The following is a 47,925-nucleotide window of genomic DNA, read 5'->3' as shown; positions in this document are numbered from 1 at the left end:
GTGCGCTTATGCGGTATTAGCAGTCATTTCTAACTGTTATCCCCCTGTATAAGGCAGGTTACCCACGCGTTACTCACCCGTCCGCCACTAAGTCACAAACGCTTCATCCCGAAGGAATCGTCATAAGTGCTTCGTTCGACTTGCATGTGTTAGGCACGCCGCCAGCGTTCATCCTGAGCCAGGATCAAACTCTCATGTTTAAGTGTTTGATTCCGTCAAGATAACTACTAGCTATCTTTCCGTCATACTGTTTTAAGGTTGCTTCTCATTCTTCCGCTTCCTTCGCAAAATTGCTTTTGCATCAGGTTGCTTCTATAATAAGAAAGCGTTCGTTTCTGAAATTCTTTTTTAGAATTTTCAGGGTTGTTTCACTGTTTAGTTATCAATGTTCATCGGGCGCTGCTTGTCTGATTTTGTCAGACGCAACTTTGATAGAATATCACATCTCTTAATCACTGTCAACCGTTTTTTTGTACTTATTTCTGTACATTATTTGTTCGCGGCTGGAATTACATTATAGCATCGACGTTATTCTCTGTCAACACCAATTTTCCGCAAAAAAATAATCTTCTGAAAAAACGGAACGGAGAAAGAGGGATTTGAACCCTCGCGCCGCGCAAACGACCTACACCCTTAGCAGGGGCGCCTCTTCAGCCACTTGAGTATTTCTCCTGAATTCGGTATTTTTCATATGATATTGTATGCATCACGTCGGTGACGCAGAAATTATTATACTAATTATAACCGGCTTTGTCAATGGCTTTTTCTATTTTTTCTCTTACAATTTCAGCAATTTCTGTTGTTTTTAGATTTTTATAATCCTCATAGTATAGCGGAGGCAAAAAATAGACAGGAACCGTCACTTTTTTTATGGAATTCGTGTCAAAGGGCAGATATGAATTCATGATGGCAACCGGGACGATGGGACACTGTGCCCTGACGGCGCTTTTAAAGCTGCCTCCTTTAAAAGGGAGCAGATGATTACCGTCTCTGGAACGGGTTCCCTCGGCAAAGATCAGATAATTGCGCCCTTCTTTCACTTCCTGAGCCACCTGCAGGATCACTCTCATGGATTGCTTAAGATCGTCCCTGTCCATAGGGATCGCTTCCATTACCCGGAAGATCTGTTTCAGGAACGGTACTTTTACCAGTTCTTTTTTCATCACTACGGAAAATGGTCTGGGGCAGCATTCCAAAAAAGAGAGTACATCATACATACCCTGATGATTCGGATAGAGTATAAATCCGTTTTTTTCCGGCAGATTCTCCAATCCGTGAGGCTCTATTTTCACTCTCCCGCCTTTGTTCGCGTGGATGGTTACCTTTTTTAACAGCGCAAATCTCTGTTCTTCCGAATACCGGTCTATATGGCTCCCATACCAGCATACCTGGATAAACCAAAAAGGAGCAAACAACAGATTCCGAAGAACCATCAGCATTATTCTTTTCATCTTCTCTTATCACCTTTGTTATCGCTTTTTCCAGCGCTACTATTTTTCTTTCGTTATGAAACCAATATTTTCAGACGCGATTTAATCTTTTTTCCATCATTTCCGGAGCCATGCTGTAGGCCAGGGCCTGTTTCCGGTCGATGATTCCTTTTCCATACAGGGAAAGCAGGCTGGCATCCATCGTAATCATCCCTTCCTGCGCCGATGTGGCGATCACGGAGTCGATCTGATGTGTCTTGGATTCCCGGATCAGATTCCGAACCGCCGTATTACACACCATGATCTCTACCGCCGGAACCACAGCGCCGTCTACGGTAGGAACCAGCTGCTGGGACACGACCGCTTCTAACACCATAGCCAGCTGAACCCGGATCTGATGCTGCTGGCTTGGCGGAAACTCATCAATAATCCGGTCTATGGTATTCACCGCGCCCATGGTATGCAGCGTCGAGATGATCAGATGCCCTGTCTCCGCCGCGGTCATAGCAATACTCATAGTCTCAAAGTCCCGCATTTCCCCTAATAAGATAACATCCGGCGACTGCCTCAGCGCCGCCCGTAAGGCCACCGTATAACTTTTGGTATCCGTAGCGATCTCCCGCTGGCTGATGATACTGTTATCATGGCGATGCAGATATTCAATGGGATCTTCCAGTGTAATCACATGTCTGTTGGCCTGATGGTTAATCCGGTCGATCATGCAGGCCAGCGTCGTGGATTTTCCGCTTCCAGCGGGTCCGGTAACCAGAATTAATCCTTTCTTCTTCATTCCCAGTTCCACTACCATGTCAGGAATGCCCAATACCTTCGGATCAGGCAGATCAAAGGCTACCACGCGGATCACCGCCGCTAAGGAACCCCGCTGCTGATAGACGCTGACCCGGAAACGGGCGACGCCCGGAATGGAGAAGGAGAAATCGTCGTCCCCGGTCTCCTCCATAAGCTTCGGACTGCGGCCGCTGATCTGGTAAATCTCCATCAGTATCCGGTTGGTATCATCAGGTTTTAATTTATCCGTATCGGTACGTTCAATATGACCGTTTAATTTTATAGACACAGGAAGACCGGCTATAATAAAAATATCTGAAGCGTTTTTTCGCGCCGCCGCTTCCAATATCTGGTGGACATCCATATTCATTCCCCTTTCCTATTCTGGTTTTTGAGCATATAGGTATACCCGTAGGGTGTCTCCTTAATTAGTCCTGTCTTTTGGGCATACAGGTATATTACCTCTTTAAAACATTCAGTTTCTCGTCAGGCTGTTCCGGCTCCGTCACTCGGATTTCCCACTTTTGTTTGGACCAGTGTCCCCGGGGTATGTCCTGATTTGCGCCGGACAGGGCTATTTCCACATACAGGTCCTGGATTTCATTCACCTGTATCACATAACTTATATAATGATTCTGCCCGTCATTTGTAATATCACATCCATCCTGAGCGGCCAGCGTCAGTAAATCTTCAATATTCTTTTCTCTTAGCAGGGCCCCTAACTGTTCTTCCGCTTTTGACTCCGCCTGATAGTATTCCTGTACCGCCTTCGCATTCTTTTCCGAAAGCTTTTGATCCGCTCTGGCGGACGTAAAGGATAGTATCGAAAATACAGTCATACATAATACAACAAACACGGCCAGTATGGAAACTGCCCCAAGACCGATTCCTCCGGCACCTCTTTTACGAAGCATGGCGACCTCCTGTTCTAAGCATCGGTAACTTTCTGGATTTTCAAACGGTATATTTCATCCTGCGCATGGCTCATAACGATGACGGCGGTTATCAGATTCTGATCCCTGTCTAATTGGATGTCCATTCGGTAATTGTCATCTGTCTGCCCTGCCGCCGGTTTCCAATCCGTATCATAATAAACAATCACGTTCTGTCCTTCCAGAATTCCATCCAGCTCTTTTGCCAACCGGTCCGCATCCCCATCCACGGCTTTGAAATTTTCCGCCGCTTCCTGGACCTTCAATACCGCGCCTGTGAGCCTGCTGCTTTGTACACTGGTTAGTTTCGCGTTGACGAAAATACGCACGCACACCGTAGCCGCCAGTGAAAAAAACAGGATTATAATTATAAATTCCAATAAAAACATCTTTGTTTTCGACGCTTTTCTTCTCATTCTTATCTCCATGTTTGCGTTATTCCGCGCATATAGCAAACGCCTTCAGATATACCTATATGCTTTATGTTCAGCCTTCCCGCATCTTAACCGGGCCGCACTGGACATACACCATGCTTTCGGACCATTTTCCTTCCCCGTCGGCGGCGGCGATCCGGATACTCTGATCTGCGGCTTCCAGTTGAAAGTCCGTGACTTCCATTAACTCCTGTCCATCTCCGGGATTTACCTGTGTACCGGCTGCCACCATGATTTCTTTGAGATGGTTTCCGTCCCGGTAGATCCAGGTTTCATAGGTATCATTATTATAATTCTGGGTCAGAATCAGCGCCGGCTCATTTTCCAGGTCTCCGACGAAAATCTGTCCCTCGCTGTCATGCTGGCGGATCTTTTCCGTCACATAGGATATCGAACTTCTGCTGCTGTAGTTGTGATCCATATCTTTGGTTATTCCCTGATAGACATCGGCGCCCATCAGCACGACCAGAAGCGCGCTGGCCGTAAAGATGCAGAACAGGGACAGGATGAAAATAATATCCACAATATGTGCATTTCTTTTCAAAATATCATTCCCCCTGTTCCAGTTCAAAAACTTTGATCTCCGGCATCAGATTCGATCCGAACCGTTCATAATGGTATAAAAAATGATCGGTATCCAGGATAATACCGTAATGGCTCTCCAGATAAGACAGATCAGGAGGATACCGCCCTTCGATGGCATAACACTGAACCGCCGCTCTCTCCACCGCTTTTTGGGCAATCTGAAGCTGCTGTTCTTTTGCGGAAGAGGAGACATCGTTGAACCCGTACAGGATACAACCCAAAAAAGCCAGAAACAGGATTCCGGTAATCATGGTGTTTATAGAAAACGGCAGTTTCTTTTTTTTACCATACAGGCTTTTATTCATCTATCTCTTCACTCCTATCCGATCGCGGACATAATTCCAATCAGCGGAAGCATGACGGACAATAATATCATGCCTACCACCAGCGACAGCAGAATAACCAGCGTAGGTTCTATGACAGAGATCAGGCGTTCTATCCTTCTCTCCAAATCTTCTTCATATTCTGCGGCAATTCTCTGCATGACGTCATCGGTCATACCGGTAGAAGCTCCGACGGTAATCATTTTTCCATATAAACCGGAAAATACCTGGTGTTCCACTACAGCCTCGGAGAACATTTTCCCCTGGGATACCTCTTCTTTCAATAAACCTATCTTCGTCTTCATGGATTCGGAACCGGTAAGGTCTTCCGTCAATTCCAGCGACTTTTCCATTTCGATCCCGCTCTCCATCATTAAGGCCATAGCCGAAGAAAAACGCCAGACCGACATAGCGGAGGAAATTTTAGGGAAACATTTTTCAAATATCAAAGACAAAATCTTCTGCCCGCCCGGCAATGCCCGCAGGATAAAAAACAGCAGCGCCAGAAGAACCACAACCGCCACGATCCAAACGGAATATCGGCTGATGATGGTTCCCAGATGCATGGCGCCCCTGGCGAAGCCGGACATCTCACCGCCCAATTCGCGGAATACACTTTCGAAAATAGGAAGCACCTTGATGACCACAACCAGAATGACAGCTAACATCATGACGATCATCATCAGCGGATAGGTTACCGCGCTGCGGATGGTATCGGAAACCTCTTCATTTCTCTCATAATAGGAACTGAGGGAATCCAGCACTTCTTCCATCCGTCCGCTGGTCTCTCCGATGGCCATCATATGTATGAGATATTCCGGAAAGTGACCGGTTTCCTCTATAGCCGCCGACAAAGATTTACCATCTTCCAGGGATTCCCTCAACTGTAACAGCAGGCTTAGCTTTCCCTCTTTCTCATCCTCACATAGAATGGCAATCCCTTCCGGTATTGAGATTCCCGCTTTCAGAAGAAGGGACAACTGTGCGCAAAAAGCTGCCGTTTCCCGGTTGGAAAGCAATTTCTTTTTTTGTTTTCCCATGACGCTCTCCTCTTTCTCTATATTTCGAACTTATCAATCTTCGAATCCTGCGGTCAATAGTAATACATTGCCCGATAATTTCCGCTGTTCTCCACCGTTTTCTCCGCCTTTTTATTCGTGGACGCTAAGGTGGGGTCCATGCGCACCCATTCTTTACCATCGAAGCGGATAATATCGTGTATCCATCCCACTCCATCTATATAAACACTAATCCATGCATGGTATACCGTTCCGGAATAGCCAACTACCAGCTGGGTGGGAATCCGCTGGGTCCTGAGCATGCAGGTCATAACCGCCGCGTAATCAAAACAGATTCCTTTTTTTTCGTCCAGCACCTGGTCGATCACCGGCAGGTAGCCGCTGGCCACATTCTCAGCCTTATCATAATCATAGTCAATATTGCCTACCACATAGTCATAAATCTTCGCTAACGCGTCCAGATCGTCGGTGGCTTCCTTTACCAATTTCTGCCCCAGCGCAACCGCCTGGGTATCCTGATCGTATTTTACATACTGGTTTGGATACAGGAAAGGCAGAAATTCATTTTCCAGGGTGACTTCACTCTTTCCCTCAAATGCGGTGGCGTACTCGTCTCCCGACACATTTTCATAAACGGTAAACTTATAGTTTCCGTCTCCCCGGGTCAGGGGAAACACCGCGTCTTCAAAGGAATTGAGCCGGTAAGTATAGGGGTCCTCGCTCTCATACTGAACCTGAAAACGAACTTTTTCATTATTCCCCTTATAGGACACCACAATATATCCCTTTGTTATATTAGAAATATCGATTGACGCTTTTTCATTACCGATCGTATTGGTACCGGGGGCCTCAGGTTGTAAGACCACTGGGGTCGAGTCTCTCAAGGCAGCAGCGTCTGAGGACTTCGCGCTCTCAACTTTTGGCGTTGCCGCGGCAGCGTTTTGCTGATTGCAGCCGGTACTGATGACAGATGCGATAAGCAGACAACCGATCCATATTCGTTTTTTTATCAAACTGCGTCTTGCTCTCATTTTTTGATTTTCCACAGTCCCTTTCCAGATTTTCAAGGTTATCCACAATTTGATTTAAGTATATACATTTTTGCGTGCAATGTAAACAGATTACGAACCTATTCCTGTCTTCCGGTTTCTTCGTACAGGTCTCTTCCCGCGCTGTCGATCACCACGATTACGGGAAAATCTTTTACTTCTAATTTTCGTACCGCCTCTGTTCCCAGATCTTCATAAGCAACCACTTCGGAATTCTGTATACATTTTGACAACAGAGCGCCCGCGCCGCCAACCGCCGCAAAATATACCGCTTTGTTCCGTACGATGGCGTCTTTGACTTCCTGTGTCCGCTTGCCTTTGCCGATCATTCCCTTTAAGCCCAGATCCAGAAGAGCCGGCGTATAGCGGTCCATTCTTCCGGCGGTGGTGGGTCCCGCGGAACCGATGGGCCTTCCCTTCCGCGCAGGAGACGGCCCCATATAATAGATCATCTGGTTTTCTAGGGGTATCGGGAGACTTTCTCCTCTTTCCAGCGCTTCCTGCATTCTTTTATGGGCGGCGTCTCTGGCCGTATAGATCGTTCCGGTTATGTATACATAATCTCCTGCTTTTAAAGAGGCAGCCTCATCAGCTGTTAATGGCGATTGTATTTGTCTGTTCATCTTTTCGCTCTACCTTTCCTCCGTATATTATGACAGTGTCCGAACTATATGCCTGTTTACATGACAGCAGATATTCACCGCTACCGGCAGACCTGCGATATGTGTGGCATAGGTTTCAATATTAACGGCCAGCGCAGTGGTCGATCCGCCCAAGCCTCCCGGCCCTATTCCCAATGTATTGATTTCAGACAACATTTCTTCTTCCAATTCTCTTACATAGGGAATGGAGGAATGGCTGCCCACTTCTCTGGTCAAAGCTTTTTTCGATAACAGCGCGCATTTTTCAAAGGTTCCGCCGATCCCCACGCCGACAACGATGGGAGGGCAGGCATTCGGCCCGGCGTCTTTCACCGACTGGAGTATGGCGCGCTTGACCCCTTCGATCCCGTCGGCAGGTTTCAACATGAATACTCTGCTCATATTTTCGCTGCCGAACCCTTTCGGAGCAACTGTAATCTTCACACAGTCACCGGGGACTATGCTGTAATGGATCACCGCCGGAGTGTTGTCCCTGGTATTTTCCCGAATGATCGGATCACCTACCACTGATTTTCTTAAAAATCCTTCCTCGTATCCCTGGCGGACGCCTTCATTGACGGCTTCTTCCACATTACCGCCTTCAAAATGCACATCCTGACCTACCTCCAAAAAGATGACGGCCATGCCGGTGTCCTGGCAGATAGGAATCATCTCCTCTCCCGCAATGGCCAGGTTCTCCTGGAGCTGGTTAAGGATTTGTTTTCCCAGCGGGGATTCTTCTGTCTCCGCGGCTTGTTTCATGGCCGCGGTCATGTCCTCGGACAGGTAATGATTTACTTTTATACACATTTCTTTGATTGTCTGGGTTAATGTATCCACATAAATGGGCTTGATCATGGGTGGGTCCTCCGTTTTTCTTATTCTAAGGTCCGGGGAAGAAGGGAGGCTGCGTGCTGCGGGTTTCCGGGAGAAGGCGGGTTCGCGCTGTGGCCCTCGGGAAAAAATCCCCGGGTTAAAAAGCAACCTCATATACAGCTCCGGGAGCCTCTGAAAACAGTAAGAATGCCGGCGTGTGAGCCGCCATTCTTACTTGAGTCTCCCTACGCTATTCGGCCATGCTTTTTTACCCGGGGATTTTTTCCCGAGGACCACAGCGCGAACCCGCCTTCTCCCGGAAACCCGCAGCACGCAGCCTCCCTTCTTCCCCTGCTTTGGCTTTAGCTTTGATGGATGAAACTTTGGGGTGAGGGAGATTTCTGTTTTATGATTGTTATTATAGTTTATAATAAAACCAAATTTGGGGTTGGTCAAGAAATGTTTATATGTGTACTTCCAGGTCTTTCATCAGCTGGTCCAGGTTGGAGACCAGGGGCATACAGTTGTTGGCGGTACAGAGGTAAAATTGTATGCCGGATTTGGTGACCGGATAGTTCTCGGTGTAGGGGGCAAGTTTTTTAAGTTCATTTGCGTTTGCTGTTGTTTTTACTATAACGGTCAGGTTTGGTACGGTTTCAGACAGATAGCTCAGTTGTTTCAGTACTTCGTTTGAATTGTCCGGGTTAGCGTCTGCGGGTATTGTGCATAGTAGTTCTTTAGCGGGATGCAGGATATTCATTATGGTCAAAAGCGCGTAACTGTGGCCGGACGGATAGCTTTCCATGGCGCCGGCTAAGTAACTCATCTGTTTTTCCAATGCTTCCTGCCATTTGGTCAGGCCGGTAATTTCCGAAAGGGTCTGAAGAACACGGGCCGCTGTGGAATTTCCTGATGGCATGGCTCCGTCATAATTTTCTTTTGTCCTCACAATAAGCTGTTCCGCATCGTCGGCGTACAGATAGAAGCCTCCCCGTTGGCCGTCGAAGAATTGTTGCAGCATGGTCTGTGCCAGGAGGGACGCGCGGCTTAGGTAATCGGTCCGGAAGGTTACTTTATATAGTTCAAGCAGCGCCAGAATGTAGCAGGCGTAGTCATCCAATTTTCCTTCCCCGGTGGTGTCGCCGTCCCGGTAACGTACCTGCAGCCGTCCATTTTTCATCAGGGTCTGATGGATAAATGCTTCCGCCCGTACTGCCAGGTCTATATATTTCTTTTCTTTTAGCACTGCTCCCGCCTTGACACATGCGCAAATCATCCAGCCGTTCCAGGAAACCAGGATCTTATCATCCTTGTGGAGATGGGTCCGGCTGATCCGGTATTTATATAGTTTTTTGATATTTTCTTTTCTGTTGTCTTCGCAGGCGGTATTTTTGTTTTTTCTGCATGCAAATTGTTGGTCGGGGATTTCTTCAAACGCTTCATTTTCCAGCAAATTCGGGATACTCTTTCCTTCAAAATTTCCGCGTCCGGTAATTCCATATTTTCTGCAAAAGCGCTCGCCCTCGTCTGTGCCCAGGATGTCCTTGATTTCGTTTGGGATAAACACATAGTATTTCCCTTCCACTCCGTCGCTGTCCGCATCCTGCCCACAGTAGAATCCTCCCTGCTTGTCCGTAAGTTCATTTTCCACATAACTTAGAATCTCAATGGCAACCTCTGCGTATATATTACGGCCGGTTAATCCGTAAGCCTGCACATAGGCCATCACTAGCAGCGCATTGTCATATAGCATCTTCTCAAAATGGGGTACCAGCCATCGTTCGTCTGTGGAGTATCTGGAGAATCCTCCCCCGATGTGATCGAAGATCCCGCCGCGGTACATCTGTATCAGAGTCGTTTCCGCCATGGACATGGCTTCCTTATTTTTCTCCCTGACGGCATAATCCATCAGAAATATCAGGTTATGGGGGGTTGGAAATTTGGGCGCGCCGCCAAAGCCGCCATTTTTTTGATCAAAATTATCTGCAAAGATTCGAAATGCCTGATGGACCATTGCCATCGAAGGTTGTGCCGATACGATCCTGCGTTCCTGTTCTTTCAGATATGTTTCGATCTGTCCTGCATTTTCCAGGAGGGTTTGTCTGTTTTCTTTCCACTGCTTCGCCGCCGCGCGCAGCAGCTCTGTCAGTCCGGCTCTGCCGTACCGCGCTCTGGGAGGTAAGTATGTGCCGGAGAAAAACGGCCTGCAATCAGGGGTCATAAGAATCGTCAGCGGCCATCCGCCCTGCCCGTTCATAGCCTGGCAGACAGACATGTATACAGAATCCACATCCGGCCGCTCCTCTCTGTCTACTTTTACACATACGTATTCTCGGTTTAAGAGCTCCGCAATTTTTTCATTTTCAAATGATTCCTGTTCCATTACATGACACCAATGACACGTACATCCTTGCAGACAGGTCAGCTGTACCCAATAGATAGGAAAACAGGCTTGTCTTCATGCCTTGCTTTCTCAAATGCTTCCTCACCCCAGGGGTACCACTGCACCGGATTATAAGCATGCTGCAGCAGATAGGGGGATTTTTCATTGATTAACCTATTGGGTATTTTTGTACGATTGTCCACAGGACCACCTCCTTTCAGATTGAAAGCGTTAAAATATTTGCTGTCTTGATAGTTTTTCTAACTGCACCTGAACTTATACATTATTGAGCAGCGAATGCTGCGAACCCGCCCGAAGGGCATGTATTAATGGGATACTGTTAAGTATACATTATTTGAGCTGCGAATGCTGCGAACCCGCCCATAATCTACTGAAAATGTTCCATAACGTACAGTCTTTGTTCCTTTTCCATATACAGAACCGCTATTTTGTCCCACTCGTTTTTTGAATACAGTATCCATATCGGTTTCTGTTCCATCTGAGGGCTATATTCCTCAGGTATTTCCAGCGTTTTAAGTATTGTCCGCACATATTCCTGAAGCCCGGTATGATTCCCTGTATTCATATTTATTATAAAATCCGTGGTCTGCTGATCCATTTTTATTTTAAATATGTTATATCTGTCATTATCACCGTGAAACCCGGCCGGGCTTTCTTTTTCATATATTTCCTCACTGGTATCCGGAATACGGATTCCCCAGTTTATGGCTATCACCCTTTTGGAATCGTTTTGGCGCTTCCAAAACATAGGGATGATTACTAGAAAAAGGATAAGAATTACCGCCATAAGAGCTATGATAAATACTTTGTTTTTATTTTTAAGTTTCAACCGGATTCCCTCCTTTTTCCCCTTTCCGGGGCAGAGCTTTCTCTTCCGGATCTTCATTCATCTTCTATGTTCTTAATTGAAATCTACTTTCAATAACTTTTTGTCTTCTTCATGTTTCTCCAGGTACTGAACTGCGGCTATTTGTGCTTTGTGTTCAGAGAAGTTGTATTTTCTCCAGGAGCTTTGGTATTTCTCATCCAATTTATAAAAATAATCATAGAATTCCATCTTGCGGGTCTGTTGGGCGTCAAAACTAAAGGCGTCCGAATATACACGGCTGGCCCCCTCTATATTTTCAGGGTCTAATTTGGCGATAGCCGGCGCGGCATCGTCTGAAAGGCTGTTCATCAGATAATGGATATCATCTATATGCATCACTTCCATGTGGGCCAGGTTATAGTTGGCAATCAGATAATCCGGTCTCGCAAAGGAGAATCCCAGATAGCCGATGGTCAGTACGATCATACAGTAAAAAAACAGACGGAATTTACTCCTGTATACGCAGATCAGGGCGCCCGCCATAAAGAACGCCAGCAGGATCAAAAACCACAGTACCAATACCCTTAAGTAGGTCAGATGATAAACCGCAACATACAGAATCATCCGATAGATGGAAGAAGCGATCAGAATATAATTGCAGACGGATATAATGGTCAATAACACCTTCAGCGCCTTGTGATCACGGAAGAACGTGTTGCAAATAATGACCATAGCGAAGTTTAGAATACTGACGAAAAGCAGCTCGAAAAATCCTCTTCTGGCATATTCCGCATAGGTGAAATCACCGGGCAGTCCTGTCACTCCCTGCGCAAATAAATACACTACCTGGATTCCGCAAAAAATCAGATAAACCGCGCACAAAATGGATGTAAACGTAATCGCTATAATAGGTTCCTGGTTTTTACACGCGGGCTGATCTTCTTTCAGCCGGTAATTAACCAAACCGCCCACTGCGGCATAAATCAGTATGATTCCAAGAAATATCATACAGATAATGAATACAATATTCATATCAATCCGAATATAACTCAGCGCCTTTGAAACCATTTCATAAAAGATCCTGTCCGCGCTGACTAACATCAGAACAACAATCAGGAACAGCGGAAGCGCTATCAGAATTCCTAACAATACATATTTCAGTTTTTTGTTCTCCTGCCCCGATTTCTTTTTGAAAAATTTCCCGGTCTGGGAAAAGGGAAGCGCGATGCTCTCCATAATATCCCAGAAAAAGGTCGAAATATTCATGATAAATCTTCCGAATCCCCACTTTCTCTCCTCATACATCTGATAAAGCAGACTGACGCCAAGCAGGAGCAGGATACCGGCCATATTAAAAAAGTGAAGAAACAGGTCATCCGTCAACACCGATGAAATCCCCAGCAGCAGCGCTGCCGCCGCATAAAATACAGTGTCTTTTTTGATCTTTAATTCCAGCTGCCGAAAAGCCAGTATAAAATATGCAAGCGTACCAGCCACCCAGAAGGGCAATGTGATCCCATGCAGATTCCGGTACAGACAGAATGTAAAAAAGAAACCATATATTATACTGGAAATCATAAAGTATCCGTATCGTGACTCTAATTTTTCTTTCATACTACTCTCCTATCCGCCGTATGCTTACGGCTTTGGCTTATCATCCACATATTCCAATATGTCGCCGGGCTGGCAGTCCAGCGCTTCGCAAATCGCTTCCAAGGTCGTAAACCGTACCGCCTTTGCTTTATTATTTTTCAGAATGCTTAAATTCGCCATTGTAATATCCACTTTATCGGCTAGCTCCGTCAATCCCATCTTCCTCTTCGCCATCATCACATCCAGGTTCACTACAATTCCCATGAGGCACCTCCTAAATAGTCAGGTCATTTTCTTCTTTGTAAGAAACGGCCTGAGCAAAAACCTGGGAGAGAACAATACTGAACAAACCGGCAACAAAAAATACCAGTATAATGATCAGGGTTGCCGGAGTGATGACGAAAATCAGCCGGATCAGAGTAATGCCGCAGATAATGAGGCTGAGTACCCCCATTTTCTTAAGGCTATTCACATTCTCATGAACAAAGCAGTTTTCCTGAATAACCGTCCGAAATATCTTTCTGAGTTCCCCGATAATCCATACCGCTACGATTCCGGAACAAAAAAACAAGATACACATCTGTATATAATAATCCCGGAAAGTTGGATACCAGCGCCCTATTATTTTAAAAGATACCGGAAGCGTAAAACAGACAAGATACCCGCTATAAAACATAAAATCCAGCAGATACTTAACAAACATCACCAGTTTTTTCGAAATCATAAAAATCCTCCTCTGATAGAAAATGCATCTTCCTTTATCTGGAATATATCATAACCTGTTATGAAAATCAATATGTATTTATCGAAAAACAATAAATATTTATTAAATATCAATTTATTTGTTGATTTTCAGAAACCGCAGACCTATAATATAAGACAGCGGACTTGTTTTAAGACAACATGGAAATATATAATGCAAACATGAAATTTTGCAAACACTAAACTTTGCAAACACTAAACTTAATGGAGATGAATAGTATGCGTGATATTGGTTTGATACTGGAAGGCGGCGGCATGCGGGGTATCTATACTGCCGGAGTCTTAGATTTCTTTTTGGATCAGGATCTGGAATTTAAAAACTGTTATGGTGTATCGGCGGGTTCCTGCCATGCCTGCAGTTATATATCCAGACAAAGAGGCCGTGCATATGCGATCAGCGTAGACTATCTGGACGATCCCAGATACTGCAGCCTGAAAAGTTTAATTCAAACCGGAGATATGTTCGGAGCCGACATGTGTTACCATCTGATCCCGGACGAACTAAATCCCTATGATTATGACACAGTAGATAAATATGACGGTACCTTTTACGCCGTAGTCACCAATATAACCACCGGAAAAGCGGAGTATATTCCGATCAAAGATTCCAGAAAAGACATCATAGCCATCCAGGCTTCCAGTTCGCTTCCCCTTTTGTCCCGAAATGTAAAAATCGGAGACAACGAATACCTGGACGGAGGAATCGCAGATTCCATTCCCATCCGAAAATCCATACAGGACGGACACAAAAAGAATGTGCTCATCCTGACCAGAGATCCCTCCTACAGAAAAAGCCCAAATAAACTGCTGCCCATACTGGACCGCAAATACAAAGAGTACCCGAACCTGGTAAAACAGATGGCACGCCGCCATATCCATTATAACAACACGCTGGATTTTATAGAGAAAGAAAAAGAGGCCGGCCACGCCTTCGTTATTCAGCCAAAAGAACCGGTTAAGATCCGCAGAATCGAAAAAGATAAAGAGAAATTAAAGTCCCTGTATGAAACGGGCTACCAGGACGCCGCCAATTGCTATGAGGATCTGAAGAAATTCCTGGAACTCTCATAATCCAGTAAAAAAGGGTTTCGCAAGCGAAACTCTCCGCCTGCGGAGGGCCGCGTATGCGGCATCTTCCTTTCCGCCGCAGTGCGTTCCCCGGAGGACTTTTTTCCATAGGCGCACTTTTCTATGGAAAAAAAATGCCCTGCGCAACCAACTGCGCAGGGCAATTTTCAAATTTTCTATCAAACTTCTTTATTCAGCTCATCTTCCAATTGCTTAAGAACATCTTCCTCGGTCTTATCGGAGGTTTCCCGTACTTTCGCGATGCTGGCTACGGATACATCCTTTTCCTGGTCGATATTGATCAGTTTTACGCCGGAGGTAACGCGTCCGAGTTTGGAGATTCCTTTGCAGGCCATTCGGATAATCGTACCCTCGGTCGTAATCAGCATGATCTCATTGTCCTCGTTTACCGCCTTCACTCCGACCACGTTTCCGGTCTTTTCCATGATCTTATAGCATTTCACACCTTTACCGCCGCGGTTCTGGCTGTTAAACTCATCCACTCTGGTCAGCTTGCCCATACCGAATTCGGATACGATCAGCAGATATTCGCCCTGGGTATTCAGCTGCATTCCTACCACTTCATCCCCATCCGAGAGATTCATACCGATTACACCCATGGAAGCGCGCCCGGTCGGACGTACATCTTTCTCATCAAAGCGGATACACTGTCCATATTTGGTCACCAGAATGATGTCTTTCTCATTGTTGGTGGATTTAACTTCGATCAGTTCATCTTCTTCTCTCAGGTTGATAGCCGCTAATCCGGTCTTTCTGACATTTTCATAATCGGTGATGGGCGTTTTCTTAACGATACCGTTCTTAGTGGCCATGAACAGATATCTTCCCACCTTGTACTCCCGAATCGGGATAACCGCCGTGATATTTTCACCGGGGGTCAGCTGAAGCAGATTGATAATCGCGGTCCCTCTGGCGGTCCGGCTGGCTTCGGGTATCTCGTAGGCCTTTAACCGGTATACCTTTCCCTTGTTTGTGAAGAACATGATATAGTGGTGGGTCGTGGTCATTAACAGGTCTTCGATATAGTCCTCATCGATGGTCTGCATTCCACGGATTCCTTTGCCTCCGCGATTCTGGCTGCGGAAGTTATCTATAGTCATCCGCTTGATATATCCCAGTTTGGTCATAGCGATCACGGTATTTTCTACCGGTATCAGGTCTTCCATGGAAATATCAAATTCGTCGAATCCGATGGAGGTTCTTCTCTCATCCCCGTATTTTTCAGAAATGATCATGATTTCTTCTTTGATCACGCCTAACAGCTTCTTTTCATCCGCCAGGATGGATTTCAAATAAGCGATCTTCTCCATCAGTTCCCGGTATTCCGCTTCCAGCTTCTCCCGTTCCAAACCGGTCAGCGTACGCAGTCTCATGTCCACGATGGCCTGGGACTGGGCGTCGCTTAAAGAGAACCGTTCCATCAAGCGTTCTTTGGCTATAGCCGTATTCTGGGAAGAACGGATAATCTGGATTACTTCGTCTATATTATCCAGCGCAATCAGCAGACCCTCCAAGATGTGGGCCCGTTCTTCTGCTTTGTTTAATTCGTATTTGGTTCTTCTGGTTACGACTTCTTCCTGATGCTTGATGTATAACTGAAGAATCTGGGACAAGTTCATAACCTTGGGCTGGTTGTTGACAAGAGCCAGCATGATGACCCCGAAGGTGTCCTGCAGCTGGGTATGCTTGTACAGCTGATTCAGCATGACATTGGCATTGACATCCTTACGCAGTTCGATACAGATGCGCATGCCTTCCCGGTCGGATTCATCCCGCAGATCGGTGATTCCGTCTACTTTTTTCTCTTTTACCAGCTCGGCAATCTTTTCAATCAAACGGGCCTTATTTACCATAAAAGGAAGTTCCGTTACGATGATCCGGCTCTTACCGTTGGCCATGGTTTCAATATCCGTGACCGCGCGGACCCTTATCTTACCGCGGCCGGTGCGGTAGGCCTCCTCGATTCCTCTGGTGCCAAGGATCATAGCTCCCGTGGGGAAATCAGGCCCTTTGATAATCTGCAGCAATTCTTCGATCTCGGTGTCCCGGTCTTCTATGACCCGGTTATCGATTATTTTGACCACCGCTTTAATAACCTCCCGCAGGTTATGGGGCGGAATATTGGTAGCCATACCGACCGCAATCCCGGAAGTTCCGTTAACCAAAAGGTTCGGGTAACGGGAGGGAAGTACGGCAGGCTCTTTTTCTGTTTCATCAAAGTTTGGCACGAAATCAACTGTGTCTTTGTTGATATCAGCCAGCATCTCCATGGAGATCTTGCTCAGTCTGGCCTCCGTGTAACGCATGGCGGCCGCGCCGTCTCCGTCCACGGAACCAAAGTTTCCATGTCCATCCACCAGGGGGTATCTGGTCGACCACTCCTGGGCCATATTGACCAAGGCGCCATAGATCGAGCTGTCGCCGTGGGGATGGTATTTACCCATCGTATCACCGACGATACGCGCACATTTACGGTGCGGTTTGTCGGGGCCGTTGTTCAGTTCGATCATGGAGTACAGAACTCTTCGCTGAACCGGTTTTAATCCGTCTCTTACATCCGGCAATGCCCTGGCTGCAATAACACTCATGGCATAGTCTATGTAGGAGGTTTCCATGGTCTTCTTTAGGTCGACTTCATGCACTTTATCAAAAATATTGTCTTCCATCTGTCATATCCTCCTACACATCCAGATTCTTTACATATTTTGCGTTTGTCTCAATAAATTCTCTTCTGGGTTCTACCTTATCCCCCATCAGGGTGGTAAACGTCAGATCGATTTCCGAGGACTCTTCCTCGTTCATCGTCACTTTTAACAATATTCTGCGTTCCGGGTCCATGGTGGTTTCCCAGAGCTGCTCGGCATCCATCTCTCCCAGCCCTTTATAACGCTGGATCTTGTTGTTGCCGTCTCTTCCCACTTCCGTCAGAATTTCATTCAGCTCCGGATCGCTGTAGGCGTACCACACCCTTTTATTTCTTTCCACTTTGTAAAGCGGCGGCTGCGCCAGATACACATGTCCTTCCCGGATGAGATCGGGCATAAAACGGTATAGAAACGTTAACAGCAAAGTGGAAATATGGGCGCCATCCACGTCGGCATCCGTCATAATGATTATTTTGTGGTAGCGGAGCTTGGTAATATCAAAATCTTCGTGTATTCCGGTACCAAAAGCCGTAATCATGGCTTTGATTTCCGCGTTGGCGTAGATCCTGTCAAGCCTAGCCTTCTCCACGTTCAGTATTTTACCACGCAGCGGCAGGATCGCCTGGGTATTTCTGGACCGGGCTGTCTTCGCAGAACCGCCGGCACTGTCTCCCTCAACGATATAAATCTCACAGTTTTTCGGATCTTTATCGGAACAGTCCGCCAGTTTTCCGGGCAGCGCCATTCCTTCCAGAGCCGTTTTCCGCCTGGTCAGATCTCTCGCCTTACGGGCGGCGTCCCTGGCTCTCTGGGCCAATATGGATTTTTCCAGAATCAGTTTGGCCACGGTAGGATTCTGCTCCAGATAGATGGTCAGCTGTTCCGTGACAATATTATCGACAGCGCCTCTGGCCTCGCTGTTTCCTAATTTCTGCTTGGTCTGCCCCTCAAACTGGGGATCCCCGATTTTGATACTGATAATGGCAGTCAGGCCTTCCCGGATATCCTCACCGGATAAGTTCTGCTCGTTATCTTTTAACAATTTATTCTTTCTGGCATAATCATTAAACGTCTTGGTCAACGCGTTTTTAAATCCCGCCAGATGCGTTCCACCCTCAGGTGTATTGATGTTGTTAACAAAGCTGTACGTACTCTCCGTATAGCTGTCGTTGTGCTGCATAGCAACTTCCACATAGACATTGTCTTTTGTCCCCTCACAGTAAATAATATCCGGATATATTTCCGTCTTGCTGCGATTTAGATAGGTTACGAACTCCTTGATTCCGCCCTCATAGTGAAAAGTCTTCTCTATGACTTCCTCTTCTCTCTCATCCCGGAGAACGATCTTCAGATTTTTCGTCAGGAAGGCCATTTCCCTAAGCCTTGTCTTTAACGTATCATAATCAAATACTGTTTCCTCGAATATTTTCTTATCCGGCAGGAAAGAAACCATCGTACCGGTTTTCTCCGGCTCGCACTCTCCTACCACTTTCAGCTTGTAGATTACTTTTCCCCGCTCATAGCGCTGTTTATAGATTTTTCCTTCGCTGTAGATGGAGACTTCCAGCCATTCGGACAGGGCGTTTACTACGGAAGCGCCTACCCCGTGCAGCCCTCCGGATACTTTGTATCCCCCGCCGCCGAATTTTCCGCCGGCGTGCAGGATGGTAAATACCACCTCTACGGCGGGTATCCCGGCCTTGGTATTGATTCCGACCGGAATTCCGCGTCCGTTATCGATAACCGTAACGGAATTATCGGGATTAATTGTAACTACAATGGTATTGCAGAATCCGGCTAAAGCTTCATCTACCGCGTTGTCCACAATCTCATATACCAGATGATGGAGCCCTCTTAAGGATGTACTTCCAATGTACATACCCGGCCTTTTCCGGACCGCTTCCAATCCTTCCAAAATCTGAATTTGATCTGCACCGTATTCAGAACTCATATTACTCCTCCTTAAGTGTATACAACTCCGTCCACCACCTGAAATACCCGGTCGATTTCAAACCGGTGATTTACAAAATCATCCAGCCCCGTACAGGTGATCAGTGTCTGTATTTGGTTAATACTGTTCAATAAATAATTTTGCCTGTTACTATCTAATTCAGACAATACATCATCCAATAGCAAAATTGGTGTATCGTGAATCATCTCTTTTACCAGCTCAATCTCCGCTAACTTCAGTGACAGCGCGCATGTCCGCTGCTGACCCTGGGACCCGAACCTTCGGATATCGATCCCACCGATCTGAAACAGCAGATCATCCCGGTGCGGCCCGATGGAGGTCAATTTGAATTTCATATCTTTTTCCAGATTTCTTTTCAACTGTTCCCTAAAAGCATTGACAGAAATATTCGGTTCATATACCAGTCTGCACTTTTCTTTTTCTCCGGACAGCTGCCCATGGATTCTCTCCACGATGGGGCCCAGATGATCCATAAACTCCATCCGGCGTTTTATAATCTTTGATCCGAACTCCGCCAGCTTCTCATCCCACAGAAAAAGAGTATCTTTTAACTCCGGACGGGCCCACAGATCCTTTAACAGTCTGTTTCTCTGATTCAGGGCTCTGTTATAATTCGTCAGGTCGAATAAATATGATTTATCCAGCTGACAGAGCTCAAGATCCATAAACCGCCTGCGTTCGGCCGGTCCGTTTTTGATAATATTCAGATCCTCCGGAGAAAAAAATACATAATTGACGATGCCAAATAACTCGCTGGCTCTTTTGATTGGAATGCCATTAATGGCGATTCCCTTGGTTTTATTTTTTTTTAAGTGCATGTCGATCCGGTACGATATGTCATTCCTGCGAATGATCGTACGGATATGGGACTCTTCCTGATGGAAGGCGATTACATCCCGGTCCTTGCTTCCTTTGTGGGACTTAGTCGTACCGCTTAGATAGACGGCTTCCAGTATGTTCGTTTTTCCCTGGGCATTATTTCCGTACAGAATATTGGTTCCCTCATCGAATTCCAGATGAAGGGTCTTGTAATTCCGGAAATTTTCAAGATCCATGGATTGTATAATCATGTTCCACCAGCTACTTTTTTATTTCGATCTGTTCTCCGTCAAAGGTCACGGTATCTCCGCCGTAGAGTTTCTTTCCTCTCTGGCGTTCCACCTCACCGTTGACTTTCACTTCACCGTTTAGAATCACCTCTTTGGCGTCCACACCGGATTCTACCAGGCCGGCCGCTTTTAATGCCTGCCCTAATTTAATATACTCTTCTCTTAACTTAATTTCCACTATTTTCCTCCAGTGGGCGCATTTACTGCGCCATAAATTCAGGTATGGGGGAACGCTTTTCGTTCAACCGTTCCTCCAGTGGCGCATGTACTGCGCCTCACATTTTTCAGCAGAATAAAATATTATTCATTCTTAGCGGTTAACCGCGTTAAAATTCACCGGAAGAATCAAATAGATATAAGTTTCATTATCATCCTTGATGAAACAGGGAGCCTTCGGATTCACCAGATATACGCTAACTTCCTCCTCATCGATTACCCGGAGGGCGTCGATCAGGAACTTCGGGTTGAATCCGATCAGTATATCCTTACCCTCTTTTTCGATATCGATATTTTCATCCATGGAACCTAACTGGGAATTGATGGTCAGTTCCATATTGCCATCCTCGATGTGGATGATGATGGGTTTTTTATCCCCCTCTTTTACCAGCAGGGTAGCGCGGTCGATACAGTTCAGGAATTCTCTCTTGTTTATTTTAACCTTCGTCTCATAGTCGCTGGACAGCATCTGCTCGATTCGGAAATATTCTCCTTCGATCAGACGGGAAACCACCAGGGTGGAATCGAATTCAAACACCACATGATTTTCCGTAAAGAACAGCCGGATCTCATCCTCCGCCTCACCGGAAAGAATCTTGCTGACTTCCTGAAGGGTTTTTCCGGGAACGACCACTTTTTTATCCTCATATGTATCTTTTAATTCGATCCTACGAATAGAAATACGATGTCCGTCAAGAGACACGACCTTTAACTGATTCCCCTTGATTTCAAATAACTCGCCGGTCATCAGTTTATTATTTTCATTATCGGCAATGGAGAAGATCGTCTGGCGAATCATCTCTTTCAGTGTGAACTGAGAAATGGTGACAAAATCCGTTCTCTCTATATAAGGCAGATAAGTAAAGTCCTCACCGGATTTACCGGATATATTAAATTTCGCTTTCTCGCAGGTGATCGTGGTCTTTAAGTTACTGTCGGTTTCGATTACCACATCATTATCCGGAAGTTTACGGACGATCTCGGAAAAGATCTTTGCGTCCAGCGCGATGATACCTTTTTCCAGAATCTCGCCTTCGATTTTGGTCTCGATTCCCAATTCCATATCGTTGGCGGTCAGTTTAATCTCATTTGCAGAGGCGTCGATCAGGATACATTCCAATATAGACATCGTGGTTTTAGAAGGAACCGCTTTGGAAACGATATTGACGCCGTGAAGTAAGTTGGCCTTCGAACAGATAAATTTCATAGTGTGAATAACTCCTTTCAGGATTGCCATAGATATATTTATAAAACAAGTTCGTAGTCTTAATCTTAGGGGGTGTTCGTAAGTGGATAACCCCTCGGGAGCCTGATAAAACCTTAATCTTAAGATTTTAAAACTCTGTGAATACCCCGGAGACAGGTTCCGGATAAATATCAAGTTATGCACAGACGATTTTCCGTACAGATTTTTATCAACCGCAACGAACAGGATATCAACATTTTATGTGGATAGATTTCATACAGTGCCGCATGTATTTTACTGCGGCTTAAGTTCAGGTATGGTGTAACCATTTCAACAGTAGGGGGATAACCTGCCGGTTTTATAAAAAGTATGTGGTTAAGTCGGATTTATCTTCTTTTTCAGTATATCAATGGTGTTGCGAAGGGTGTCGTTTTTCTTAATCTCATCCGTGATCTTGTCCGCTCCGTGAATAATGGTGGAGTGATCCCGCTTGCCCAGAATATTGCCGATGGCTTTTAACGCGGTATCGGTCATGTCCCGGCACAGATACATGACGATCTGACGGGGCACTACGATTTCGCTGTTTCGTTTACTTCCCTTGATATCGGCGGAACTGATATGGAAATGCTCCGCAACCACATCGATAATCAGTTCCGGCGTTATTTCCTTTTTGGCGTCGGGGGAAATGATATCCTTCAGGGCTTCTTCCGCGAATTCAATGGTAATCTCTTTTTTCTCCAGTTTTGCCAAAGCGTTCAGACGGTTTAAGGCTCCCTCTAATTCACGGATATTGGACTTAATGTTGGTTGCAATGTATTTGATAATTTCATCGTCAATGTTATAACCGTCCATCTCTTCTTTTTTCCGGAGTATGGCCATCCTGGTCTCGTAATCCGGGGAGGAGATATCGGCAATTAAACCCCATTCAAATCTGGAACGGAGCCTGGCTTCCAGTGTTTCCATATCCTTTGGCGGTTTATCACTGGAGATGATAATCTGTTTTTTCAAGCTATGCAGGTGATTAAAGGTGTGGAAAAATTCTTCCTGGGTACTTTCCTTACCTATGATAAACTGCACGTCGTCAATCAGCAGCACATCGATGTTCCGGTATTTCTCACGAAATTTGGACATGGCCGTATTATTTCCGTTTCGGATGGCCTCGATCAGTTCATTGGTAAAGTATTCACTGGTGACGTAAAGTACTTTCTTATTCTGATCCTTGTCCAAAATGAAATGAGCGATGGAATGCATAAGATGCGTTTTCCCCAGTCCAACGCCTCCATATAAAAAGAGAGGATTATACATCTCTCCCGGTGATTCCGCCACGGCCAGCGAAGCGGCATGTGCAAAGTTGTTGTTACCGCCGACGACGAAGGTATCGAAGGTATACTTTGGATTTAAGTTGGCCCGTTCGATGGTTTCGTTCATCTGTGGTTTACTTTGACTGGAAGATTTTTCGATTTCCCGGACATCTCGTGGGGTGATAAATTTAATATTATATTCTGTACCGATGATTTCTGCTATGGTCACTTTAAGCGGCAGCATGTATTTATTCTGTATGATGGTCAGGGCCTGTTCCTGATTGACCAGCAGGGTTATCTCATCATCTTCAACCCGGTATACTTTTAAAGGAAGGAGCCATGTCCGAAAGGAAACATCCATAATGTCGTATTCCACACGGACAGTTTCCAAAATCTCATTCCATTTTGCTAAAATTGTGTCCATATTCAATCTCCCAATTCTTTCAACCATTTTGATGCACGCAAAAATATATGAATCCTGCGAATTGTAAAATCTCTCAAATATATATTAAACTAAAACATTTGATTTAGCAATGTGTAATTTGATATGAATCGGCTGCAAAATTTTGTTAATTTTATGTGGATAAGTTGGAATAAGTGGTTGAATCGTAAAATTTGTCCATCTCGGGTTAACCTATAATCTTTAAGTTAAAATGCTTTATGTGAATTATCAAAAAACATTATGCACATTCCGAACGCCTTGAAAAATGAAGGGGTTTGTCCGAATGGGAAAAGCTTTTTCACAAATTATCAGATAATTATCCACAAGTTATCCACAAAATGTTGATAACTTTATGTAAATCTGGACAAGATGATTTTTGCGTGTGAAGAATATAGCGAAAAAATCCAGGATTTACTTGACTTTACGCCGCTATATGAATATAATTGAAATGATGTTTTCTCAGCTCAAGGAAAAATTTGTGCCATAATATTATATATATTTGGTGTATGTAAGGAGGTGCCGCGATCATGAAAATGACATTTCAGCCGAAGAAGAGATCCAGAGCAAAAGTTCATGGATTCAGAAAGAGAATGAGTACAGCTGGTGGAAGAAAGGTTCTGCAAGCCAGAAGAGCAAAAGGAAGAAAAAAATTGTCAGCTTAGGCCGCAGCTAATGTGGCCTTTTCTTCTATATAGAACATCTTTTTATCGGGGATGCTACATATAGAAAAAGGAAAGGACCAGACAGGGTTTTGCTGAAATAATCGGAAAATCAGGTTAATCAGACATATGAAATTTTCGGATTCGCTGAAAAAAAGCAGAGATTTTCAAACGGTGTACAAAAAGGGAAGATCCTACGCCAATAAGTGTTTGGTTTTGTATGCACTGCCAAACCATTCAGAATTAAACAGAATTGGAATATCGGTAAGCAAAAAAGTCGGAAATAGTATTGTAAGGCATAGGATCACAAGAGTCATAAGAGAGTGCTACCGGCTGCATGAAGACTCTTTTCAAAGAGGATGGGATCTCGTGGTAATCGCCAGGGTTGCCGCGAAAGAGAAAAGTTATCAGGAGTTAGAACAGGCGTTGCTGCATTTGGGCAGGCTCCACGGGATAGCTGCCGTGGATGAGGAAAAAGGAGAGTGATGAAATGAAGAAGGTATTGATTCATTTGATCAGAGGTTATAAGAAATATATTTCTCCTTATTTAAGAGGATCGATTCAGTGTATTTATATTCCGACCTGCTCGGAGTATGGGATCGAAGCAATTACAAAGTATGGGGCGCTGAAGGGCGGATACCTTACAATTCGAAGAATTCTGCGGTGTAATCCATTTGCGAAAGGTGGATATGACCCTGTTCCATAACACGAGGAGGTTATTCTTTTGCCAGGAATATTATTAACACAGAGTAATACATTTATCATCGGACCGATTGCCAAAGTGCTCGGCTGGATTTTGGACAAGATTTATATTTTTCTGGATACGGTATTTCATGTACAGAATATCAGTGTCTGTATCATTATCTTTACCTTTGTAATTTATATGTGTATGCTTCCGCTGACGATCAAACAGCAGAAGTTTTCCAAGCTTTCGGCGAAAATGAATCCCGAACTGATGGCGATTCAGAAAAAATATAAGAATAAAAAAGATCAGAATTCCATGATGGCTATGAATGAAGAGACAAAGGCGCTGTACGCGAAGTACGGGGTATCCCCGACGGGCGGCTGCTTACAGCTGGTCATTCAGATGCCGATCCTGTTCGCGCTGTACCGGGTTATCATGAATGTACCCGCCTATGTGGACAGTGTAAAAGACATTTTTATGGGTTTGGTGAACCATATCTATTCGATACCCAACTATCAGGAACTGGTTACCGAGATGGCCCAGAGCGCCAAGGTAATGTCAACGGATTTTGGTACGGCGGAAGCTGCTAAGAATACCATAGTGGACGTGCTGTATAAGTTACAGTCGGCGGATTGGAGTACCTTGTCCGCTAAGATCTCGGATTTTGCCGGCGGTGCGCAGGCAGGCCTGGAGCAGCTGGTATCGGGTACTTCCCAACAGTTGACTCATATCAATAATTTCTTTGGAATTAATATAGCGGACGCGCCGTGGACGATTATTAAGACAGAGATGGCTACAGGGATTGGCATCGGAATTGTGATCGCCATCGCGATACCAGTTTTATCCGCCCTGACGCAGATGCTGAGTATCAAGCTAATGCCTCAGCCCGCTGCTACCGATGAGAACAATACCATGAACAGCACCATGAAGTCCATGAACCTGATGATGCCGATCATGTCTGCGGTATTCTGTTTTACGTTCCCGATCGGTCTTGGTATTTACTGGGTAGCCAGTGCGGTGGCCAGAGCTATTCAGCAGATTGCTATCAATAAATATATGGATCGTGTGGATATTGAACAGCTCATTGCGAAGAACGCGGAGAAAGCCGCTAAGAAGAGGGCGAAAAAAGGGCTGCCTCCTCAGAAGGTGAATACGGTGGCCAGACAAAGTCTGAGAAATATAGAGGATACGACGGCTAAGAAAAAAGCTATGAGTTCAGAGGAGCGGGAAGCTGCCATTCAAAAGTCTACGGAATTCTACAAGAATAACGAGGCCAAGCCGGGAAGTATCGCTTCGAAGGCCAGAATGGTTCAGCAGTTCAATGAGAAAAATAAAAAGAAATAGGGGGTTTTCTTATGGATTATATGGAAGTCAGTGCGAAAACGGTAGAAGATGCGATCGTAGAAGCTGCGATTAAGCTGGAAACTACCAGAGACAAACTGGAATATGAAGTATTGGAAAAAGGATCCGCGGGTTTTTTGGGATTTAACAGTAAACCGGCTGTCATTAAAGTCCGTAAGATCGTTACATTAGAGGATCGGGCGGCTGATTTCTTAAAAGGTATGTTCGATGCCATGAATATGGTAGTGGAAACGAAGATCGTCTATGATGAGACCGACAAAAACATGGATATCGAACTGATTGGAAAGGATATGGGGATTCTGATCGGTAAGAGAGGCCAGACCTTGGATTCCATCCAATATCTGGTAAGCCTGGTCGTTAATAAAGGAACGGAAGATTATATCCGGGTGAAGGTGGATACGGAGGATTACCGCAGACGCAGAAAAGAAACATTGGAGAATCTGGCCAAGAATATCGCGTTTAAAGTTAAGAGAACAAAGAAACCCGTATCTTTGGAACCTATGAATCCTTATGAGAGAAGAATCATCCATTCGGCTCTCCAGAATGATAAATATGTGACGACCCACAGTGAGGGCGAGGAACCTTTCCGCCGGGTTGTCGTAACATTAAAGAGATAAGATCCTACAAAAGAGGATACAGAAACGGCGGCCTTCAGGATATGGAGGGCCGCTTGTTGTGTCTATACGTGAATCTGTATATTAGAAGCGGAATTTAGGTGATAAAGATGAACACACAGGAAACCATAGCAGCAATAGCAACCGGCGGGTCTAATTCGGGGATCGGGATTATAAGGATCAGCGGAGAGGAAGCGGTTGCAGTTGCGGACAGGATATATCGCTCACCAAAGAGAAAATGCCTGAAAGAGGTAGAGTCCCATACGGTGCATTATGGGTATATTATGGAGAAGGATGAGATACTGGATGAAGTTCTGGTTCTGGTCATGAGAGGGCCTTCTACCTACACCGGCGAGGATACGGTGGAGATCGACTGCCATGGCGGGATGCTGGTTATGGAACGGATTCTCAGGGCGGTAATAAGGAACGGGGCAAGACTGGCGCAGCCGGGAGAATTTTCAAAAAGGGCGTTTTTAAATGGGAAAATGGATCTGTCCAAGGCGGAAGCGGTAATGGATCTGATTCAGGCGAAAAATGAATACGCCCTGAAAAGCTCTGTAAGTCAGCTGAGGGGGGCCCTTTATGATAAAATAACCGGCGCACGTCAGGAGATTCTTCATGAAATCGCGTTTATAGAGGCGGCTTTGGATGATCCGGAACATATCAGTTTGGATCATTATCCCGAGAAACTGGGTGCAAAGCTACGGAAGCTGGAAGAAGATCTGATAAAGTTAAAGGATTCTTTTCAAAACGGCAGAATGATCCGGGAAGGGATCAGGACGGTGATCGTGGGAAAGCCCAATGCCGGAAAATCCTCCCTGCTGAATCTGCTGCTGGGTGAGGAGCGGGCCATTGTCACCGATGTTGCGGGGACGACCAGGGATATCCTGGAAGAAAATATGAATCTTTCCGGTATCAGTCTGAATATCGTGGATACGGCCGGTATCCGCACTACGGAGGATCAGGTGGAGAAGATAGGCGTCAGCAAGGCCAGGGCCTATGCCAGGGATGCGGATCTGATTATCTATGTGGTAGATTCCTCCACTTCGCTGGATGAGAGCGATGAGGAAATTATAGAGCTGATCCGGGAACGGAAGGCATTGGTTTTATTGAATAAGACAGATTTGGACGCGGTTACGACGGAGGAAGAACTGGAAAAAAGAGTCGGCCATCCGATTATTCCGATATCTGCGAAAGAGAAAACCGGAGTGGAAAATCTGGAAAAGGCGTTGAAGGATATGTTCTTCCATGGAGAAGTCTCGTTCAATGACCAAGTATATATTACAAATGTAAGACATCAGCGGGCGGTGGAGGAAGCGCTAGACAGCCTGAAGCTTGTGGAACAAAGCGTCCGGGATCAAATGCCGGAGGACTTTTATTCCATAGACCTTCGGAATGCCTGCGATGCGCTGGGAGCCATAACCGGCGATACGGTGGGAGAGGATCTGGTCAATGAGATTTTCAGCAAGTTCTGTATGGGTAAATAGAAGGTGGAGAATATGCCAGTAGTAGAAGAATATTGTGATATCGTAGTGGTAGGAGCGGGACATGCCGGCTGCGAAGCAGCTTTGGCGGCTGCCAGGCTTGGTATGAAGACTATGATGTTTACCGTCAGTGTGGACAGTATCGCTCTGATGCCCTGTAATCCGAATATAGGAGGCAGCTCTAAAGGGCATCTGGTGCGGGAGATCGACGCGCTGGGCGGCGAGATGGGAAAGAATATAGATAAAACATTTATCCAGTCGAAGATGTTAAATGTATCAAAGGGGCCGGCGGTGCATTCTCTGAGGGCCCAGGCGGATAAAGCAGAGTACAGCCGGAGCATGAGAAAAGTGCTGGAAAATACCGAACATCTGCAGATCAAGCAGATGGAGGTGGTGGAGCTGTTGGCAGAGAATGGTGAGATTACCGGGGTGAAGACGTATTCCGGCGCTATTTACCATGCAAAAGCGGTGATACTGTGTACCGGAACTTACCTGAAGGCCAGGTGTATCTATGGAGAAATCAGCAGCTACACCGGGCCGAATGGTCTGCAGGCGGCGAACTATCTGACGGATTCCCTGAAAAAACTGGGGGTTAAGATGTACCGGTTTAAAACAGGTACCCCTGCAAGGATCGATAAAAGATCGATTGATTTTGAGAAAATGGAAGAGCAGTTTGGAGACCCCGAGGTAGTTCCCTTTTCTTTTACGACGGACCCGGAGGATGTGCAGATCGATCAGGTCTCCTGCTGGCTGACGTATACCAATGAACATACCCATGAGATCATAAGGCAGAATCTGGATCGTTCCCCGCTGTATTCCGGTATGATTGAGGGAACCGGGCCCAGATACTGTCCCTCTATTGAAGATAAGGTGGTTAAATTTTCGGATAAGAACCGGCATCAGGTGTTTATTGAACCGGAAGGCATCCATACGAATGAAATGTACGTAGGAGGCATGTCCAGTTCGCTGCCGGAGGACGTGCAGCAGCAAATGTACCGGACTGTGCCCGGCCTGGAGCATGCGAATATCGTGAGAAACGCGTATGCCATCGAATATGACTGTATAGACGCGAGACAGTTAGATCCTACATTAGAGTTTAAGAATATAAAGGGGCTGTTCAGCGGAGGGCAGTTTAACGGAAGTTCCGGGTATGAGGAAGCGGCGGCCCAGGGCTTAATAGCCGGTATAAATGCGGCGTTAAAGATTCTGGGAAGAGAAATGATCATCCTGGACCGGTCGGAAGCCTATATTGGAGTGCTGATCGACGATCTGGTGACAAAAGAAAACAAAGAGCCTTACCGTATGATGACATCCCGGGCGGAATACCGGCTATTGCTGCGGCAGGATAACGCGGACCTGCGGCTTACGGAAAAAGGATATGAAATTGGATTGATCTCCCGGGATCGTTATGAGAGGCTGATCGAAAAGGAACGGCAGATAGAGGAAGAAGTATGCCGGGTAGAACAGGTTCATATCGGAGGGACGAAACAGGTACAGGATCTGCTGATGGAATTAGAGAGTACGCCGTTAAAGTCGGGTACTACGCTGGCGGAACTGATTCGGCGGCCGGAACTGGGGTATCAGGTATTGGCGCCCATCGATCCGGGCAGACCGGATCTGCCAAAAGACGTACAGGTACAGGTTGAGATTAACCTGAAATATGAGGGATATATCAGGCGGCAGCTAAAACAGGTAGAGCAGTTTAAAAAGCTGGAGAAAAAGAAGCTGCCCCCGGACCTTGATTACGATCAGATATCTTCTCTTAGAATAGAAGCAAAACAGAAATTAAAGGAATACCGGCCGGTCTCTATTGGGCAGGCATCCAGAATAGCCGGAGTATCACCGGCAGATATTTCTGTGTTGCTGGTACATCTGGAACAGTACAGGAGAAATCAGGAGCAGAGCGGGAGATGAGTATGGAAGACAGAGAGATAGAACTTCTATATGACAGCAGTATATTTGAAAAAGATCTGAAAAGCTGCGGGATTCAATTAACCAGAAGACAAATCCGACAGTTTCAGGATTATTATGAAATGTTGGTTGAGACGAATAAGGTGATGAACCTGACGGGCATTACGGAATACCATGAGGTGATGAAGAAACACTTTGTGGACAGTGTGTTGCTGAACCGGGTGGTTGACATAAAGTCTATTCGGACGGTTATGGATGTAGGGACAGGTGCGGGATTTCCCGGTATTCCTTTGAAGATTGTTTATCCACATTTAAAGGTGGTATTATTGGATTCTTTGAACAAAAGAATTGGTTTTTTGGGGCAGGTTGTGGATAACCTGGGGTTGAAGGATGTGACATTGATACATGGGAGAGCGGAGGATTACGCCAGGGACGTTCAGTACCGCCAGCAGTTTGAGCTGTGTGTGTCCAGGGCTGTGGCGAATCTGGCGCTGTTGTCTGAGTATTGTATTCCCTATGTGAAAAGGAACGGTTGTTTCGTGGCTTACAAATCTGGGGAAATTGAAGAGGAAGTGGCGGCGGCCGGGAAGGCTGTCGGGGTGTTGGGAGGGAAAATTGATAAGAATGAGAAGTTACTGCTTCCGGATACGGATATTTCCCGATCATTTGTAGTAATCAGGAAAATAAAAGATACGCCTAAGGTGTATCCAAGAAAGGCCGGTATCCCTAAGAAAGATCCGATTATGTGAAGTTGGTGATGGGAGGGGACTGGCTCCTTTCGGCAGTAAAGTTAGAGTGCGGGATACTAGGTGGAGAAAGGTGCCTGTCCCTGGATGTCGGTCTGATCGAGTCAACATCCGGGGACAGGCACCTTTCTCTGCGCAGTATCTTGCACCCTAACTTTACTGCCGAAAGGAGCCAGTCCCCTCACATCTATCCCAATTATTAATCCAGATATATCTTTATCTGATTATAAAGGGCAACGGGATTCTCCAGTTGAGGCAGGTGACGGGTATTTCGGATTTGTGTTGTTTCTATGGCGGGATTGAAGTACGTATATTCTTTCAATATTTGGTCGATATCCGCCTCTTCTTCTCCGCCTACCAGATAAATGCTGTTATCCAATTCTTTTAACGCATGAAGAATATTAATATTTGTATATTTACCTTCCATGCTGGCAAATAAATGCCTGGAAGTGGATTTTCCCAGATGGCATGCTTCATGATAGGCATCGATATCCTTTTCATTCAGGGAGGAGATGTTACAGTAATACTTATTTCGGAAACAATCTCCGATCCGGTCCTTGGAATGAAGCATATTGTAAGTAAACATACCCAGGATCGGTATTTCTAAATAGAATTTCCAGGCCTTGGATTTTTTCGTTGGAATCTGATTTAGTTTTTGAAGACTTTCCGGATTTATAATGATCATTTTATCGATCAGTTCAGGATCATTATGACAGGCCATGATAACAAATGAGCCTGATATTCCGGTTGCTATGATGTCTGTTTTCCTGCAGATAATATTTTTAATAAAATCAGATACCATCTGCACGTAGAGATAATTGGTATATGTCAAATTTGGCTTATCGGATCTTCCGCAGCCGAGCAGATCTACAGCGTATACCGTATGGTCCTTGGATAATAGCTGTATCATATGTTTCCATTCATATGCCGAGGAAGAGGAGTTCAAATCGTGAATTAATAATAACGGCTTGCCGGAGCCTTGTTTGGTATAATAGATCTTTCCAAAGCGCCAGTCATAATAATATCCCCTGGTTTTACCTAATATATTATCAGATATAGAAAGAGTATTAATTAGCTTATTTATACAGAACAATGCCCCAGCAGTAGCAGCTGTCGTAAGGGCTATTGTTTTTAATTGTTTGTTCATCACTAAGCCTCCTTTATCTGTTTCTATCTCTGTCTATTATAATCTAAATACAGATTACTTACAAATATATTTTCAAAAATTAAGATTGTTTTTAGAAATTTAGAAAATAAGCTTTCTTTAAATTTCGTATTGGTATATGATATAGAGAAGATATTTGTAAAAATAGTCGCTTTTTAGATGATAGATTTGTTTTATGATGAAAAAATAGTTATCTTATTAATTATGTCTTAGCGGATAGGGATTATGCAAATGGTAAACGAATATTTTGATCGGACTTATGATGAGTGTAAAACAGAATATGACAGACAATTGGAAATGTTAAACCAGTACAGGCGCCAATTGGAAGATATTCATAAAATGATGGAGTTTGAAAAAACTCAGGAAGATAATGAAAGTAGAATTTTTTCTCCCTATGAAGAGGATCATTTCAATCAGGAAAATTATGAAAAATTGGTGGAAGAAGAATCAGAGGTATTGATTCAAATACAAGAATTAGAAATCGAAGTTCTGAATTGGAAAAGTAAATTAGAGTCTCTGCGGGAAGTTCAGCAGCAGTGGAATGTGGAGACGAATGATTTAAAAGTAAAAAATAAATCCGACATCATTAATAAATTAGAATATTGTATCAAGTTGGTAGATGTAGATCCTGTAAGATGCAAACTAGAGATGAAAAACTTGTTAAAACTGCTTAAAGATTTGTAAATAAGGATAGTTCATTCTGTAAAAAAACTAATTCAATAGATAAACCATAATGTTTCACGTGAAACATTCTACAAAATTAAAATTGGAAATGTTTCACGTGAAACATTTTATAGCCTAAGTGAAAAAAACATGTTATAATGTCGACAGGCATTATATGTCTTAGATCACAGACAAAGGAGGATTATTATGGGTAGGGCAATTGCAATCGCTAACCAAAAAGGTGGAGTAGGAAAGACCACCACTGCAATTAATCTTTCTGCTTGTCTGGCGGAAATGGGAAAGAAAGTTTTGACCATAGACATCGACCCCCAAGGTAATACAACAAGTGGCTTAGGCCTTGATAAAAACAATATTGAAAACACGATATATGATTTGTTTTTAGGAGAAGCTGATATAGAAGATTGTATTAAAAAAGAGGTATTGGAAAATCTATCCCTTCTACCGTCAGATATTGACCTGGCAGCGGCGGAAATCGAATTGATCGGCGTCCAAAATAAAGAATTCATTATCAAAGAATCAATCGAAAAGATCAGGGATGATTATGATTTTATAATTATTGATTGCCCACCTTCACTCAATATGCTGACCATCAATGCAATGACTACAGCAGATACGGTGTTGGTTCCGATCCAATGTGAATACTACGCGTTGGAAGGTTTGACCCAGCTGATTCACACCATTAATCTTGTAAAAGAAAGATTAAATCCCGAGTTAGAAATGGAAGGTGTAGTGTTTACCATGTATGACGCCAGGACTAATCTGTCTTTGCAGGTAGTGGAAAACGTAAAAAGCAATTTACATCAGACAATATATAAAACAATTATACCCAGAAATATAAGGTTAGCAGAAGCGCCAAGCCATGGGTTGCCGATTAATTTGTATGACAGTAAGTCGGCTGGTGCAGAAAGTTATCGTTATTTAGCAGAAGAAGTGATACATAGGGGAGAGGAAGAATGGCAGTAAAAAGAGGAGCATTGGGAAAAGGACTGGATAGTTTAATTCCGGAAACAATCATCAAAACAGATCCGAAACAAAAGGGAAACGGCGATGGCGCAGTTCGTGTGAAAATAAACAAAGTAGAGCCAAACCGCAGTCAGCCCAGAAAGAATTTCGACGAGGACGCTTTACTGGAATTATCGGAATCCATCAAACAATTTGGGGTATTACAGCCATTATTAGTACAGGAAAAGCCGGATTATTATGAAATAATCGCAGGTGAAAGAAGATGGCGAGCAGCAAAAATCGCAGGTTTAAAAGAAGTGCCGGTGATTATCTGCAAATATAATGATAAAGAAGTAGTAGAAATATCCTTGATCGAGAATATTCAACGTGAAAACTTAAATCCCATCGAAGAAGCCATGGCGTTTAAGCGTCTGTTAGAAGAATTCCATTTAAAACAAGATGAAGTGGCGGAACGTGTCTCCAAGAGCAGAACAGCCGTTACGAATTCAATGCGTCTGCTTAAATTAGATGAGAGAGTTCAGCAGATGATTATCGAAGAGAAGATTACCACAGGCCACGCCAGGGCCCTGCTTGCATTTGAAGATCCGGAACAGCAGTTATCAGTGGCAAACGAAGTGTTTGACAAAAAATTGAGCGTGCGGGAAACAGAGAAACTTGTCAAACAATATCAGAATCAAAAAGAAAAAACCGCGGCTGAGCCATTGCGGGATGAGGTTATCTACAAAAACATAGAAGAAAAGATGAAGACGATTATCGGCACGAAGGTATCTATTAACCGAAAGGATAATAACAAAGGAAAGATAGAAATCGAGTATTATTCCAGTGAAGAGCTGGAACGGATCATGGAATTGTTTGAATCTATTCAATAGACTAAAGGAGGAACAGAATGGACATACTTGAAATGTACGGAATAGATCCGTTTTATCTGGCGGCAGGAATTGCGGCATTTTTATTGTTACTAATAATCGTACTATTTATTATACTAATCGCAACTAACAAGAAATTAAAAAAGCTGAAGAGAAACTATGAGGCGTTTATGCAAGGGGAAAACGGAAAATCCCTGGAGAGCCATTTCCTGAAACGTTTTGAGGAAATCGATGGATTAAAAGCCGCCGACCTGAAGCATGAGGAAGAAATCCATAAAATTGTGGAAAATATGAAACTGACATATCAGAAATTAGGTGTTGTTAAATATAATGCGTTCAGTGAAATGGGCGGTAAGCTTAGTTTCGCCATAGCCATGTTAAATCAGAAAAATGACGGATTTATCCTGAACGCGATGCACAGCAGTGACGGATGTTACACTTACGCGAAAGAAGTCGTTAACGGAGAGTCCTTTATCGTGCTGGGAGAAGAGGAAAAACAGGCGTTGGACATGGCGTTACAAGCGGATTTGATGAAAAAATAGTAATTATGTCAACTTAGAATATTGATTTGTAATCTCAAGACCTGGGGCAGACGGATATAGTTAGAATCTAAACAGACTCAAAAAAGAATCAAAAAGGATTCAAGTCAAACTCAGTAAGAAGGGTACAGCCCCGGGTCTGATATGGTTAGCAGGCAGATCAGAATTACAGGCAGATGGAAGGCAGATTAGATTTTACTTGTAAAATAAAAGATCCTATTATATAATGAATGAAATAAAGAATAGATAGACCTTTATTTGGCAGATGTTCTTTCGACTATTGATGATAGGAGAGAGAATTTTTTTAACGAAATATTTTTAAGCAGCCCCTATAATAATAGAAAGTTAGTAAGCATGATGCGGGAGGTAGCATATGCATCAATATTTAAGGGCAATCGGATTCAGTGATGTTACAAAGCAGGATATGGAAACCCTGGTGAAAGATACATGGGACCATTTTGAATATCATGAAATAGTAAATGAAGGCGAAAGCATGAACTTCGCTGAAGTTTCCAAACCGTTTGCAGAACAGATGGGAATCGCCATCAGAGGCGAGTACACAAGTGAAGATGAGTTTGAATGGGAATATTATTATCCGTATTTTAGAGGAGAAGGGATCACATCCACAGAAGAAGTAACGGTGGAGCGTCATGCGGACGGGGATGCCTATTCCGGAGTATGTGATGATGTGAAGATCGGTGTCACCCTGATTTTTTATCTGCAGAATATAGCGGAGTATTTGAATCATATCGGTGAACACAGCTTGAATAGTAATTATACGGTCACCCTGTCGGGCCTCTCGAACAGCGGGAAGATATTGCTTCCAATAAGTAAGAATGAATCCCAGATCAAAAATGACAGGGAGGCCAGCATAAACAGGAATAAGCTGATCGCTGCGGCCAGGAATGGAGACGAGGACGCCATCGAAAGCCTTACGCTGGAGGATATGGATATGTATTCTATGATTTCCAGACGGATTATGTACGAAGATGTCCTCTCCATCGTGGATACCTACTTTATGCCATACGGAGTGGAATGCGACCAGTATTCCATTATGGGTGAAATATTGAATTATCAGCTGGTGGAGAACTCTATTACAAAAGAGGAGATCTATATTCTGACGCTGGACTGCAATGAACTGACGTTCGATATCTGTATTAACAAAGAGGATCTGGTAGGCGAACCGGAGAGAGGACGCAGGTTCCGCGGGACGATCTGGCTCCAGGGAAGAATTAATTATGAAGATTAAATGATTTGAATTTTAAAAAATTAAATTTGGAAGGTTGACTAAATCGCAAATTCACAGTAAAATATAAGTTGCCGGTAATCACCGGCTTATAACTGTTTCCGTAGCTCAGCTGGATAGAGCGACCGCCTCCTAAGGTGTTACTTTATCACTTGCCTTTTCAAAAAAGGCAAGTGGTAATACAAATACAATTTAATAAATGTCGCTATAGCTCAGCCGGATAGAGCGACCGCCTCCTAAGCGGTAGGCCGGAGGTTCGAATCCTCTTAGCGACGCCACAAACAACGCCGAAAGCCTTGATTTTACAAGGTTTTCGGCTTTATTTTTTGTGTGCCTGTGTTTTCGCATAGATGACGAATTAAGGCTGTTTTTTGCTCACGTTTTGCGTGTTCATATTACCATTACCCTCAATTAGCTTGCTAATATAATTAGCAGGAGTTTTCGATTTTTGCTAATCAAAATCGCTTTCCTGCTAATCGCTCAAAAAATCGTGCTAAAAATCCTGCTAATTGAAAAGAGTGCTCATAACAGTTCGAACTTGTTTTACCCTGTACCTTTTTATCCCCTTTTTATTCTGTGTTAGGGTTTCCCTGCCACGCACATTTTTCAAAATGACCGGATTATTATATAATCAACGCAGGAGGTTACACTTATGAAAAACAAAAAGTATTACATCGCTCTCAATGACCGTGAATATGCAGAAATCATTTCTTCACTTATAAACAAACGCAATTCGCTTATCCGGCTTGGCAAATATACCGATGGTGTTGATGAAGTCATTATGAAAGTAAGGAAAGCGAAAAATAGGAACTTTCAAATTCTCTATATATAAGGAAAATATCAAATCGAATAAGTAATTCAAGTTGCACCGTGTCGTTCAGTTACGATACGGTGTTTTCATTCAGCCACCTTTTCCTATTCAGGATCAGGTGGCTTTTTTTATTTTTTCAAAAAATTTTTTTATTTTGCCTTGCCGATTGGTTTCTCCCAGTGGGAATTAGTGAAAGGGTTATTTCTTAACTCCGATTAGGAGCAACTCTTTCGCTGTTCCTTGACAACTGAATATATAGGCACATCGGACTTTAGTTCTGATGATGAGCCACCTTATCGGGTACGCCAAGACCTCTGATAATAGAGCGAGCGAGAATCCCCGGTAAAAGTGTCAGGCTGCACCTGATACGGCGATGACAGTCAGAATGATAATGATACTTCTCTACGGAGCTGGCGGAGAACCCGGCAGAGGTGAAATTCCTATGACACGGTTTCGCAAACTGTGACCGATGTGCTTCCCACACAAAGCAACAGCTTTACGCAGGGGGTGTTGAAAACAAATACTGCGTTGATACATAGCCGTCTGAACACAGCCGGCTATAAATCTATCGAAAGGAGGAAAGCCAATGCCTAACTGTAAAACCATTGCTATCTGCAATCAGAAGGGCGGCACAGGAAAAACGACCACAACGGTCAATTTAGGGATAGGGCTTGCGAAGCAAGGTAAAAAGGTACTCCTTGTAGATGCCGATCCCCAGGGCGACCTTACGACTTGCCTCGGATGGAAAGATAATGACAGTCTGCCGACTACCATTACCACTAAGTTATCCGAGATAATGCGTGAAGAAAACGGAAACCCGCATTTCGGTATTCTGCATCACGAGGAAAATGTTGATTTGCTTCCCGCAAACCTTGAACTGTCCGCTATGGAAATGATGCTTGTAACGACTATGAGCCGTGAAACCGTTTTGAGAACCTATCTGAATAAGGTAAAGAATGATTACGAATATATCCTGATCGACTGTATGCCTTCCCTCGGTATGGTAACTTTGAACGCTTTAGCGGCGGCAGACAGCGTAATCATCCCCGTTCAGGCTCAGTACCTTCCCGCAAAAGGAATGACACAGCTTATGCAGACCATCGGGAAGGTCAAACAGCATATCAATCCGAACCTGAAGATTGACGGTATCTTACTGAATATTGTAGATAACCGAACAAACCTTGCTAAAAGCACGGCGGACGCACTGAGGAAAAACTACGGAAGCGTGATAAAGATATATCACTCAGCCATTCCTATGGCAGTAAAAGCCGCAGAGGTAGCGTCGAAAGGTGTCAGCATATATAAGTATGAACCGAACAGTCCTGCGGCGAAGGCTTACGCTGAATTGACAAAGGAGGTGTTAGCCGATGGCAGGAAGAAAGAGCGACTTCACTCTGCCGACGCTCGATGACCTGTTCTCAACACAGGAAATGAGAGACGATGCGAAACTCGCAAAAATCCGGGATATTCCATTAGAGCTGATAGATGATTTTCCCGACCACCCTTTTAAGGTGCGTGACGATGAAGATATGGTGCAGCTTGTTGAGAGCGTCAAAGAGCGTGGGGTTATCACCCCGGCAACCGTCCGTCAAAAAGAGGACGGCAGATACGAACTCATTTCCGGTCACAGGAGAAAACGAGCGTGTGAGCTTGCAGGCTTTGAAACACTCCGATGTGAAGTTGTAGACCTAACGAGAGATGAAGCAACCATCTTAATGGTGGAAAGCAATTTTCAAAGGTCGCAGATACTTCCCTCGGAAAAAGCGTTCGCATACAAAATGCGTTTGGAAGCTATGAACAGGCAAGCAGGCAGACCGAAAAAAGAAAATTCGACACCAGTGGTGTCAGATTTTGAACGGCAACGAACAAACGAGGTTTTAGCAAACGAAGTTGGCGAAAGTCGTGAGCAAATTCGCAGATATATTCGCTTGACCAATCTTGTCCCCGAACTGCTTGACCTTGTGGACGAGGGCAGAATGAAAATGCGACCTGCCGTTGAGATTTCTTTTCTTGACGAGGATTGCCAGCGTGATTTGGTAGATGAAATCGACCTGAACGACTGCACCCCGTCCCACGACCAAACAATCCGTATGCGAAAGATGTTTGAAGAAAAGAAGCTCACACCCGAAGCCATACAAGCCATTATGTCGGAGCAGAAACCCAATCAGCGTGAGAGAATTGTGCTGAGTGGGGATAAGGTACGACAGTATATTCCGAAGAATATTCCCCTTAACCAAACGGAGGATTATGTCTGCAAGGCTTTGGAGCATTATGCGGGTTATTTGAGAAAACGGGCAGAGCGTGACGCAAGGTAGCAGGAGTAACATTTTACGTTTCCCCTTCCTCACACTCTAACCCCTAAGTACAAGCTAACCTACCGAAGAAAGATATATAACTATCTCTCAATATATATCTATCTCCATAACTTAAAGCTATCTCAAACGATTCGCATCATTCCCACTTAAAGGAGGTGGTTGCTAAAATGAAAGATTAGCCTATTCGCACCTTTGTCAAATTGCAGAGAACTTTCTACAATGAAGGCGAAAGGAGCGAATCGCAATGAAAAACAAAATCTTATGCTTTGGCTTGGTTCTCATTATCCTTGCCTCAATGTGCGGATGTAATGCTGAAAAAGCCGATATTTTGGAAAGCTCGGATATAGCCGACTGTTCTTCTTCGGTGAGTAATACGGAAACTTCCGATGAAACGGATACGGCCGTAGAAATTGAGCCTGAAAAAGCAACAGAAACGGAGAAAACATCTTTTGAGCCGACATCGGAAAGTAACGAGCCTGAAACTGCTCCGACAGAGGGCAAGAAACCAGTTGAAGCCGACAAAACGGATATTCCAGCCGCACCAACGGCAGAAACAGAAACACCAAAGCCCAAAGCGCCCAAACCGACCGTAAGCGAAGAAACAAAAGAGCCGGAAAAGCCTGTCCAGCCGGAAAAAGAACCTCCGACAGAACAGCCTACGGAAGAAGTAAAGCCAAAAACAGCTTACGACTACGAGTTTGACATTGAAGCAATTCGGAGCGACCTCATTTCTCTCGGCTGCTCTATGGGACTTACTCATATTACAACCGATGATGGAATGAAGATTACACCGGACAATGCTTCGTGGGCAACGCCTGTTACGGCTTCCGAGTCGTTTCAGGGTGAACGCCTGAAAAGAAAACTCACGGACTATGTGCAGTCGATGCCGGATATTATCACCGCTTACGGCGGCGCACCAATCGAATATTTCACGATATATATTGAACCGCTTGGAAGCGGCAGCTACCGGATATATTTCCTGTACTGAGTTCGTGAGAACCTACCCTCTGCCCGAAAAGACAGAGGGCTTTTTTATACCCATATTAAGAAAGGACGGTTAAACCGAAATGAAAAATTTTGCAAAATCCAAAGGAAAGCGCATCACTGCCGCACTCCTGTGTGCCGTTATGTGCATTATGTCCCTTCCGCTTTCCGCCTTTGCCTTTACAGCAGAGGAAGGAAAGACAGTAAACGCATATTACGGTGATAAGTATGTGAGTGCAGACGGAGAAATGTATTATTCTCCCTCCACCTATCAGTATATCGCCTATGATTCAAACGGCAATGAAAGTCTGCACACTCAAAGTGCAGGCAATTCGAGAACCAAGCTGATGATTAAGGACAGCAGCGGTTCCCGACAGATTATGTGTATTGAGTCCGGTATTGACTATAACGCAGGAGGAACCTATAACAGCGTAAACGGCAAGAACAGCTCATATTTTCAGAACCTGCCGACAACGGCACAGTACGGAATTATGCTGACCTCCGTGTACGGCTGGCGACCGGGCAAAACTGCTCCGATCAGCGGTACAAACGAGGATGATTTTTCATACGCTACACAGACAATTCTGTGGGAGTATCAGCAGCAGCTTCGCACCTCTCCTACCACGCTGAAAGCAAACAGCTACGGTATCCCTGCCGACACCTACTATCAGTGCCTCAAAGGCAGACCTGCCGAGAAGTGCTATAACTGGCTTCTTACGCAAATGCAGAGCCACGCAACCATACCGAGCTTTGCTTCCAATAAGAGCAGCTCTGCAACCACCTATACGCTGAAATACAATCAGGCGGCAGATAATTACAGTCTTACGCTGACCGATACGAATAATACGCTGTCGGATATTAAGTTCAGCGCAAGCGGTATTACCGTTTCAAGAAGCGGCAATAAATACACCTTCACTTCAAATAAGATGATTGAAACCGCTGTGAGTGTTACGGCGCAAAAGAATGTACCCGGTATTGACGGCAACTTCCTCGTTTGGGGATACCCCGGAAAACAGACAATGATGTCGGGTGCGGAAGATCCGGTCGTATTCTATCTCAAAATCAAGACGGAAACCACCGGAGTCGGTCATATTGTGAAGCACTCCGAGGACGGAAAGGTGGCAAATATTAAGTTCAATATTGCCGGAAACGGCATGAATCAGACCGTCACCACAAAGACGGACGGCACAGTAGATATTGAACTTATGCCCGGCGTATATACCGTAACGGAGCTGACCGAGGACAAGTATGAGCCGCAGAATGTGCAGAGGGTTACGATTGTATCGGGAAACACCTCAACGGTCACATTCAGCAATACACTCAAGCGTGGCGACCTTCAGGTAATCAAATCCTCCGAGGACAATCTTGTGGAGGGCGTTACCTTCCACCTTTACGGCACATCTCTTTCCGGTATTGCCGTTGATGAGTATGCCGTGACAGATAAGAACGGTGTTGCAACCTTTAAGGATGTCCTGATTTCAGGCACAACTCCCTACACCATCGAGGAAGTGGACGCAGCTATCCGTTATGTAGTCCCTGCTAATCAGACCGCACCTATTAAATGGAAAGAGATTACTACCCGCAACTTCACAAACATTCTCAAAAAGTTTGCCGTTACCGTGACAAAGAGCGACCGTGAGGAAGGTACCGCACAGGGCAACGCTTCTCTTGCCGGAGCTGTTTACGGCATTTATAAAGGAGAAACCCTTGTGGACAAATATGTTACGGATCAGAACGGGCAGTTTACCACAAAGGAATATGTCTGCGATAATGACTGGACGGTGCGTGAAATCACCCCGTCCGAGGGTTATCTGCTTGACACCACAATCCATAAGGTCGGTGCTGAACCGCAGCTATATACGGTAGAACACAATCAGACTGCAAACGATGTAAACGAGCAGGTCATCAAGGGCAATATCGCCATCATCAAGCACACCGACGATGGAGAAACAAAAATTGAAACGCCTGAAAGCGGTGCAACCTTTGAAATCTATCTCAAATCCGCAGGAAGCTATACTGCTTCTGAGGAAGATGAGAGAGATATTATCGTCTGCGACGAAAATGGCTTCGGGCAGACAAAGGATATGCCTTACGGCGTATATACCGTTCATCAGACCGTAGGCTTAGAAGGTCGTGAGCTGATGAAGGACTTTGATGTGTTCATTGCTCAGAACGGACAGACCTACCGTTACCTTATCAACAACGCCAATTTTGAAAGCTATATCAAGGTAGTCAAGGTGGACGCAGAAAGCGGCAAGACCATTCCTTATGCCGGAGCAGGCTTTCAGATTTACGATCCGACAGGAAATCTTGTCACGATGTCCTTTACCTATCCTACTCCGACAACAATCGACACCTTTTACACCGATGCAAACGGCTGTCTTGTGACACCGGAGAAGCTCGAATACGGCAAGGGATATTCTCTTGTGGAGGTTCAGGCTCCCTATGGATATGTTCTCGACAGCACTCCTGTGTACTTCGATGTAACGCAGGATAACGCCACCGAAGAAAGCGGGGTTACAGTGATAAAAGTGGATAAGCCGAATATGGCGCAGAAAGGCACAATCACCGTAGAGAAAACCGGCGAAGTGTTCTACGGAGTGAGCGTAAGCGGCTCGGAGGATGCCGAGGTTATTTATCAGCCGATTTATGAAATCGCCGGACTTTCGGATGCGGTTTATGAAATCCGTGCAGCCGAGGATATTATCACGCCTGACGGAACAGTACGCTTTACAAAAGGCGAGGTTGTGGATACCGTTACTACGGGCGAGGACGGGTTTGCCAAGAGCCGTGAACTCTATCTCGGCAAATATGAAGTTCAGGAAATCAAAGCGCCTTACGGTATGGTGTTGAATGATGAAATCCATACCGCAGAGCTTGTGTACGCCGGACAGAATGTTTCCGTGACGGAAACAGCTACCTCTTTCGTGAATGAAAGACAGAAGGCTGAAATCAGCTTGAAGAAAACGCTTGAAACAAGCGACCTTTTCGGTATCGGACAGAACGGCGAATTGAAAAACATCAGCTTCGGTCTGTTTGCCGCAGAGGAGCTTGTATCTGCAAGCGGTACTTCTATCCCTGCTGACGGGTTAATTGAAATCGTTACCCTTGATGAAAGCGGAAACGGTACGGTTAAAACCGACTTGCCTATGGGCAGTTACTATGTAAAAGAGCTTGCCACCGATGAGCATTATATCCTCCCGGATACCAAGTACCCCGTAACCTTTGAGTATGCGGGACAGGAAACCGCAAAGGTTCAGCTTGCGGTCAATGACGGCGAAGCAATCGAAAACGACCTTATCTACGGCTCTGTTTCCGGCAAAAAGGTCGATGAAAACGGCGAACCTCTCGGCGGTGCGCTGATCGGACTCTTTAAGTCCAATGATACCGAGTTTACAAAGGAAAACGCTTTGATCACTGTCACTTCAAGAGAAGATGGCAGTTTTTCTTTTGAGCAGATTCCCTTCGGTATTTGGTATGTAAGAGAAATCGAACAGCCGACAGGCTTTGTCCTGAACGAAACCGTATATGAAGTGAACATTGCCGAAAATGAACAGGTTGTCGAAATCGAAATCGTAAACGAGTTCGTGCGTGGCAATATCACGCTTACCAAAGTGGACGCAGACTTCCCCGACAACAAGCTGACGGGAGCAACCTTTGAAGTTTATCAGGACAACAACGCTGACGGAAAGCCGGATGACGGTGATACGCTGATCGGCACTCTTACCGAAAGCGAAGCAGGAATTTATGAGATGAAAGACCTGCTTTACGGTCACTATCTCGTAAAGGAAAGCAAAGCCCCGGACGGCTTCCTGCTTGATACGGGCGTCTATTCCGTATTCATTGAAACGGACGGTATGACCTATTCCGTCGAAAACAAGGCAGGCGTAGGCTTTATCAACGAAGCGATGAAAGGAAACCTGAAAATCGTCAAGACATCTTCTGACGGCAAGGTGGAAGGCTTCTCCTTCCGCATTACCGGAGCAAACGGCTATGATGTAACGCTCAAAACCGATGAGAACGGCGAAATCTTTATCGAGGGACTTCGCATCGGTGAATACACCGTGTCCGAGGTTGCCGACGAGGTATCTGCACCTTACTCCCGACCTGCCGATAAAAAGGCAAATGTTATGGTCGGCTCCACCACGATTGTGGAAATGCACAATGTTGTCATCGACACTCCGAAAACCGGAGATAACAGCAAGCTCGGTTTGTGGCTTGCCCTGCTCGGCGTTTCCGCTGCCGGTATCGGCGTGACAGTCTATGCAGGCGTTAGAAAAAAGAAAAAGGAGGATGCTGAATAATGGAACCTAAAACAATTATCGCAATCGTTTTGGTCGCCTTTATCATTGGCGGCTTTATCTTTCTTCAGGTAAAAAACAGAAAGAAGAAATAACCTACGGGGGCGGATATTGTCGGGGTCCCCACGGAGTCATTTAGACTTCGTGGGGAGAGGAGGAGCAACGGAGCGTGTGAGCTTTTCGTCGCAAGGCGGAAACGAACAGAGCGTAGTTTGCGACGACGATCCGCCCCTTATTCTTTTTTAAGGAGGAGCCTATGAAAACAATGAAAACAGTTGAAAGTCGGGTTCTGCAAATCCTTCGGGACTGTCCCGAAACGAGAAATGAGGATATGCTGCTTTTCTACCGCTACTACAACCGATACGCCGACTATCTTCGTGCAGGCGAGCTTCCGCTTGAAGATTTGGCATATAACTACAAGGCATACGGACTTCCGTGCTTTGAGTCTATTCGCAGAGCAAGGCAGCGTGTGCAGTCCCTGTTTCCTGAGCTTTCCCGCAACAGCGCCAATGATCAGGACGGCTCTGTTGTAATCGTAATCAACATTAACGGAGGGTAAGGCAATGGGCAAAGAAAAACGAATGATCGGAGATTATACGGTACTCAGTTCGGTCAATGTAGGAGAAAAGGAAATCATCATTGCCTCCAATGAGCAAAGCACGGACGGAGCGAAATTTTTGTGCGGCTTTGTGGAGCGAAACGACCTTTTTGAACTGTGCAAGGAATGTGTGGTAAGCGATGACTATATTGATATTGCCCACATTTTCGGTAGCCGTGTGGCAAATGAAGCGGAGCTGTTCAAAGAACAGGTCAAAAAGCTGGATATTCCAATCACTCTGATAACGGAAACCGACTGTATCCCCGACCATTATTCCAAAGACATCAACGGCAAGGTTATTGCCATTGATCCAAAGGTATTAAAACCTGAATTTCAGAGAGCCGACAGACAGCTCTACTTGGTAACAGGCGGTTTCGGTGCTTCGGCAAACAGCCGTGGAAGCGCTGTGTTCTGCACCAATCTTCATACCGGGAAAAACACCCGATTTGAACGAATGGATGTTATGGGCGAGGTAAAGCCCGAATGTATGCCGGACTGGGCAAAAGAAAAAATTGATGCTATGAACCGAAGCCATAAAAACAAAGACAGAGAACGATAAGGAGGTATAGACCTATGAAAGATACAATTACCCTTCAGCAGAAGGTCAAAGTCTTAAACAAGCTCTTTGACGCAAAATGCAGAACCGAAAAGGACTTGCAGGGACTTTCTATGGAAAGCATTTTGAAAATCCCGAACATCACCATTCAGGATATGACGGTGATTATGGAGCTTCAGAAAGCAACCAAAGCGGGCAAGCTGTTCTCCTACTTAGGCGGTGGTACAGATGAGCAGCAAGCAGAATGACCGCCATATTATCTGGAGCAATATTCACCTTGATTTTGAGAACTGGCGGGCAGACCTTGAAGAACAGTACCCCGACCTGTCCGAAGATGAACTGATACAGAAAATGTACGAAATCAATTCCGACTATCTCGGTGACGAGCGTATGAACCTGAATGTTCAGCTCTCACAGCCCATCTTGGTTGTGGCGGACATCGGGCGTTGGGACGGTCGTTATGACGGATATGCGGAAATCAAGACAGGCAATATTAAAGACTGTTTGTATTCCGAAATGGATATGTGCGAGTGGTATGTGGATAAGTACGGAGATCTCCGTGCCGACGCCGTTCACCACGACGGAACAAATCACTACCTCTACCGTGTGTATAAGGACACCGCAACAGACAGTCAGATTGAAAATCTCAAAGCAAAGATTTACGATGGCAAGGCAACACGAGCCGATATAACGAGAGTGACAAGGCGGCTCGGTGATGAAATTGCCGCCGTTTACGGGTTCGATATTCCCCGGCAAAAGAAAAATATCGAGAGAGCGAGGTGAAAATATGGATTACCGAATTATGACCCCTGCCGAAAGAAAATATACCTTCCGCCAAAGCCAGCAGATTTCTATGCAGACGGGACTTATCGGGTATTTAAGAGCAGATTTCGGCAGTACGGGCAAAGAGTTTTATTCCACTTGGAACGATTTCAGAAAGGACTTAAAGACCGACGATTTCAAAAAGGAATTTGACTTGGTGATAAACTCCTACCGTTTCGGGGACGGCGAGTTTTTAAGCGGCAGAAGTGCTATGTCAAAATTCTGCTATGAACACCCCGAAAGCAGCTACGAGGATGACCGTAACCATTACGGCGTCCGTGTTGATACCAAGCGGTATTCCTACCTTATGCGGTTAAATCCAAACCGTGGAGAGTACAATCTGTACTGCTATTGCTATCAGCGTGAGTGGCTTGACAATCATCTGCAAAAAGCCGAAAAAGGTATTCGCTTTATTGATCTGCACTACAAAGAGCAGTTCACTATCCCTGACGGAGATAAAATCCGCATAACTTTAAGCAGCGGCGAGCATTTCGACAGAGAGTGCAGATATATCGACGATTACCACCTTGAGGTGGGCGACAATCTTTATCATATCTGCGAATTTGCCGAGAGAATGGAGCAAAACGGCAATACCGTTATTCCGTTTCGTTCCTCTCTGCCGGAGCAATGCTATGTGTACTTGCCGACGAGCAATGAAATCGGCATTATCAAAAAGGGCGAAACCGGATATTACAAAACAGACCTGACAGACGGCGTTCCCGGTGAAATGAAAGAGCTTGCCGACTCTATGAACCGTAAGCTCGGTGTTACAAAGGGGCAAGCCGAGGCAATGAAGGCAGGCTCTATGTTTGGGTGGAAAGTCCCTGCCGCCGATCCGAAAAACTATGACGAAAACGGAGAACCCGTAAAGCCAAAACGGAACAAAGAATATGAAAGATAAGGAGGTGTTTCCCGATGGCTCGTAAGTATGACCTTATTTCCGAACTGTACGACCGTACCTGCAAGACGGTGGTATCCTCTCCGCAGAATTGGGAAGCCTTTTTGACTTCTGCTTGCAGAAACTATAAGCTGCGCTTTGATGAACAGCTTTTGGTGTTCGCACAGCGAC

48 protein-coding genes, 2 tRNA genes and 1 rRNA gene (1 of these 51 cut by a window edge) are annotated in these 47,925 nt (G+C 45.0%); 26 read left to right on the top strand and 25 right to left on the bottom strand.

Translation table 11 applies throughout. The annotated features are described in order from the left end of the window. The 18 genes from KTH89_RS11685 to KTH89_RS11605 all read right to left on the bottom strand — a co-directional run. Positions 1-200: ribosomal RNA gene (locus KTH89_RS11685) — 16S ribosomal RNA — on the bottom strand; the annotation flags it as partial. Between the two features lie 384 nt (positions 201-584). Beyond that, a tRNA-Ser gene (locus KTH89_RS11680) sits at positions 585-672 on the bottom strand. A 62-nt stretch (positions 673-734) separates the two neighbouring features. Continuing rightward, positions 735-1,451 (bottom strand): lysophospholipid acyltransferase family protein, encoded by a 717-nt coding sequence (locus KTH89_RS11675; protein ID WP_158345184.1) that lies wholly within the window; start codon positions 1,449-1,451, stop codon positions 735-737. Positions 1,452-1,521: 70 nt separating this feature from the next. Beyond that, positions 1,522-2,583, bottom strand: coding sequence for a type IV pilus twitching motility protein PilT (locus tag KTH89_RS11670; protein ID WP_158345330.1), 1,062 nt, complete (start codon positions 2,581-2,583; stop codon positions 1,522-1,524). A gap of 94 nt (positions 2,584-2,677) precedes the next feature. After that, on the bottom strand, positions 2,678-3,133 hold the full coding sequence (locus KTH89_RS11665) for a hypothetical protein (RefSeq protein WP_238721828.1): 456 nt from the start codon (positions 3,131-3,133) through the stop codon (positions 2,678-2,680). A gap of 14 nt (positions 3,134-3,147) precedes the next feature. Beyond that, on the bottom strand, positions 3,148-3,567 hold the full coding sequence (locus KTH89_RS11660; RefSeq protein WP_158345188.1) for a hypothetical protein: 420 nt from the start codon (positions 3,565-3,567) through the stop codon (positions 3,148-3,150). A gap of 70 nt (positions 3,568-3,637) precedes the next feature. Beyond that, a complete protein-coding gene (locus tag KTH89_RS11655) occupies positions 3,638-4,129 on the bottom strand; it encodes a DUF4860 domain-containing protein (protein WP_238721827.1) in 492 nt (163 codons plus the stop codon). A gap of 4 nt (positions 4,130-4,133) precedes the next feature. Then, entirely contained in the window at positions 4,134-4,475 is a 342-nt protein-coding gene (locus KTH89_RS11650) for a hypothetical protein (RefSeq protein ID WP_158345192.1), read from the bottom strand. A 14-nt stretch (positions 4,476-4,489) separates the two neighbouring features. After that, positions 4,490-5,533, bottom strand: a complete 1,044-nt coding sequence (locus KTH89_RS11645; RefSeq protein WP_238721826.1) for a type II secretion system F family protein — start codon at positions 5,531-5,533, stop codon at positions 4,490-4,492. 53 nt (positions 5,534-5,586) lie between these two features. Further along, positions 5,587-6,525 (bottom strand): transglutaminase-like domain-containing protein, encoded by a 939-nt coding sequence (locus KTH89_RS11640; protein ID WP_238721825.1) that lies wholly within the window; start codon positions 6,523-6,525, stop codon positions 5,587-5,589. 116 nt (positions 6,526-6,641) lie between these two features. After that, complete coding sequence (locus KTH89_RS11635) at positions 6,642-7,184, bottom strand: Fe-S-containing hydro-lyase (protein WP_158345199.1); 543 nt, start codon at positions 7,182-7,184, stop codon at positions 6,642-6,644. Positions 7,185-7,211: 27 nt separating this feature from the next. Further along, entirely contained in the window at positions 7,212-8,060 is an 849-nt protein-coding gene (locus KTH89_RS11630; protein WP_238721824.1) for a fumarate hydratase, read from the bottom strand. Between the two features lie 421 nt (positions 8,061-8,481). After that, positions 8,482-10,401, bottom strand: coding sequence for a thioredoxin domain-containing protein (locus KTH89_RS11625; protein ID WP_275061784.1), 1,920 nt, complete (start codon positions 10,399-10,401; stop codon positions 8,482-8,484). A gap of 38 nt (positions 10,402-10,439) precedes the next feature. Continuing rightward, positions 10,440-10,604: a DUF255 domain-containing protein gene (locus KTH89_RS24920; RefSeq protein WP_330656680.1), complete on the bottom strand. Its 165-nt coding sequence runs from the start codon at positions 10,602-10,604 to the stop codon at positions 10,440-10,442. A gap of 185 nt (positions 10,605-10,789) precedes the next feature. After that, the gene (locus KTH89_RS11620; RefSeq protein WP_238721823.1) at positions 10,790-11,251 is read right to left on the bottom strand and encodes a hypothetical protein; all 462 of its coding nucleotides are present in this window, start codon (positions 11,249-11,251) and stop codon (positions 10,790-10,792) included. A 72-nt stretch (positions 11,252-11,323) separates the two neighbouring features. Beyond that, the gene (locus KTH89_RS11615) at positions 11,324-12,844 is read right to left on the bottom strand and encodes a DUF4153 domain-containing protein (protein WP_238721822.1); all 1,521 of its coding nucleotides are present in this window, start codon (positions 12,842-12,844) and stop codon (positions 11,324-11,326) included. Positions 12,845-12,868: 24 nt separating this feature from the next. Next, positions 12,869-13,087 carry a helix-turn-helix domain-containing protein gene (locus tag KTH89_RS11610; RefSeq protein WP_158345211.1) on the bottom strand — a complete coding sequence of 73 codons (219 nt, stop codon included), beginning with the start codon at positions 13,085-13,087 and terminating at the stop codon, positions 12,869-12,871. A 10-nt stretch (positions 13,088-13,097) separates the two neighbouring features. After that, entirely contained in the window at positions 13,098-13,547 is a 450-nt protein-coding gene (locus KTH89_RS11605) for a DUF2975 domain-containing protein (RefSeq protein WP_238721821.1), read from the bottom strand. Positions 13,548-13,804: 257 nt separating this feature from the next. Here KTH89_RS11605 and KTH89_RS11600 point away from each other — a divergent pair, with 257 nt between their 5' ends. Further along, positions 13,805-14,656 carry a patatin-like phospholipase family protein gene (locus KTH89_RS11600; RefSeq protein WP_238721820.1) on the top strand — a complete coding sequence of 284 codons (852 nt, stop codon included), beginning with the start codon at positions 13,805-13,807 and terminating at the stop codon, positions 14,654-14,656. Positions 14,657-14,832: 176 nt separating this feature from the next. Here the strand turns inward: KTH89_RS11600 and gyrA are convergent, their stop codons facing one another. The 6 genes from gyrA to dnaA form a co-directional block, all read right to left on the bottom strand. Then, positions 14,833-17,340: a DNA gyrase subunit A gene (gyrA, locus tag KTH89_RS11595; protein ID WP_158345217.1), complete on the bottom strand. Its 2,508-nt coding sequence runs from the start codon at positions 17,338-17,340 to the stop codon at positions 14,833-14,835. A 13-nt stretch (positions 17,341-17,353) separates the two neighbouring features. After that, complete coding sequence (gene gyrB / locus KTH89_RS11590; RefSeq protein ID WP_238721819.1) at positions 17,354-19,270, bottom strand: DNA topoisomerase (ATP-hydrolyzing) subunit B; 1,917 nt, start codon at positions 19,268-19,270, stop codon at positions 17,354-17,356. An 11-nt stretch (positions 19,271-19,281) separates the two neighbouring features. Continuing rightward, positions 19,282-20,361: a DNA replication/repair protein RecF gene (recF, locus tag KTH89_RS11585; RefSeq protein ID WP_158345221.1), complete on the bottom strand. Its 1,080-nt coding sequence runs from the start codon at positions 20,359-20,361 to the stop codon at positions 19,282-19,284. A 10-nt stretch (positions 20,362-20,371) separates the two neighbouring features. Then, positions 20,372-20,581, bottom strand: a complete 210-nt coding sequence (locus KTH89_RS11580; protein WP_158345224.1) for an RNA-binding S4 domain-containing protein — start codon at positions 20,579-20,581, stop codon at positions 20,372-20,374. Between the two features lie 129 nt (positions 20,582-20,710). Further along, the gene (gene dnaN, locus KTH89_RS11575) at positions 20,711-21,823 is read right to left on the bottom strand and encodes a DNA polymerase III subunit beta (RefSeq protein WP_238721818.1); all 1,113 of its coding nucleotides are present in this window, start codon (positions 21,821-21,823) and stop codon (positions 20,711-20,713) included. 354 nt (positions 21,824-22,177) lie between these two features. Further along, the gene (gene dnaA, locus KTH89_RS11570) at positions 22,178-23,527 is read right to left on the bottom strand and encodes a chromosomal replication initiator protein DnaA (protein WP_158345228.1); all 1,350 of its coding nucleotides are present in this window, start codon (positions 23,525-23,527) and stop codon (positions 22,178-22,180) included. 545 nt (positions 23,528-24,072) lie between these two features. Between dnaA and rpmH the strand changes: the two genes are divergently transcribed. From rpmH to rsmG, 8 genes are all read left to right on the top strand, one after another. Further along, the gene (rpmH, locus tag KTH89_RS11565) at positions 24,073-24,207 is read left to right on the top strand and encodes a 50S ribosomal protein L34 (protein WP_158345230.1); all 135 of its coding nucleotides are present in this window, start codon (positions 24,073-24,075) and stop codon (positions 24,205-24,207) included. A 126-nt stretch (positions 24,208-24,333) separates the two neighbouring features. Next, positions 24,334-24,690 carry a ribonuclease P protein component gene (gene rnpA, locus KTH89_RS11560; RefSeq protein WP_158345232.1) on the top strand — a complete coding sequence of 119 codons (357 nt, stop codon included), beginning with the start codon at positions 24,334-24,336 and terminating at the stop codon, positions 24,688-24,690. A gap of 4 nt (positions 24,691-24,694) precedes the next feature. Beyond that, positions 24,695-24,910, top strand: coding sequence for a membrane protein insertion efficiency factor YidD (yidD, locus tag KTH89_RS11555; protein WP_238721817.1), 216 nt, complete (start codon positions 24,695-24,697; stop codon positions 24,908-24,910). A gap of 18 nt (positions 24,911-24,928) precedes the next feature. Next, the gene (locus KTH89_RS11550) at positions 24,929-26,233 is read left to right on the top strand and encodes a YidC/Oxa1 family membrane protein insertase (protein ID WP_158345236.1); all 1,305 of its coding nucleotides are present in this window, start codon (positions 24,929-24,931) and stop codon (positions 26,231-26,233) included. A gap of 11 nt (positions 26,234-26,244) precedes the next feature. Next, entirely contained in the window at positions 26,245-26,868 is a 624-nt protein-coding gene (gene jag, locus KTH89_RS11545; RefSeq protein ID WP_158345238.1) for an RNA-binding cell elongation regulator Jag/EloR, read from the top strand. A gap of 107 nt (positions 26,869-26,975) precedes the next feature. Next, on the top strand, positions 26,976-28,352 hold the full coding sequence (gene mnmE, locus KTH89_RS11540) for a tRNA uridine-5-carboxymethylaminomethyl(34) synthesis GTPase MnmE (RefSeq protein ID WP_238721816.1): 1,377 nt from the start codon (positions 26,976-26,978) through the stop codon (positions 28,350-28,352). Positions 28,353-28,364: 12 nt separating this feature from the next. After that, positions 28,365-30,263 carry a tRNA uridine-5-carboxymethylaminomethyl(34) synthesis enzyme MnmG gene (mnmG, locus tag KTH89_RS11535; protein WP_238721815.1) on the top strand — a complete coding sequence of 633 codons (1,899 nt, stop codon included), beginning with the start codon at positions 28,365-28,367 and terminating at the stop codon, positions 30,261-30,263. A 2-nt stretch (positions 30,264-30,265) separates the two neighbouring features. After that, positions 30,266-31,009: a 16S rRNA (guanine(527)-N(7))-methyltransferase RsmG gene (gene rsmG / locus KTH89_RS11530; RefSeq protein ID WP_238721814.1), complete on the top strand. Its 744-nt coding sequence runs from the start codon at positions 30,266-30,268 to the stop codon at positions 31,007-31,009. Between the two features lie 196 nt (positions 31,010-31,205). Here rsmG and KTH89_RS11525 read toward each other — a convergent pair whose 3' ends face one another. After that, the gene (locus KTH89_RS11525; protein WP_238721813.1) at positions 31,206-32,153 is read right to left on the bottom strand and encodes an alpha/beta fold hydrolase; all 948 of its coding nucleotides are present in this window, start codon (positions 32,151-32,153) and stop codon (positions 31,206-31,208) included. A gap of 249 nt (positions 32,154-32,402) precedes the next feature. Between KTH89_RS11525 and KTH89_RS11520 the strand changes: the two genes are divergently transcribed. The 17 genes from KTH89_RS11520 to KTH89_RS11435 form a co-directional block, all read left to right on the top strand. Continuing rightward, positions 32,403-32,855: a hypothetical protein gene (locus KTH89_RS11520; RefSeq protein ID WP_158345248.1), complete on the top strand. Its 453-nt coding sequence runs from the start codon at positions 32,403-32,405 to the stop codon at positions 32,853-32,855. A 186-nt stretch (positions 32,856-33,041) separates the two neighbouring features. Beyond that, a complete protein-coding gene (locus KTH89_RS11515) occupies positions 33,042-33,818 on the top strand; it encodes a ParA family protein (protein ID WP_158345250.1) in 777 nt (258 codons plus the stop codon). Beyond that, positions 33,809-34,687 carry a ParB/RepB/Spo0J family partition protein gene (locus KTH89_RS11510; protein WP_158345252.1) on the top strand — a complete coding sequence of 293 codons (879 nt, stop codon included), beginning with the start codon at positions 33,809-33,811 and terminating at the stop codon, positions 34,685-34,687. Before KTH89_RS11515 ends, KTH89_RS11510 begins: the two co-directional genes overlap by 10 nt. A gap of 17 nt (positions 34,688-34,704) precedes the next feature. After that, positions 34,705-35,226, top strand: a complete 522-nt coding sequence (locus KTH89_RS11505; protein ID WP_238721812.1) for a DUF4446 family protein — start codon at positions 34,705-34,707, stop codon at positions 35,224-35,226. Positions 35,227-35,596: 370 nt separating this feature from the next. Continuing rightward, the gene (locus KTH89_RS11500; protein ID WP_158345256.1) at positions 35,597-36,472 is read left to right on the top strand and encodes a DUF3881 family protein; all 876 of its coding nucleotides are present in this window, start codon (positions 35,597-35,599) and stop codon (positions 36,470-36,472) included. A gap of 198 nt (positions 36,473-36,670) precedes the next feature. Further along, positions 36,671-36,747, top strand: a tRNA-Arg gene (locus KTH89_RS11495). A gap of 374 nt (positions 36,748-37,121) precedes the next feature. Then, the gene (locus KTH89_RS11490; protein WP_160642514.1) at positions 37,122-37,301 is read left to right on the top strand and encodes a hypothetical protein; all 180 of its coding nucleotides are present in this window, start codon (positions 37,122-37,124) and stop codon (positions 37,299-37,301) included. Positions 37,302-37,866: 565 nt separating this feature from the next. Beyond that, positions 37,867-38,691 carry a ParA family protein gene (locus KTH89_RS11485; RefSeq protein ID WP_238721811.1) on the top strand — a complete coding sequence of 275 codons (825 nt, stop codon included), beginning with the start codon at positions 37,867-37,869 and terminating at the stop codon, positions 38,689-38,691. Further along, positions 38,648-39,595 carry a ParB/RepB/Spo0J family partition protein gene (locus KTH89_RS11480; RefSeq protein ID WP_238721810.1) on the top strand — a complete coding sequence of 316 codons (948 nt, stop codon included), beginning with the start codon at positions 38,648-38,650 and terminating at the stop codon, positions 39,593-39,595. Before KTH89_RS11485 ends, KTH89_RS11480 begins: the two co-directional genes overlap by 44 nt. Before the next feature lie 244 nt (positions 39,596-39,839). Further along, positions 39,840-40,583, top strand: a complete 744-nt coding sequence (locus KTH89_RS11475; protein ID WP_238721809.1) for an energy transducer TonB — start codon at positions 39,840-39,842, stop codon at positions 40,581-40,583. A 79-nt stretch (positions 40,584-40,662) separates the two neighbouring features. Continuing rightward, positions 40,663-44,883, top strand: coding sequence for a SpaA isopeptide-forming pilin-related protein (locus KTH89_RS11470; RefSeq protein ID WP_238721808.1), 4,221 nt, complete (start codon positions 40,663-40,665; stop codon positions 44,881-44,883). A 253-nt stretch (positions 44,884-45,136) separates the two neighbouring features. Beyond that, positions 45,137-45,439 (top strand): hypothetical protein, encoded by a 303-nt coding sequence (locus KTH89_RS11465; protein ID WP_238721807.1) that lies wholly within the window; start codon positions 45,137-45,139, stop codon positions 45,437-45,439. Between the two features lie 4 nt (positions 45,440-45,443). Further along, a complete protein-coding gene (locus KTH89_RS11460; protein WP_238721806.1) occupies positions 45,444-46,037 on the top strand; it encodes a hypothetical protein in 594 nt (197 codons plus the stop codon). A gap of 14 nt (positions 46,038-46,051) precedes the next feature. Further along, complete coding sequence (locus KTH89_RS11455; RefSeq protein ID WP_238721805.1) at positions 46,052-46,282, top strand: hypothetical protein; 231 nt, start codon at positions 46,052-46,054, stop codon at positions 46,280-46,282. Continuing rightward, a complete protein-coding gene (locus tag KTH89_RS11450) occupies positions 46,263-46,817 on the top strand; it encodes an HMG-box domain-containing protein (RefSeq protein WP_238721804.1) in 555 nt (184 codons plus the stop codon). Before KTH89_RS11455 ends, KTH89_RS11450 begins: the two co-directional genes overlap by 20 nt. A 4-nt stretch (positions 46,818-46,821) precedes the next feature. Beyond that, a complete protein-coding gene (locus KTH89_RS11445; RefSeq protein WP_238721803.1) occupies positions 46,822-47,757 on the top strand; it encodes a hypothetical protein in 936 nt (311 codons plus the stop codon). A gap of 14 nt (positions 47,758-47,771) precedes the next feature. Beyond that, positions 47,772-47,925, top strand: the beginning of a protein-coding gene (locus tag KTH89_RS11435; RefSeq protein ID WP_456298705.1) for a MutS N-terminal domain-containing protein. The gene runs 8,531 nt beyond the window's last position; only the first 154 of its 8,685 coding nucleotides appear in the window; it begins with the start codon at positions 47,772-47,774; its stop codon lies off the right edge, out of view.

The sequence above is a fragment of the Diplocloster agilis genome (assembly GCF_019042275.1).
In the GTDB taxonomy this organism is placed as follows: domain Bacteria; phylum Bacillota; class Clostridia; order Lachnospirales; family Lachnospiraceae; genus Diplocloster; species Diplocloster agilis.
Note: the sequence above shows the minus strand (reverse complement) of the source record. Positions and strands in the feature narration are given on the sequence as shown.

What these genes read in the sequence shown, in the direction of transcription:
- KTH89_RS11675 (WP_158345184.1), bottom strand. Translation starts at nt 1,451, where the DNA reads ATGAAAAGAATAATGCTGATGGTTCTTCGGAATCTGTTGTTTGCTCCT.
- KTH89_RS11670 (WP_158345330.1), bottom strand. Translation starts at nt 2,583, where the DNA reads ATGGATGTCCACCAGATATTGGAAGCGGCGGCGCGAAAAAACGCTTCA.
- KTH89_RS11665 (WP_238721828.1), bottom strand. Translation starts at nt 3,133, where the DNA reads ATGCTTCGTAAAAGAGGTGCCGGAGGAATCGGTCTTGGGGCAGTTTCC.
- KTH89_RS11660 (WP_158345188.1), bottom strand. Translation starts at nt 3,567, where the DNA reads ATGAGAAGAAAAGCGTCGAAAACAAAGATGTTTTTATTGGAATTTATA.
- KTH89_RS11650 (WP_158345192.1), bottom strand. Translation starts at nt 4,475, where the DNA reads ATGAATAAAAGCCTGTATGGTAAAAAAAAGAAACTGCCGTTTTCTATA.
- KTH89_RS11645 (WP_238721826.1), bottom strand. Translation starts at nt 5,533, where the DNA reads ATGGGAAAACAAAAAAAGAAATTGCTTTCCAACCGGGAAACGGCAGCT.
- KTH89_RS11635 (WP_158345199.1), bottom strand. Translation starts at nt 7,184, where the DNA reads ATGAACAGACAAATACAATCGCCATTAACAGCTGATGAGGCTGCCTCT.
- KTH89_RS11630 (WP_238721824.1), bottom strand. Translation starts at nt 8,060, where the DNA reads ATGATCAAGCCCATTTATGTGGATACATTAACCCAGACAATCAAAGAA.
- KTH89_RS11625 (WP_275061784.1), bottom strand. Translation starts at nt 10,401, where the DNA reads ATGGAACAGGAATCATTTGAAAATGAAAAAATTGCGGAGCTCTTAAAC.
- KTH89_RS11615 (WP_238721822.1), bottom strand. Translation starts at nt 12,844, where the DNA reads ATGAAAGAAAAATTAGAGTCACGATACGGATACTTTATGATTTCCAGT.
- KTH89_RS11610 (WP_158345211.1), bottom strand. Translation starts at nt 13,087, where the DNA reads ATGGGAATTGTAGTGAACCTGGATGTGATGATGGCGAAGAGGAAGATG.
- KTH89_RS11605 (WP_238721821.1), bottom strand. Translation starts at nt 13,547, where the DNA reads ATGATTTCGAAAAAACTGGTGATGTTTGTTAAGTATCTGCTGGATTTT.
- KTH89_RS11600 (WP_238721820.1), top strand. Translation starts at nt 13,805, where the DNA reads ATGCGTGATATTGGTTTGATACTGGAAGGCGGCGGCATGCGGGGTATC.
- gyrA (WP_158345217.1), bottom strand. Translation starts at nt 17,340, where the DNA reads ATGGAAGACAATATTTTTGATAAAGTGCATGAAGTCGACCTAAAGAAG.
- gyrB (WP_238721819.1), bottom strand. Translation starts at nt 19,270, where the DNA reads ATGAGTTCTGAATACGGTGCAGATCAAATTCAGATTTTGGAAGGATTG.
- recF (WP_158345221.1), bottom strand. Translation starts at nt 20,361, where the DNA reads ATGATTATACAATCCATGGATCTTGAAAATTTCCGGAATTACAAGACC.
- dnaN (WP_238721818.1), bottom strand. Translation starts at nt 21,823, where the DNA reads ATGAAATTTATCTGTTCGAAGGCCAACTTACTTCACGGCGTCAATATC.
- dnaA (WP_158345228.1), bottom strand. Translation starts at nt 23,527, where the DNA reads ATGGACACAATTTTAGCAAAATGGAATGAGATTTTGGAAACTGTCCGT.
- rpmH (WP_158345230.1), top strand. Translation starts at nt 24,073, where the DNA reads ATGAAAATGACATTTCAGCCGAAGAAGAGATCCAGAGCAAAAGTTCAT.
- rnpA (WP_158345232.1), top strand. Translation starts at nt 24,334, where the DNA reads ATGAAATTTTCGGATTCGCTGAAAAAAAGCAGAGATTTTCAAACGGTG.
- yidD (WP_238721817.1), top strand. Translation starts at nt 24,695, where the DNA reads ATGAAGAAGGTATTGATTCATTTGATCAGAGGTTATAAGAAATATATT.
- jag (WP_158345238.1), top strand. Translation starts at nt 26,245, where the DNA reads ATGGATTATATGGAAGTCAGTGCGAAAACGGTAGAAGATGCGATCGTA.
- mnmE (WP_238721816.1), top strand. Translation starts at nt 26,976, where the DNA reads ATGAACACACAGGAAACCATAGCAGCAATAGCAACCGGCGGGTCTAAT.
- mnmG (WP_238721815.1), top strand. Translation starts at nt 28,365, where the DNA reads ATGCCAGTAGTAGAAGAATATTGTGATATCGTAGTGGTAGGAGCGGGA.
- rsmG (WP_238721814.1), top strand. Translation starts at nt 30,266, where the DNA reads ATGGAAGACAGAGAGATAGAACTTCTATATGACAGCAGTATATTTGAA.
- KTH89_RS11525 (WP_238721813.1), bottom strand. Translation starts at nt 32,153, where the DNA reads ATGAACAAACAATTAAAAACAATAGCCCTTACGACAGCTGCTACTGCT.
- KTH89_RS11520 (WP_158345248.1), top strand. Translation starts at nt 32,403, where the DNA reads ATGGTAAACGAATATTTTGATCGGACTTATGATGAGTGTAAAACAGAA.
- KTH89_RS11515 (WP_158345250.1), top strand. Translation starts at nt 33,042, where the DNA reads ATGGGTAGGGCAATTGCAATCGCTAACCAAAAAGGTGGAGTAGGAAAG.
- KTH89_RS11510 (WP_158345252.1), top strand. Translation starts at nt 33,809, where the DNA reads ATGGCAGTAAAAAGAGGAGCATTGGGAAAAGGACTGGATAGTTTAATT.
- KTH89_RS11505 (WP_238721812.1), top strand. Translation starts at nt 34,705, where the DNA reads ATGGACATACTTGAAATGTACGGAATAGATCCGTTTTATCTGGCGGCA.
- KTH89_RS11500 (WP_158345256.1), top strand. Translation starts at nt 35,597, where the DNA reads ATGCATCAATATTTAAGGGCAATCGGATTCAGTGATGTTACAAAGCAG.
- KTH89_RS11490 (WP_160642514.1), top strand. Translation starts at nt 37,122, where the DNA reads ATGAAAAACAAAAAGTATTACATCGCTCTCAATGACCGTGAATATGCA.
- KTH89_RS11485 (WP_238721811.1), top strand. Translation starts at nt 37,867, where the DNA reads ATGCCTAACTGTAAAACCATTGCTATCTGCAATCAGAAGGGCGGCACA.
- KTH89_RS11480 (WP_238721810.1), top strand. Translation starts at nt 38,648, where the DNA reads ATGGCAGGAAGAAAGAGCGACTTCACTCTGCCGACGCTCGATGACCTG.
- KTH89_RS11475 (WP_238721809.1), top strand. Translation starts at nt 39,840, where the DNA reads ATGAAAAACAAAATCTTATGCTTTGGCTTGGTTCTCATTATCCTTGCC.
- KTH89_RS11470 (WP_238721808.1), top strand. Translation starts at nt 40,663, where the DNA reads ATGAAAAATTTTGCAAAATCCAAAGGAAAGCGCATCACTGCCGCACTC.
- KTH89_RS11465 (WP_238721807.1), top strand. Translation starts at nt 45,137, where the DNA reads ATGAAAACAATGAAAACAGTTGAAAGTCGGGTTCTGCAAATCCTTCGG.
- KTH89_RS11460 (WP_238721806.1), top strand. Translation starts at nt 45,444, where the DNA reads ATGGGCAAAGAAAAACGAATGATCGGAGATTATACGGTACTCAGTTCG.
- KTH89_RS11455 (WP_238721805.1), top strand. Translation starts at nt 46,052, where the DNA reads ATGAAAGATACAATTACCCTTCAGCAGAAGGTCAAAGTCTTAAACAAG.
- KTH89_RS11450 (WP_238721804.1), top strand. Translation starts at nt 46,263, where the DNA reads ATGAGCAGCAAGCAGAATGACCGCCATATTATCTGGAGCAATATTCAC.
- KTH89_RS11445 (WP_238721803.1), top strand. Translation starts at nt 46,822, where the DNA reads ATGGATTACCGAATTATGACCCCTGCCGAAAGAAAATATACCTTCCGC.